The 55,224-nt window shown below is 68.5% G+C and carries 55 protein-coding genes, 3 tRNA genes and 2 pseudogenes (1 of these 60 only partly in view); 25 read left to right on the forward strand and 35 right to left on the reverse strand.

Annotated elements, in window-relative coordinates; translation table 11 throughout:
• The 3 genes and pseudogenes from MJQ72_RS41555 to MJQ72_RS41565 form a co-directional block, all read right to left on the reverse strand.
• Window positions 1-97 carry the beginning of a hypothetical protein gene (locus MJQ72_RS41555; RefSeq protein WP_240596334.1) on the reverse strand. It extends 236 nt beyond the left edge of the window, so the window shows 97 of its 333 coding nt (coding positions 1-97); it begins with the start codon at window positions 95-97; its stop codon lies beyond the left edge, outside the window.
• 9 nt (window positions 98-106) lie between these two features.
• Window positions 107-1,146: pseudogene (locus MJQ72_RS41560) on the reverse strand (trans-sulfuration enzyme family protein).
• Window positions 1,147-1,171: 25 nt separating this feature from the next.
• A complete protein-coding gene (locus tag MJQ72_RS41565; protein ID WP_240596335.1) occupies window positions 1,172-4,408 on the reverse strand; it encodes a penicillin acylase family protein in 3,237 nt (1,078 codons plus the stop codon).
• Between the two features lie 141 nt (window positions 4,409-4,549).
• Between MJQ72_RS41565 and MJQ72_RS41570 the strand changes: the two genes are divergently transcribed.
• Together MJQ72_RS41570 and MJQ72_RS41575 are read left to right on the forward strand one after the other, a co-directional pair.
• A complete protein-coding gene (locus tag MJQ72_RS41570) occupies window positions 4,550-4,924 on the forward strand; it encodes an FKBP-type peptidyl-prolyl cis-trans isomerase (RefSeq protein WP_240596336.1) in 375 nt (124 codons plus the stop codon).
• 62 nt (window positions 4,925-4,986) lie between these two features.
• On the forward strand, window positions 4,987-5,424 hold the full coding sequence (locus MJQ72_RS41575; RefSeq protein ID WP_240596337.1) for an SRPBCC family protein: 438 nt from the start codon (window positions 4,987-4,989) through the stop codon (window positions 5,422-5,424).
• A gap of 176 nt (window positions 5,425-5,600) precedes the next feature.
• On the opposite strand, the gene MJQ72_RS41580 is transcribed toward MJQ72_RS41575, so the two are convergent.
• Window positions 5,601-5,683, reverse strand: a tRNA-Leu gene (locus MJQ72_RS41580).
• A gap of 130 nt (window positions 5,684-5,813) precedes the next feature.
• Here MJQ72_RS41580 and MJQ72_RS41585 point away from each other — a divergent pair.
• From MJQ72_RS41585 to pknB, 7 genes and pseudogenes are all read left to right on the forward strand, one after another.
• Window positions 5,814-7,064, forward strand: coding sequence for a DUF3662 and FHA domain-containing protein (locus tag MJQ72_RS41585; protein ID WP_240596338.1), 1,251 nt, complete (start codon window positions 5,814-5,816; stop codon window positions 7,062-7,064).
• A 160-nt stretch (window positions 7,065-7,224) separates the two neighbouring features.
• The gene (locus MJQ72_RS41590; RefSeq protein WP_007030429.1) at window positions 7,225-7,692 is read left to right on the forward strand and encodes an FHA domain-containing protein; all 468 of its coding nucleotides are present in this window, start codon (window positions 7,225-7,227) and stop codon (window positions 7,690-7,692) included.
• Window positions 7,689-9,076, forward strand: a pseudogene (locus tag MJQ72_RS41595) (PP2C family protein-serine/threonine phosphatase). The gene MJQ72_RS41590 and the pseudogene MJQ72_RS41595 overlap by 4 nt, the downstream one beginning before the upstream one ends.
• Window positions 9,076-10,560, forward strand: a complete 1,485-nt coding sequence (locus MJQ72_RS41605) for an FtsW/RodA/SpoVE family cell cycle protein (RefSeq protein WP_240596340.1) — start codon at window positions 9,076-9,078, stop codon at window positions 10,558-10,560. The pseudogene MJQ72_RS41595 and the gene MJQ72_RS41605 overlap by 1 nt, the downstream one beginning before the upstream one ends.
• Window positions 10,557-12,020, forward strand: coding sequence for a penicillin-binding protein 2 (locus tag MJQ72_RS41610; protein WP_240596341.1), 1,464 nt, complete (start codon window positions 10,557-10,559; stop codon window positions 12,018-12,020). Before MJQ72_RS41605 ends, MJQ72_RS41610 begins: the two co-directional genes overlap by 4 nt.
• 3 nt (window positions 12,021-12,023) lie before the next feature.
• Window positions 12,024-13,319, forward strand: coding sequence for a protein kinase domain-containing protein (locus tag MJQ72_RS41615; RefSeq protein WP_240596342.1), 1,296 nt, complete (start codon window positions 12,024-12,026; stop codon window positions 13,317-13,319).
• Window positions 13,316-15,274 carry a Stk1 family PASTA domain-containing Ser/Thr kinase gene (gene pknB / locus MJQ72_RS41620; RefSeq protein WP_240596343.1) on the forward strand — a complete coding sequence of 653 codons (1,959 nt, stop codon included), beginning with the start codon at window positions 13,316-13,318 and terminating at the stop codon, window positions 15,272-15,274. The genes MJQ72_RS41615 and pknB overlap by 4 nt, the downstream gene beginning before the upstream one ends.
• A 49-nt stretch (window positions 15,275-15,323) precedes the next feature.
• Here pknB and MJQ72_RS41625 read toward each other — a convergent pair whose 3' ends face one another.
• From MJQ72_RS41625 to MJQ72_RS41640, 4 genes are read right to left on the reverse strand one after another with little or no spacing between them, the layout of a single operon-like run.
• Window positions 15,324-15,863: an AAA family ATPase gene (locus tag MJQ72_RS41625; RefSeq protein ID WP_240596344.1), complete on the reverse strand. Its 540-nt coding sequence runs from the start codon at window positions 15,861-15,863 to the stop codon at window positions 15,324-15,326.
• Window positions 15,863-16,507, reverse strand: a complete 645-nt coding sequence (locus MJQ72_RS41630) for a hypothetical protein (protein ID WP_240596345.1) — start codon at window positions 16,505-16,507, stop codon at window positions 15,863-15,865. Before MJQ72_RS41630 ends, MJQ72_RS41625 begins: the two co-directional genes overlap by 1 nt.
• Window positions 16,495-17,307 carry an ATP-binding cassette domain-containing protein gene (locus MJQ72_RS41635; RefSeq protein WP_240596346.1) on the reverse strand — a complete coding sequence of 271 codons (813 nt, stop codon included), beginning with the start codon at window positions 17,305-17,307 and terminating at the stop codon, window positions 16,495-16,497. Before MJQ72_RS41635 ends, MJQ72_RS41630 begins: the two co-directional genes overlap by 13 nt.
• The gene (locus MJQ72_RS41640; protein WP_240596347.1) at window positions 17,304-17,948 is read right to left on the reverse strand and encodes an aminodeoxychorismate/anthranilate synthase component II; all 645 of its coding nucleotides are present in this window, start codon (window positions 17,946-17,948) and stop codon (window positions 17,304-17,306) included. Before MJQ72_RS41640 ends, MJQ72_RS41635 begins: the two co-directional genes overlap by 4 nt.
• A 111-nt stretch (window positions 17,949-18,059) precedes the next feature.
• Here MJQ72_RS41640 and MJQ72_RS41645 point away from each other — a divergent pair, with 111 nt between their 5' ends.
• On the forward strand, window positions 18,060-19,379 hold the full coding sequence (locus MJQ72_RS41645) for an FAD-dependent oxidoreductase (protein ID WP_240601557.1): 1,320 nt from the start codon (window positions 18,060-18,062) through the stop codon (window positions 19,377-19,379).
• A 52-nt stretch (window positions 19,380-19,431) separates the two neighbouring features.
• Here the strand turns inward: MJQ72_RS41645 and MJQ72_RS41650 are convergent, their stop codons facing one another.
• Window positions 19,432-20,088, reverse strand: coding sequence for a response regulator transcription factor (locus MJQ72_RS41650; protein ID WP_240596348.1), 657 nt, complete (start codon window positions 20,086-20,088; stop codon window positions 19,432-19,434).
• Window positions 20,028-21,803: a sensor histidine kinase gene (locus tag MJQ72_RS41655; RefSeq protein WP_240596349.1), complete on the reverse strand. Its 1,776-nt coding sequence runs from the start codon at window positions 21,801-21,803 to the stop codon at window positions 20,028-20,030. The genes MJQ72_RS41650 and MJQ72_RS41655 overlap by 61 nt, the downstream gene beginning before the upstream one ends.
• Window positions 21,804-21,936: 133 nt before the next feature.
• Between MJQ72_RS41655 and MJQ72_RS41660 the strand changes: the two genes are divergently transcribed.
• The 3 genes from MJQ72_RS41660 (at window position 21,937) to MJQ72_RS41670 (ending at window position 23,900) form a co-directional block, all read left to right on the forward strand.
• Window positions 21,937-22,647, forward strand: coding sequence for an ABC transporter ATP-binding protein (locus MJQ72_RS41660; protein ID WP_240596350.1), 711 nt, complete (start codon window positions 21,937-21,939; stop codon window positions 22,645-22,647).
• Between the two features lie 15 nt (window positions 22,648-22,662).
• Window positions 22,663-23,397: an ABC transporter permease gene (locus MJQ72_RS41665; protein ID WP_240596351.1), complete on the forward strand. Its 735-nt coding sequence runs from the start codon at window positions 22,663-22,665 to the stop codon at window positions 23,395-23,397.
• A gap of 110 nt (window positions 23,398-23,507) precedes the next feature.
• Entirely contained in the window at window positions 23,508-23,900 is a 393-nt protein-coding gene (locus MJQ72_RS41670) for an SCO5389 family protein (RefSeq protein ID WP_034321968.1), read from the forward strand.
• Here the strand turns inward: MJQ72_RS41670 and MJQ72_RS41675 are convergent.
• Genes MJQ72_RS41675 through MJQ72_RS41685 form a run of 3 tightly spaced genes read right to left on the reverse strand, consistent with a single transcriptional unit; the run spans window position 23,897 to window position 25,928 of the window.
• A complete protein-coding gene (locus tag MJQ72_RS41675; protein WP_240601558.1) occupies window positions 23,897-24,904 on the reverse strand; it encodes an LLM class flavin-dependent oxidoreductase in 1,008 nt (335 codons plus the stop codon). The two genes, MJQ72_RS41670 and MJQ72_RS41675, sit on opposite strands and share 4 nt — an antisense overlap.
• Entirely contained in the window at window positions 24,877-25,032 is a 156-nt protein-coding gene (locus MJQ72_RS41680) for a hypothetical protein (protein ID WP_005161850.1), read from the reverse strand. The genes MJQ72_RS41675 and MJQ72_RS41680 overlap by 28 nt, the downstream gene beginning before the upstream one ends.
• Window positions 25,032-25,928 (reverse strand): class E sortase, encoded by an 897-nt coding sequence (locus MJQ72_RS41685; protein WP_240596352.1) that lies wholly within the window; start codon window positions 25,926-25,928, stop codon window positions 25,032-25,034. The genes MJQ72_RS41680 and MJQ72_RS41685 overlap by 1 nt, the downstream gene beginning before the upstream one ends.
• Before the next feature lie 412 nt (window positions 25,929-26,340).
• On the opposite strand from MJQ72_RS41685, the gene crgA reads away from it, so the two are divergent.
• A complete protein-coding gene (gene crgA, locus MJQ72_RS41690) occupies window positions 26,341-26,607 on the forward strand; it encodes a cell division protein CrgA (protein ID WP_034322048.1) in 267 nt (88 codons plus the stop codon).
• Between the two features lie 118 nt (window positions 26,608-26,725).
• The gene (locus tag MJQ72_RS41695) at window positions 26,726-27,103 is read left to right on the forward strand and encodes a PH domain-containing protein (protein ID WP_315860925.1); all 378 of its coding nucleotides are present in this window, start codon (window positions 26,726-26,728) and stop codon (window positions 27,101-27,103) included.
• 61 nt (window positions 27,104-27,164) lie between these two features.
• Here MJQ72_RS41695 and MJQ72_RS41700 read toward each other — a convergent pair whose 3' ends face one another.
• Window positions 27,165-28,127, reverse strand: a complete 963-nt coding sequence (locus MJQ72_RS41700; RefSeq protein WP_240596354.1) for a rhomboid family intramembrane serine protease — start codon at window positions 28,125-28,127, stop codon at window positions 27,165-27,167.
• 43 nt (window positions 28,128-28,170) lie between these two features.
• Window positions 28,171-28,725 (reverse strand): peptidylprolyl isomerase, encoded by a 555-nt coding sequence (locus MJQ72_RS41705; protein ID WP_037333946.1) that lies wholly within the window; start codon window positions 28,723-28,725, stop codon window positions 28,171-28,173.
• An 89-nt stretch (window positions 28,726-28,814) separates the two neighbouring features.
• Between MJQ72_RS41705 and MJQ72_RS41710 the strand changes: the two genes are divergently transcribed.
• Window positions 28,815-29,513, forward strand: coding sequence for a hypothetical protein (locus tag MJQ72_RS41710; RefSeq protein WP_240596355.1), 699 nt, complete (start codon window positions 28,815-28,817; stop codon window positions 29,511-29,513).
• Between the two features lie 68 nt (window positions 29,514-29,581).
• On the opposite strand, the gene MJQ72_RS41715 is transcribed toward MJQ72_RS41710, so the two are convergent.
• Entirely contained in the window at window positions 29,582-29,791 is a 210-nt protein-coding gene (locus MJQ72_RS41715; RefSeq protein ID WP_240596356.1) for a heavy-metal-associated domain-containing protein, read from the reverse strand.
• Window positions 29,788-30,189, reverse strand: a complete 402-nt coding sequence (locus tag MJQ72_RS41720; RefSeq protein ID WP_240596357.1) for a nuclear transport factor 2 family protein — start codon at window positions 30,187-30,189, stop codon at window positions 29,788-29,790. Before MJQ72_RS41720 ends, MJQ72_RS41715 begins: the two co-directional genes overlap by 4 nt.
• A 79-nt stretch (window positions 30,190-30,268) precedes the next feature.
• Between MJQ72_RS41720 and MJQ72_RS41725 the strand changes: the two genes are divergently transcribed.
• Window positions 30,269-30,856, forward strand: coding sequence for a TetR/AcrR family transcriptional regulator (locus tag MJQ72_RS41725; protein ID WP_240596358.1), 588 nt, complete (start codon window positions 30,269-30,271; stop codon window positions 30,854-30,856).
• Window positions 30,857-30,938: 82 nt separating this feature from the next.
• On the opposite strand, the gene MJQ72_RS41730 is transcribed toward MJQ72_RS41725, so the two are convergent.
• Window positions 30,939-31,391 carry a DUF6918 family protein gene (locus MJQ72_RS41730; protein WP_240596359.1) on the reverse strand — a complete coding sequence of 151 codons (453 nt, stop codon included), beginning with the start codon at window positions 31,389-31,391 and terminating at the stop codon, window positions 30,939-30,941.
• A 167-nt stretch (window positions 31,392-31,558) separates the two neighbouring features.
• Window positions 31,559-32,083 (reverse strand): DUF2020 domain-containing protein, encoded by a 525-nt coding sequence (locus tag MJQ72_RS41735; RefSeq protein WP_240596360.1) that lies wholly within the window; start codon window positions 32,081-32,083, stop codon window positions 31,559-31,561.
• Window positions 32,084-32,155: 72 nt separating this feature from the next.
• On the opposite strand from MJQ72_RS41735, the gene MJQ72_RS41740 reads away from it, so the two are divergent.
• The 3 genes from MJQ72_RS41740 to MJQ72_RS41750 all read left to right on the forward strand — a co-directional run bounded on the left by MJQ72_RS41740 (window position 32,156) and on the right by MJQ72_RS41750 (window position 34,882).
• Window positions 32,156-32,869: a hypothetical protein gene (locus MJQ72_RS41740; protein ID WP_240596361.1), complete on the forward strand. Its 714-nt coding sequence runs from the start codon at window positions 32,156-32,158 to the stop codon at window positions 32,867-32,869.
• Window positions 32,869-33,510, forward strand: a complete 642-nt coding sequence (locus MJQ72_RS41745; protein ID WP_240596362.1) for a pyridoxal 5'-phosphate synthase — start codon at window positions 32,869-32,871, stop codon at window positions 33,508-33,510. The genes MJQ72_RS41740 and MJQ72_RS41745 overlap by 1 nt, the downstream gene beginning before the upstream one ends.
• 94 nt (window positions 33,511-33,604) lie before the next feature.
• On the forward strand, window positions 33,605-34,882 hold the full coding sequence (locus tag MJQ72_RS41750; RefSeq protein WP_240596363.1) for a M14 family metallopeptidase: 1,278 nt from the start codon (window positions 33,605-33,607) through the stop codon (window positions 34,880-34,882).
• Here MJQ72_RS41750 and MJQ72_RS41755 read toward each other — a convergent pair.
• Window positions 34,863-36,056, reverse strand: coding sequence for a DNA glycosylase AlkZ-like family protein (locus MJQ72_RS41755; protein WP_240596364.1), 1,194 nt, complete (start codon window positions 36,054-36,056; stop codon window positions 34,863-34,865). The genes MJQ72_RS41750 and MJQ72_RS41755 overlap by 20 nt on opposite strands.
• 53 nt (window positions 36,057-36,109) lie before the next feature.
• Between MJQ72_RS41755 and MJQ72_RS41760 the strand changes: the two genes are divergently transcribed.
• From MJQ72_RS41760 to MJQ72_RS41780, 5 genes are all read left to right on the forward strand, one after another.
• On the forward strand, window positions 36,110-36,961 hold the full coding sequence (locus MJQ72_RS41760; protein WP_240596365.1) for an ADP-ribosylglycohydrolase family protein: 852 nt from the start codon (window positions 36,110-36,112) through the stop codon (window positions 36,959-36,961).
• Between the two features lie 60 nt (window positions 36,962-37,021).
• Window positions 37,022-38,086 carry a sensor histidine kinase gene (locus tag MJQ72_RS41765; protein ID WP_240596366.1) on the forward strand — a complete coding sequence of 355 codons (1,065 nt, stop codon included), beginning with the start codon at window positions 37,022-37,024 and terminating at the stop codon, window positions 38,084-38,086.
• Complete coding sequence (locus MJQ72_RS41770; protein ID WP_240596367.1) at window positions 38,077-38,736, forward strand: response regulator transcription factor; 660 nt, start codon at window positions 38,077-38,079, stop codon at window positions 38,734-38,736. Before MJQ72_RS41765 ends, MJQ72_RS41770 begins: the two co-directional genes overlap by 10 nt.
• 64 nt (window positions 38,737-38,800) lie before the next feature.
• Entirely contained in the window at window positions 38,801-39,724 is a 924-nt protein-coding gene (locus MJQ72_RS41775) for an alpha/beta hydrolase (RefSeq protein ID WP_240596368.1), read from the forward strand.
• A gap of 19 nt (window positions 39,725-39,743) precedes the next feature.
• Window positions 39,744-40,142 (forward strand): MerR family transcriptional regulator, encoded by a 399-nt coding sequence (locus tag MJQ72_RS41780; protein ID WP_240596369.1) that lies wholly within the window; start codon window positions 39,744-39,746, stop codon window positions 40,140-40,142.
• Here the strand turns inward: MJQ72_RS41780 and MJQ72_RS41785 are convergent.
• The 15 genes from MJQ72_RS41785 to dnaN all read right to left on the reverse strand — a co-directional run bounded on the left by MJQ72_RS41785 (window position 40,057) and on the right by dnaN (window position 54,165).
• Window positions 40,057-41,523 (reverse strand): DHA2 family efflux MFS transporter permease subunit, encoded by a 1,467-nt coding sequence (locus tag MJQ72_RS41785; RefSeq protein ID WP_240596370.1) that lies wholly within the window; start codon window positions 41,521-41,523, stop codon window positions 40,057-40,059. The two genes, MJQ72_RS41780 and MJQ72_RS41785, sit on opposite strands and share 86 nt — an antisense overlap.
• A gap of 86 nt (window positions 41,524-41,609) precedes the next feature.
• On the reverse strand, window positions 41,610-42,107 hold the full coding sequence (locus tag MJQ72_RS41790; RefSeq protein ID WP_240596371.1) for a YbaB/EbfC family nucleoid-associated protein: 498 nt from the start codon (window positions 42,105-42,107) through the stop codon (window positions 41,610-41,612).
• 9 nt (window positions 42,108-42,116) lie between these two features.
• Window positions 42,117-43,148 (reverse strand): hypothetical protein, encoded by a 1,032-nt coding sequence (locus MJQ72_RS41795; RefSeq protein ID WP_240596372.1) that lies wholly within the window; start codon window positions 43,146-43,148, stop codon window positions 42,117-42,119.
• A gap of 4 nt (window positions 43,149-43,152) precedes the next feature.
• Window positions 43,153-43,524, reverse strand: coding sequence for a hypothetical protein (locus MJQ72_RS41800; protein ID WP_240596373.1), 372 nt, complete (start codon window positions 43,522-43,524; stop codon window positions 43,153-43,155).
• Between the two features lie 97 nt (window positions 43,525-43,621).
• Window positions 43,622-44,062, reverse strand: coding sequence for a hypothetical protein (locus MJQ72_RS41805; protein ID WP_240596374.1), 441 nt, complete (start codon window positions 44,060-44,062; stop codon window positions 43,622-43,624).
• Window positions 44,063-44,127: 65 nt separating this feature from the next.
• A tRNA-Ala gene (locus tag MJQ72_RS41810) sits at window positions 44,128-44,200 on the reverse strand.
• Window positions 44,201-44,237: 37 nt separating this feature from the next.
• The gene (locus MJQ72_RS41815; protein WP_240596375.1) at window positions 44,238-44,426 is read right to left on the reverse strand and encodes a DLW-39 family protein; all 189 of its coding nucleotides are present in this window, start codon (window positions 44,424-44,426) and stop codon (window positions 44,238-44,240) included.
• A 153-nt stretch (window positions 44,427-44,579) separates the two neighbouring features.
• Window positions 44,580-44,653 (reverse strand) — tRNA-Ile (locus MJQ72_RS41820).
• Between the two features lie 47 nt (window positions 44,654-44,700).
• On the reverse strand, window positions 44,701-45,387 hold the full coding sequence (locus MJQ72_RS41825; protein WP_016330466.1) for a DUF3566 domain-containing protein: 687 nt from the start codon (window positions 45,385-45,387) through the stop codon (window positions 44,701-44,703).
• Window positions 45,388-45,423: 36 nt separating this feature from the next.
• Window positions 45,424-47,949, reverse strand: a complete 2,526-nt coding sequence (gene gyrA, locus MJQ72_RS41830) for a DNA gyrase subunit A (protein ID WP_240596376.1) — start codon at window positions 47,947-47,949, stop codon at window positions 45,424-45,426.
• Window positions 47,950-47,999: 50 nt separating this feature from the next.
• Window positions 48,000-49,967 carry a DNA topoisomerase (ATP-hydrolyzing) subunit B gene (gene gyrB, locus MJQ72_RS41835; protein ID WP_240596377.1) on the reverse strand — a complete coding sequence of 656 codons (1,968 nt, stop codon included), beginning with the start codon at window positions 49,965-49,967 and terminating at the stop codon, window positions 48,000-48,002.
• Between the two features lie 206 nt (window positions 49,968-50,173).
• On the reverse strand, window positions 50,174-50,665 hold the full coding sequence (locus MJQ72_RS41840; RefSeq protein WP_315860926.1) for a DciA family protein: 492 nt from the start codon (window positions 50,663-50,665) through the stop codon (window positions 50,174-50,176).
• Window positions 50,666-50,939: 274 nt separating this feature from the next.
• A complete protein-coding gene (recF, locus tag MJQ72_RS41845) occupies window positions 50,940-52,094 on the reverse strand; it encodes a DNA replication/repair protein RecF (protein ID WP_016330462.1) in 1,155 nt (384 codons plus the stop codon).
• 9 nt (window positions 52,095-52,103) lie between these two features.
• Entirely contained in the window at window positions 52,104-52,994 is an 891-nt protein-coding gene (gnd, locus tag MJQ72_RS41850) for a phosphogluconate dehydrogenase (NAD(+)-dependent, decarboxylating) (RefSeq protein WP_034321914.1), read from the reverse strand.
• Between the two features lie 37 nt (window positions 52,995-53,031).
• On the reverse strand, window positions 53,032-54,165 hold the full coding sequence (gene dnaN / locus MJQ72_RS41855; protein ID WP_020632653.1) for a DNA polymerase III subunit beta: 1,134 nt from the start codon (window positions 54,163-54,165) through the stop codon (window positions 53,032-53,034).
• Window positions 54,166-55,224 lie beyond the last annotated feature (1,059 nt).

The following is a 55,224-nucleotide window of genomic DNA, read 5'->3' on the forward strand; positions in this document are numbered from 1 at the left end:
GGCCCGCCGCGACGATCGCGAGGAAGCCCAGCACCAGGAGCCAGAACAGGCCCCACAGCCATTGCCCGAGCCGCCGAGGCGGTTTCGTCTCGTCCACGTGCCCAAGCTAGCCGAGCGCGGAGGCCAGATCCGTCCAGAGATCTTCCGGATCTTCGAGCCCGACGCTGAACCGGACGAGCCCGGCGGGCACATGGGCGTCGCCCGCCATCCAGGCCCGCCGCTCGACCAGGCTCTCCACCCCGCCGAGGCTGGTGGCGGCGCGGATCAGCCGCAGCGACCCGATGACCTTGTCCGCGGTCTCGGCGTCCGGGAGCTCGAACGCGATCATCATGCCGGAGCCGGGATACCGCACCCGGGTGATCGCGGGGTGGTCCAGCAGCCGCGCCGCCAGCAGCTTCGCTGTACGGGTCTGCTCGGCCAGCCGCACCGGCAGGGTCCGCAGCCCGCGCAGGGCCAGCCACGCTTCGAGCGCTCCCGGCGTCGCCCCGAGCCTGGTGCGCGCGTCGCGCAGGCCCTTCGCGACGCCTTCGTCGGCCGCGATGGTGAGGCCGAGCAGAAGGTCGCTGTGGCCGCCGATGAGTTTCGTCGCGCTGTGCACGACGATGTCGGCGCCGAGGTCCAGCGGCCGCTGCCCGAGCGGGGTGGCGAACGTGTTGTCCACCGCGACCAGGCCGTTCGCGGCGGCGGCGATCGTCTCGATGTCGATGACGTCGAGCGTCGGGTTGGTCGGCGATTCGAGCCAGAGCAGATCCGCGTCCGCGGCCGCGACCCAGGCGGCCGTGTCCTCCGGCTCGATCTCGGTCACCACCAGGCGGCCGGTGCCGTGCGCGTGCGCGAGCAGGCCGCGCGACCCCGCGTACGAGAACGTCGGGACACAGACCTTCGCCCCGACCGGCAGGGTGTCGACGACCGCGCTGAGCGTCGCGATCCCCGACGCGAACGCGGTGGCGTGCCCGCCTTCGAGCGCGCCGATCGCGGCTTCGAGGGCCTCCCAGGTCGGGGTGCCGTCCTGTCGCGAGTACGCGCGGTCAGCGCCGGCGTCGAAGGTGCTCGCCGCGACGATCGGCACGTTCAGCGGCTCGCCGGGCCTTCCGGGCGTCCGGCGGCGATGGCGAGGGTGCGGGGTGACCAGTCGTTCGTGTCCACCCCGCCACCGTAAACCGTGCCCTCGCTAGTGGGCGTACACCTCGAATTCGTAGAGGGAGTAGCCGTACTTCGTCCCGCGCTGGACACCCGCCATCCGGACATGACGGCCGTCCACCGCCTCGAAGGCGACGTTGTCCGTTCCGCCGTTTCCGTCCACTATGGACGCCGCGTCCCGCCAGTTCGTCCCATCGGACGAGACCTGCACCTTGTACGCCTTCCCGTACGCCGATTCCCACTGCAGGACCACCCTGGACACGCGCTGCACCGAGCCGAGGTCCACGGTGATCGACTGGTTGTCACTCCAGTCGCTGGCCCAGCGCGTCGACAGGTTCACGTCGATCGCGTTGGACGGCGGCGAGTTGTACCAGCCGGTCTCGTGGCTGCTCGCGCTCACCGATCGGCCTGTGGCGAGGTTGGCGATGTTGTCGCCGCGTTTCGCCGGGAACTCCACTACCTGCTGGAAGGTCGGCCGGTTCTGGGTGCTGATCTTGTCCTGCGTGATGCCGCCGAGGGCGCGGTGGATGATCGTGTCGGCGCACCACTGGTCGCCCGCGGCGCAGTCGCCGTCACCGGGATAGACGGTGTTCGCGGGCTGCGCGGCCGCCTGGGTCAGCGAGTCGAGCAGCACCTGACGGCAGGTGTTGACGTCGCCGCCACCGCAGTACTTCACGGCGAGCGGGCCTGCCACGTTCTGTCCGAGGACCGAACGGATGTCCTTGTGCACATAGCCCCACCAGCCCGACTGGTACGACGAACCGGCGTGCCCCTGGCCGACGTGCTTGCCGGGAACCTCGTTCTGCCAGCCGGAAGGTGATTCGTTGATCTTCAGCACCCCGACCATGGCACCGTAGGCGGCGTCACCCATTCCGGGTTTGAACTGCGCGTTGACCAGCAGCGGCCACCAGGCGTCCATGATGCGGATCGCGTCGGCGTTGGCGTAGGCCTTGCTGCCCGGCGAGGTCTCCGAGCGCAGACCGCCCGCGGCGAGCCAGGTCTTGAGCTTCGCCACCGCGTCCGCGGCAGGTCCGGTCACCGGCGCCTTGTCGATCACCTTGAACAGTTCCGGCAGCACCTTCTCGGCGCGAAGGTCGGCCAGCGCCGCCTCCTCCATGGCCTGCGTGAGGTTCACCCGCGTCACCTTGGTGCCGCTGGAGACCATCTTCTTGACCCGCGCGTCGATCAGATCGCCGCGGTGCACGGAACTCTTGTCCGCGCCGCTGGCCGCGTAACCCTTGGCCTGCGCGTTGTTCCAACTGATGTAGTAGTCCTGGTTGATCGACTGCGGATGCTGCGAAGACGGCGTGTAGTTCGCGAGGTTGCCGTCGGGATTCCAGCCCTGCCAGTCGAATCCGGCGTCGGCCTTCACCGGCATGGCCGGGTCGACGTTCGGATTGCGGACGGGATTCGAGCCGGAGTTGAAGTAGGCGACGTCACGCGAGTCGGCGTAGAACCAGTTGTAGGTCTGGTTGACGTCGGCCGCCGCGGCCTGGAAGTCCTGCGCGGACTTGATCGCGTCCGGGTCGTTGAACTTCTGGAAGCCGATGATCGTGTCGATCTCGTGCTGGAACGTCGACCGCAGCGACGCGTACGCCACCGGTTTGCCGCCGACCAGCGCCCGGCTCGTCACCGGCCCGTACTTGGTGCGGAAGCTGCGCAGCGTGTACGAACCTTCGGCCGTCCCGTCGGCGACCGTGGGCTTCCACGCGTTCTTGCGTTCGACGATCTCGAACGGCAGGCACTGGCCGCGGAACCGGTAGAAGTTGGAGTTCTTCGTCGGCGCGGAGCCGTTCTGCTCGCACAGTTCGACGGCGTAGGTGTCGATGATGTCCTGCGACGCCGAGGTCGCGCTCCACGAATAGTCCTTGCCGCGGCCGAGCAGCACGTACATGCTGATGCCCGCGAACGAGGCGCCGCGCGCACTGATGCCGGGACCCTGGAGTTCTTGCAGCATCAGCAGTTGCGGCGCGAAGTAGCCGGCCTGCGGGCCGAAGACGGCGACGGGGTGACCGCTCGCGGTCTTGGCACCGGAGACGACCAGCGCGTTGGACATGCCGTGCTTTTCCGACAGCAGGTTCCCCGGCAGGACACCGTCGTCGAAGATGCCGCGGACGGCCTTCTGGTCCTCGGGCGCGGGAACGTCCACCTTGGCGGGCGTCGCCGTCCCGGCGGAACCGGTCGGGTCGAAGACCAGCTGCTGCCCGGTGACCGAACCCTTGTCGGGCATCGCCGCGCCCTGCGGGTTCGACGGCGCCCTGCCGTAGTCGAACGTCTGTCCATTGTGGAGGGTCTTGACGGTCTCGGGATCGTCCTCGGACCGCAGGCTCTTCCAGACCTTGTCGCCTTGTTCGAGGCCGTACTTCTCCTGCATCGCCATCTTCGCGATGGCGTTCTGCACCTCGCCGCCACCGCCGGCGCCGAACTGCGCCCCGACGACGGCCGCGAGGACGACGAGGTCGGTGAGTTTGAACGGCTCGATGGTCCCGGCGTTCGTGATCGCGTCGACGTGCCCGGTGAGCACGTACTCACCGGGGAAGTAGCGGCCGCTGTGCGCGTCGGAGATGTACTTGTTGACACCCTGGACGTAGGCCTCGGCGTCGGCCTTGCCCTGCGCGCCGCGCGGGCCACTGGCCGCGGCGTTGTCGATCTGCTTCTGCAGTTCCTGTTCGGTGTACGGCGCCGAGGCGAAGAAGCTCTGCTCGAGTTCGCGGTTGCCCTGCGCGCCGCCGGCGTACGAGGTCAGCTGGCCGCGGCCGACGCGGCGCATGATGTCCATCAGCCACAGGCGGTCCTGCGCGGCGGCGTATCCGGCGCCGTACATCGTGCCCGGCCGCGTCGTGCCGACGATCCGGGGCACACCGGTCGCCTTGTCGCGGGTGATCGTCACGTCCGAACGCGGTTTGATCGTGCTCTCGACCTGCCCGGACGGCACGCCGAACGAGGCGTCGTTGAAGAACTGGTTGATCTTGTCGGTGGTCAGTGTCTTGTAGCCGTCGGCGAGCGAGGCGTACTTGCCGAGCTGATCGGCCGAATGCGCGGGCCGGGTGCCGAACGCCTTGTGCGCCAGGATCTCGGCGAGCGTGGCGTTCCCCTTGGTGCCGGGCGGGAGGATGTCACCGCACTGGCCGCCGCAGTAATCGTCGAGCGCGGCCGCCACCACCGAGTTCTGTGGCGCCTCCACGGCGTTCGCCTGCAAAGCCGGAACGGTGCCCGCCACCAGCGTCAACCCCGCCAGCGTCGTCAAGACCCGTATGCCTCGTCGCATGAAAGACCTCCGTCGTCGGAGAGTGACGAGGCGCACACTACCCACGGGTATCCAAATTTGTGAAGACTATTCGCGTTCTTGCCACCGTTCGGCGGAACACTCGCCCTGCGGAGCCAGGACCTGCAGAGGTAGCTTGTGGGCATGTCTTTGGAGAAGCCCCAGATCGACCGCCCGGAGGGCCCCGCACCGTCCGACCTGGAGAAGTCCGACATCACCGTCGGCGAGGGCCAGGAGGCGAAGGCCGGCGACACCGTCTCGGTGCACTACGTCGGTGTCTCGCACTCGACCGGCGACCAGTTCGACGCCTCGTGGGACCGCGGCGAACCGCTGCGCTTCGGCCTCGGCGCCGGTCAGGTCATCCCCGGCTGGGACCAGGGCGTGGCCGGGATGAAGGTCGGCGGCCGCCGCAAGCTGGTCATCCCGCCGCATCTGGCCTACGGCGAACGTGGCGCCGGCGGCGTCATCAAGCCGAACGAGACCTTGATCTTCGTCGTCGACCTCATCGGCGTGAACTGATCTGATTCACCCGGCCCGGCGGATGTTCTCCGCCGGGCCTTTTTCGGGTCTACGGTGCTGTGATGAGCGTCGACGTGCGCACCGAGATCGTCATCGACGCGCCTCGTGACGAGGTCGCGGCCTACGCGGCCGATCCGTCGAAGGCGCCGAGCTGGTACGCGAACATCAAGTCGGTGGAGTGGGAAACGCCACCACCGCTGGCCGTGGGCTCGAAGATCGCCTTCGTGGCCGAGTTCCTCGGCCGCCGCCTCGCCTACACCTACGAGGTCACCGACTTCGTACCCGGCGAACGCCTGACCATGCGGACGGCCCAAGGCCCGTTCCCCATGGAAACGACCTACACGTGGACGACCGAGGGCTCCAGAACCCGCATGACCCTCCGCAACCGAGGCACCCCCGCCGGCTTCACCAAACTCGCCGCACCCCTCCTGGCCGCCAAAATGCGCAAGGCCAACACCACCGACCTACACACCCTAAAAACCCACCTGGACCAGCACTAACACCCAGGCCAGGGCCGCCAGGCCCTAGGCCAAGCCCCGTCCCAAGCCAACCACCCTGCCAACCGCCGCCGACCGCACCGTGGGGGGTCCGGGGGGCTCGTCCCCCCGGGTACTGACGACCGACGACCTCACGAAAGAGGCCCCCGTCGCGTAGCGAAGGGGGCCTCGAACAAGAGTGGGCGAGGAGGGAGTTGAACCCTCACGTCCTTTCGGACACACGGACCTGAACCGTGCGCGTCTGCCATTCCGCCACTCGCCCGAGTGCTTCGTTCTCTGACAGCTCGCAAAGCGTAGCAGGCGGATTTCACGGGTTTCACCGGGGGCCGTGTCCGACTGGCCGTACCCGGATAGGATCGACGGGGAAGCACACGTGTGAGGAGGGTTGCCCGGTGGGCCGCGTCGAACGGTTTGACAGACGGCTCGAGAACCTCGTGGGCAATACCTTCGCGCGCATGTTCGGTGGCAACGTCGTCACGCAGGAAGTGGCGGTGGCGCTTGAGCGCGAGAGCGAGGAGAACGTTCGTGAGCTGGCCGGTGGTCGACAGCTCGCTCCCAATCACTACATCGTGTCGTTGGGGCAGGCTGATCACGAACGTATGGCCGGAGACGAGCGTCGGGTCACCTCGGTGCTGGCGGAGGCGGTCAAGGAACACCTCGCCGAGCACGGATGGGACACCTATGGTGACGTCGTAGTTTCGCTCGAGCGCAACGAGGCGCTGCATACTGGACAGTTCAAGACCCGTTCGTCCGTCGATCCCGACGTCAAGCCCCACGGCGCCGAAGGTTCGTCACGGTCGGCACGACCCAGCAACGCAGGAGACCCAGCAATGAGCCAGCCCCCCGGCTACGGCCAATACGACCAGGGTGACCCGTACGGCCAGCAGGGCCAGTACGGCTACGGACAGCAGGCTGGCCAGCAGCAGCCCGGGTACGACCAGGGTTATGGCGGCCAGCAGCAGGGCGGCTACGACCAGGGTTACGGCGGCGGCGCACAGCAGCCCGGTTACGACCAGTACGGCGGCCAGCAGCAAGGCGGCTACGACCAGGGCTATGGCGGCGCGCAGCAGCCTGGATACGACCAGTACGGCGGCCAGCAGCAGGGCGGCTACGACCAGGGTTACGGCGGCGGCGCACAGCAGCCCGGCTATGACCAGTACGGCGGCCAGCAGCAAGGCGGCTACGACCAAGGTTATGGCGGCGGCGCACAGCAGCCGGGTTACGACCAGTACGGCGGCCAGCAGCAGGGCGGCTACGACCAGTACGGCGGCGGCCAGCAGCAGTACGGCCAGCCCGCCGCGGATCCGTACGCGCAGGGTGGCGGCTACGGCGGCCAGCCGGCGGCGGGCCGTGCGCTCACCGCGAGCCTCCAGCTGGACGACGGCTCGAACCGCTCGTACTCGCTCAAGCAGGGCGGGAACGTCGTGGGCCGCGGCCAGGACGCCGACTTCCGGCTCCCGGACACCGGTGTCTCCCGCCGTCACCTGGAGATCACCTGGGACGGCCAGAGCGCGACGCTCGCGGACATCGGTTCGACGAACGGCACCACCGTCAACGGCACCCCGGTGCAGACGTGGCAGCTGGCCGACGGCGATGTGATCCGCGTGGGCCACTCGTCTCTCGTGTTCCGTACGCAGGGCTGACCGGCGGCGTCCGGAGGGGGTATCGCAGAATTGCGGTGCGGGACCTGTGGTGGATCGGCACCGCGGGTCGTACGCGGAGAGCAAGACCGTTCGGAGCCGACCATCCCGGACGGCACGGGCTCTCCGCGGCGTACAGGAGAAACGGGAGCGGACACAACAAGTGCCAGAGCTGGTCGTTCAACTCACCAGGGTGGGCTTTCTCGTGCTGCTCTGGCTCTTCGTGTTCGCCGCGTTACGTGTCGTCCGTTCGGATCTGTACGCGGCCTCCGGGCTGCGAGTGGCCGTCCCGACGTTCGGCCGCAAGAAGAAGGAAAACAAGAAGCCGCGCGGCGGGAAGTCGCCGCAGCAGCTGCTCGTGACCCATGGTGCGCTGGCGGGAACCAGGATCGCCTTGGACGGCAGGCCGATCCTGATCGGCCGCGCCGACGACTCGACTCTGGTGCTGGACGACGACTACGCGTCGACCCGGCACGCCCGGATCGCCCTGCGCGGGGAGGATTGGTACGTGGAAGATCTGGGTTCGACGAACGGGACGTACCTCGACCGGGCTAAGGTCACGGCACCCCTCCGGGTCCCGCTCGGAGTCCCCATCCGGATCGGCAAAACGGTGATCGAGCTTCGCCCATGACTCTCGTCCTCCGCTACGCGGCTCGCAGCGACCGGGGCCTGGTGCGTTCCAGCAACCAGGACTCCGTGTACGCAGGTCCCCGCCTGCTCGCCCTCGCCGACGGCATGGGTGGGCACGCCGCGGGTGAGGTGGCCAGCAAGGTCGTCATCGCCTCCCTCGCGCCCCTCGACGACGACGATCCCAGCGACGATCTTCTCGCTCAGCTGCGTGAGGCCGTCCAGAACGGCAACGCCGCCATCGCCGAGCTCGTCCAGCAGGACCCGGACCTCGACGGGATGGGCACGACCCTGACCGCCGTGCTGTTCGCCGGTTCGCGGATGGGTGTCGTGCACGTCGGCGACTCGCGGGCGTATCTGATGCGCGGCGGTCAGTTCTCGCAGATCACGCGGGACGACAGCTTCGTCAACGAACTTCTCGAACAGGGCCGGATCACGCCGGAAGAGGCGGCGGTGCACCCGCAGCGGTCGCTGCTGCTGAAGGCGCTGACCGGGCACGAGGTCGAGCCGAGCCTGACCGTGCGCGAGGCCCGCGCCGGCGACCGGTACCTGATCTGCTCGGACGGCCTGTCCGGCATGGTCAGCGACGAAACGCTGTCCGAGGCGATCCAGATCCCGGATCCGCAGGCCTGCGCGGACCGGATGATCGAGCTGGCGCTCAAGGGCGGCGGCACCGACAACGTCACGGTGATCATCGCCGACGTCGTCGACGTCGACTTCGGTGAGGACGCGCCCATCGTGGGCGGCGCCGCCGGGGACGGCAGCGACGAATTCCACCAGGGCGACTCCCCCGCCGCCCGCGCCCGTGCGCTGACCCAGCCCGCGCCGCAGCCGCGGCCGGAGGTCCAGCCCCAACAGGAGGACCCGAAGGTCAAGCGCCGGAGGCGATTTCGCTGGCTGGCGGGAGCGGTGGTCGTCCTGATCGTGCTGGCCGCGGCGGCGATCGCCACGCGGTATTTCGTGCTGAGCCAGTACTACGTCGGCGAGGGGCCCGGCGAGGAGGTCGTGATCTACCGCGGCGTCCCCGGCAGCATCCTCGGCATCGACCTGCACGCCTACGAGCAGGGCTCGTGCCCCCTGGCGGACTGTGCACCGACAAGCTCCTGGTGCCCGCGCTGCAGGAGGACGCGCGGATCGCGGTGAAGAACGGCGTCAAGAAGGACAACCTCGACGACGCCCGCAAGTACATCGACGACTTCCTGCGGCCGCACAAGCAGCTGGCCGACTGCAAACCCGCCGCCAGCTCGACTTCCACGCCTCCCGCGTCGTCGCCGCCCCCGGCGTCGTCGGCATCCCCTTCGACCCCCGCCTCGCCGAGTTCGGCGAACCAGCCTGCGGGGAGGGACTGCTCGACGCCGGCACCGGCAGCACCAGGGGGCGGTAATTGATGAGCACGCCGCTCGCCGATCCGGCTTCGGCCCAGTTCGCCACGAACCCTCCGCGCGAGCTGCCCAAGCGGCGCGGGACCGAACTCGTCCTCCTGGCGTTCGCGACCTTCATCGTCACGGTCGCGCTCGTGCTGGTGGAGGCGAACCAGGAGCAGGAGCTCACCAGCTCGATCATCTGGCTGGGGCTTTCGTACCTCGCGGTGCTGACGGCGGCGCATCTGGCGGTCCGCCGCTGGGCGCCGTACGCGGATCCGGTGATCCTGCCGTGTGTCGCGCTGCTGAACGGTCTCGGCCTGGTGATGATCCACCGGATCGACCTGGCGCTCGCGGAACGCGCGGTGCAGCAGGGCAAGGAGTACACGCCGGACGTCACCAAGCAGGTGCTGTTCACGGCGATCTCGCTGGTGCTGTTCGTGGTGGTGCTGGTCGTGATCAGCGACCACCGCACGCTGACCCGCTACGGCTACACCTGCGGCCTGGTCGGCATCGTGGCGCTCGCGCTGCCCGCGGTGCTGCCGTCGAGCCTTTCCGAGGTCAACGGCGCGAAGGTCTGGATCAAGCTGCCGTTCTTCTCGATCCAGCCCGGCGAGTTCGCGAAGATCCTGCTGATGATCTTCTTCGCTTCGTTCCTGGTGACGAAACGGGACCTGTTCATGGTCGCGGGCAAGAAGATCGTCGGCGTCGAGCTGCCGCGTGCCCGTGACCTCGGCCCGATCCTGATCGCGGCCGCGGCCTGCCTCGGCGTGCTGGTGTTCGAGAAGGACCTCGGGACGTCGCTGCTGTTCTTCGGCGTCACGCTGATGATGTTGTACGTCGCGACCGAGCGGATCATCTGGGTGGTGCTGGGCGTCGGTTTCTTCGCCGCCGGCGCGATCATCGCCTACAACCTGTTCACGCACGTCCAGCAGCGTGTCCGCAACTGGATCGACCCGCTCGCCACCTACGACGACGCGGGCGGCGGCTACCAGGTCGCGCAGGGGCTGTTCGGGCTCGGCACCGGCGGGGTCGGCGGCACCGGCCTCGGCGCCGGGCGGCCGGACATGGTCCCCGAGGCCAAGACGGACTTCATCACCACCGCGATCGGCGAGGAACTGGGCTTCATCGGCCTCGCCGCGATGCTGATGCTGTACCTGATCCTGGCGACGCGCGGGATGCGCAGCGCCCTCGCGGTCCGCGACACCTTCGGCAAACTCCTCGGCGGCGGCCTCTCGTTCGCCATGGTCATGCAGATCTTCGTCGTCGTCGGCGGCGTCACGAACCTGATCCCGAACACCGGGATCACCGCCCCGTTCCTCTCGCGCGGTGGTTCTTCCCTGCTCGCGAACTACATCCTGGTGGCCCTCCTGCTCCGAATCTCCGACGCCGCCCGCAAACCCGCGGCGCGGCCGAAGCCGCAACTCGGGCCGTCGTTGCCACCGCTCGCCGAAGCCCACACGGTGATGGTGCAGCGGCCGTCCGCGAACGGTGAGGGGAGCGCCTCGTGAACACCCCGCTCCGCAAGGTCGGTATCGCCATGCTCGTCATGGTGGTGCTCCTGCTCGCCAACGCCACCTACATCCAGGTGGTCAAGGCCGACGACTACCGCACGGACTCGCGCAACCTGCGGGTGCTCTACGACGAGTACTCCCGCCAGCGCGGCCTGATCGTGACGCCGGACGGCACGGCGCTCGCGAAGGTCGAACCGTCGAACGACAAGTACAAGTTCATCCGGACCTACGCCGACGGCCCGATGTACGCGCCGGTCACCGGCTACTACTCGATCAACTACGGCTCGGGCGGCCTGGAGCGGTCCGAGGACGAAGTGCTCAACGGTTCGGACCCGCGGCTGTTCGTGCGGCGCCTGTCGGACATGGTCACCGGCCGCGACCCGCGCGGCGGGAACGTGCGGCTGACGATCAACCCGGCCGTGCAGAAGGCCGCGTACGACCTGATGACGCAGAAGGGGTACACCGGCTCGGTGGTGGCGATCGAGCCGAAGACGGGGCGCATCCTGGCCATGGTGTCGACGCCGTCGTACGACCCGAACAAGCTCGCCTCGCACGTCGGCAAGGAGCAGATCGCGGCCTGGGGCCAGTGGCGCGACGACCCGAAGAAGCCGATGCTGAACCGCGCGATCTCGGAGACCTACCCGCCGGGTTCGACGGCCAAGCTGCTGGTGACCGCGGCCGCGCTCGAGAACGGCAAGACGGCGGACATGCCGGTCAACACCGCGCCGAACGTGAAGCTCCCCGGCACGCAGACGACGCTGGAGAACTACGGCGGCGCGGCCTGCAAGGGCAGCACGCTGAAGGAAGCGCTGCGGTACTCCTGCAACGTGCCGTTCGCCGAGCTCGCCGGCGAACTCGGCAAGGACAAGCTGAACGCGACGGCGAAGAACTTCGGCGTCGGCGAGGATCTGGCCGTGCCGATGCGGGTCGCGGCTTCCTCCCTCGGGCCCCTCGAGTCGAAGGCGGCGCTGTTCCAGAGCGCCATCGGGCAGCGCGACGTGCGGCTGACCCCGATCCAGGACGCCCTGCTTTCGGCGACCATCGCCAACAACGGGATGGCGATGAAACCGCAGCTGGTGCAGGCGCTGCTGGCGCCGAACCTGTCGACCATCGAGGACTACAAGCCGACCGAGCTGACCGGTGACGCCGCGATGTCCAGCGCGAACGCCGCGATCCTGCGCGACATGATGCTGGCGTCGGAAGAGAACACGAAGGGCGCGGGCAAACGAGGCGACATCCAGATCGCCTCCAAGACCGGCACCGCCGAGCACGGCAACGACCCGAAGAACACCCCGCCGCACGCCTGGTACACCGGGTTCGCGCCGGCGATGGACCCGAAGATCGCCGTCTCGGTGATCGTCGAATCCGGGGGTAACCGCGGGCTCGAAGCGACCGGTGGCACCGTGGCCGCGGAGATCGGCCGCGCCGCCGTCAACGCCATGCTCGGGGGTGGATAGCGGATGCTGTCCTCGGGTCAGCTGCTGGCCGACCGGTACAAGCTGACGAACCGGATCGCCGTCGGCGGGATGGGCGAGGTCTGGCAGGCCAGTGACACGCGGCTGGACCGGACGGTCGCGGTCAAGATCCTCAAGGCGGAGCTGTCCGGGGACGCCGAATTCCTGCACCGGTTCCGGACCGAGGCGCGGATGACCGCGTCGCTGAACCACCCCGGCATCGCCGCGGTGCACGACTACGGCGAGACGGTCGCGGACGAGCTGTCGATCGCGTATCTGGTGATGGAGCTGGTCGAAGGCGATCCGCTGGCCGCGATCATCACCCGCGAAGGACGGCTGAACGCCGAGCGCACCCTGGACATCCTGGAGCAGGCCGGTAACGCGCTGCAGGCCGCGCACGAAACCGGTCTTGTGCACCGCGACGTCAAACCGGGCAACATCATGGTGACCCCGGCCGGCCAGGTGAAGATCACCGACTTCGGTGTCGCGAAGGCCGCCGACGCCGCCCCGGTCACCAGGTCCGGCATGGTGATGGGCACCGCCCACTACATCGCCCCCGAGCAGGCGCTCGGGCACAACGCCGAACCCGCGAGCGACGTCTACTCGCTGGCGGTGTGCGGCTACGAATGCCTCACCGGGCACCGGCCGTTCCTATCGGAGAACGCGGTGACGGTCGCGATGATGCATATCCGCGACCTCCCGCCGCCGCTGCCGCCGGACGTGCCGCCGGGCGCCCGCGCGGTGATCGAAGCGACCCTGATCAAGGATCCGCGTCAGCGGTACAACAGCGGCGGCGAGTTCGCGGCCGCCGTGGCCGCGGTCCGCGCGGGCCTGCCCCTGCCGACCCCGTCGGGACTGGTCAACGTGGCGTACTCCGCGGGGCAGCCCGTGATGCAGCCCGGCCCGCATTCCCCGCCGAACCCGATGGCGGCGGTGGGACCCGCGTCGCATCCGGCGATGCACCCGGTGACCGGGCCGCCACCGATGGCGGTCCGCCGTCTGCCCGGCAGACGGCCACAATGGGGCTGGTGGCTGCTGCTCGCGGTGATCCTGATCGCAGTACTGGTGGCAGGAGCCTTCCTCATCGTGAGACTGGTCGGTTCGGGCAACGGACCGCAGTCGGGCGGCGTGGAAACGAGTGAACACGCGCCGGCTCCGGGTAAGAAGTCCGAAGGTCCTCCGCCGACATCCGCCTACCCCGCGGCACCGGCGGAGGGCGGCACCGAGGAGCCGGCCGGACAGGCGAATCCAGGAATGATGAGCAGCAAACCTTGGACGGAATGGAACGGCACGCAGAGATGAGCACACCAAGACTGCTCAGCAACCGCTACGAGCTGGGCGAGACGCTCGGCTACGGAGGCATGTCCGAGGTCCACCACGGCCACGACGTGCGCCTGGGCCGGGAGGTGGCGATCAAGATCCTGCGTGCCGACCTGGCGCGGGATCCCCAGTTCCAAGAACGTTTCCGTCGCGAGGCACAGAACGCGGCGGCACTGAACCACCCGGCGATCGTCGCCGTCTACGACACCGGCGAGACGAACACCGAGTTCGGCCCGCTGCCCTACATCGTGATGGAGTACGTCGAAGGACGGACTCTGCGCGACATCGTGAAGACCGAAGGCCCGATGTCGCAGAAGCGGGCCATGGAGGTCATGGCCGACGTCTGCGCGGCACTCGACTTCTCACACCGGCACGGCATCGTGCACCGCGACGTCAAACCGGCCAACGTGATGATCACGAAGAACGGCGCCGTCAAGGTGATGGACTTCGGCATCGCGCGCGCCATGCACGACGGGCAGTCCGCGATGACGCAGACCGCCGCGGTGATCGGCACGGCGCAGTATCTCTCGCCGGAGCAGGCCCGCGGTGAGTCCGTCGACGCGCGTTCCGACGTCTACGCCGCCGGCTGCGTGCTGTACGAACTCATCACCGGCGAGCCGCCCTTCACCGGCGACTCGCCCGTGGCGGTGGCGTACCAGCACGTCCGGGAAGACCCGAACCCGCCGTCGTCGGTGAACCCGGCCGTGGCGCCCGAGCTCGACGCCGTCGTGCTCAAGGCGCTCGCGAAGGGCCCGGCGAACCGCTATCAGTCGTCCGCGGAGATGCGTTCGGACCTGGTCCGGACGCTGTCCGGTCAGCGGCCGGCCGCGCCGATGGTGATGTCGGAGGACGAGCGCACCCAGGTCATGGACTCCGACCGCCGGGTGCCGCCGCGCTACGACCAGTACGAGGACGAAGACGAAGACCCGGCCGCGAAGAAGAAGCGCCGGGCCTGGCTCATCGCCGGTCTCGTGGTCTCGCTGGCCGCCGTGGTGCTGCTGATCATGTGGCTGATGGGCGCGTTCCAGGGCGCCGGTGCGGAGAGCAAGGCGATCCCGAAGGTGGTCGGGCAGTCCGAGGTCTCGGCGAAGGACACCCTGCGTGGCGCGGGGTTCAACTCACTCGACACCAAGAAGATCACCTGCACCGGTGAGTCCGTGAACGGCCAGCCCTCGTGCGACGAGAACCAGATCGACAAGGTCATCTCGATCAGCCCAGGCGAGGGGCAGGTGACGCCGACCTCGGACAAGATCACGCTGACCGTCGGTGCGAAGCCCGGCAAGGTCAAGACTCCGGACCTCAAGGGCAAGACCGTTGCCGAGGCCACGGCCGCGCTGACCGAGGCCGGTCTGAAGCTCGGTGCGACCACCGAGGAAGAGACCGAGGACACGAACCAGGCCGGCAAGGTCATGTCGCAGAACCCGAGTTCGCAGGCCGAGGTGGATCAGGGTTCCAAGGTCGACATCACGGTCGGCAAGTCCAAGGAACTGAAGACGGTCCCGAACTACAAGGGCAAGACTCAGGCCGAGGCCGAAGCCGGGCTGAAGGCGGCCGGGTTCACCCCCCAGGTCACCACCGTGGACTCCGACCAGCCCAAGGGCACCGTGATCGACCAGACCCCGAACGGCGGCAAGCTGGCCGTCGGCAGCGTGGTCAAGCTGTCGGTGTCGAACGGCAACCAGGAGACCTTCGACATGCCGAACCTGAAGGGCATGACCGAAGAACAGGCCACGCGGCAGCTGCAGCAGCTGGGCTGGAACGGTCAGCTGGACACGCAGGCCGACAAGAGCGGTGACAAGGACCTGGCGGGCAAGGTCAGCAAGACCAACCCGCAGGCCGGTTCGAAGATCGCGAAGAACGCGCCGATCACGCTGTTCATCGTGGAAGGTGACGAGACGCCGACGTCGTCGAGCTCGCGGCTCTTCCCGCCTCCGTGATCCAGCGCTGAGGTGAAAGGGCCCCGCACGGTTTCGTGCGGGGCCCTTTTCATGTCAGCTTCTCGAGCAGTCCCTGATAGGCCTGCGTGATCCGTCCGGCGCTGGTCCGCACCACGACCGCCTTCGGCCGCGAAGCGATGAGCGCCACGAGCCGGTCGTACATCTCCGCCAGCCGTTCGGGCCCGTCCAGCATCTCGTGCGCCTCGACGTGTTCGGGCTCGGCCGCCGCGCGTGTGCGTTCGGCGAACCGCCGGAGCATGTTGTCCTTGGTGTCGAGAAGGACGATCTCGTGGAACTCCACACCTGTCTCCGCGGCGAGCGTTTCGAGGCGTTCGAGGAGCTCGGCGCGGCCGAGGAATTGCGGGACGATCACGTCGTGGCCCGCGAGCAGATGGGTGCGAGCGGCGCTCACAGCGAGGTCGCGGGCGAGCGTTCCGGCTTTCGCGGCGTCGTCGCGCCAGGCGCCGAGGAGGCCGCGAAGCCGGTCGATGTCGAGGTTCAACGTCAGCGGATGGTCTTCGGCGTACAGCCGGGCGAGGGTCGACTTCCCGCAGGCGGGCGGGCCGTTGAGCACGATGAGCCGCGGCATCAGGCGTTGCGCCGGAGCAGATAACCGACGGCCGTGGCGCTCAGCAGCAAGGCGGCCACCGCCGCCACGACGGCCACCACGAACGGGCCGGTCAGTGGTTGCTGCGAGGTCAAGGCGCGCAGCAACGGGTTGGCCAGCGGCAGCCACTTCACCAGCAGCACCGCCGCGAGGGCGAAGATCGCGGCCAGGACGGACCAGCCGACGCGCGGGACCAGCAGCCGCGAACAGGGCAGGCCGATCGCGATCCCGAACAGCGCGCACAGCGCGTGCGCAGCCGTCCCGAGGGCGAGCGCGCCGATCGGGAAGCCGCCTGAACGCAGGCCTGACCACAGCACCGTCACGAGGATCAGCACGGCCGCGCAGCCGAAGACGGCCAGCGTGGCTCCGCCGAGGACCGACCGCCAGCGTCGCGCGTGGCTGAAGGTCACCAGCCGCTGGACCGGGTCTTCGACGTCGAGCATCGCGATGGTCAGCCAGCACGAGACCACCAGGAGCGAGCCCGCGCTGATCCCGTACTGCGGCAGCAGCGGCGACTTCGGATCCGTGTAGAGCACGGTGTTCACCGCGAGGTAGGCGAGGATCGCCGGCAGGTAGCGCTGGGAGTGGCCGAGCAGCGCGAGGTAGTAGCGGGTCATGGCGAGCACGGCGCCACCTCCCGGACCGAGAAGCCGCGGTTGAGCGCGCGGAGCAGGACCGCGTCGGCGTGCCCGGCTTCGACCGTCAGGACGACTTTCCCGTCCTCGGCGACGGCCTGGGTCACGCCTGGTTCCGAAGACCAATCGCCGCTGGGACCGTGCAGGACGATCCTTGTCGCGCTCTCGGTTTTCGTGGTCGTTTCGACGCGGGTCAGCAGGCCGTCGTCGATCCGGTAGACGTCGTCGGCGTGGGCGTGCACGACGGAGGCCCGGTGGTCGGTGAAGACCACGCTCGCGCCCCGTTCCTTGGTCTCGGCGACGAGTTCGCCGAGCACGGTGTGCGCTTCGACGTCGAGACCGGACCAGGGCTCGTCGAGGATCAGCAGCTCCGGCTCGGCGAGGACGGCCTGGGCGAGGCCGACCTTCTGGGCGTTGCCCTTCGACAGGGTCCGCAAGGGCGCGTCCGGGCCGCCGACCAGCACCAGCCGGTCCAGCAGGGGATCGATCGCCGACAAGTCGACATGGCCGTCGATGCGGGCCATATGCCGCAGGTACGCCCTGGCACTCATCCGCTGTCCCGCGGGAAAGCGGTCCGGCACGTAGCCGACGCGCGGGCCGCCCACGACGGTTCCCGAAGTCTCGCGGGAGAGTGCCGCGAGGATCCTGAGCAGCGTCGACTTCCCCGAGCCGTTCGAGCCGAGGACGCCGATCACGCGCCCCGCCGGGACGTCGAGGTCGACGTCGGCGAGCACGGGTTCGCCGCGGCCGTAGCGCTTACCGACTCCTTCGAGCCGGATCAGCGAGGTCACGCAGCAGCGGCCTTCTGCAGCGCGCGGGTCGCCTGTTCGAGTTCGTTGACGGTGGCGTCGGGGACCGGATGCCCGGCGGAGGCCATCCAGTTCGCCAGCATCCGGTGACCGCCCTGGGTGAGCACGGACTCGGGGTGGAACTGGACGCCTTCGAGCGGCAGCTCGCGGTGCCGCATGCCCATCACGACACCGGACTCGGTACGGCCTGTGATCTCGAACACGGCCTCGTCGATGGTTTCGGGCAAAACGGTCAGCGAGTGGTACCGCGTGGCGGTGAATTCCGCGGGGAGCCCGGCGAGCACACCGTCGCCCGAATGGTGGACTTGACTGGTCTTGCCGTGCAGCAGTTCCGGGGCGCGGTCGACGGTGGCACCGAAGACGACGCCGAGGGCCTGGTGACCGAGACAGACGCCGAGCATCGGGATGCGCTCTTCGGCGCATTTGCGGATGACATCCATGCTCTGACCAGCGCGTTCCGGGGTTCCGGGGCCGGGAGAGACGAGGACCGCGTCGAACTCGCCGAGCTTGTCGATGTCCACCACGTCGTTACGCCAGACGGTGCAGTCGGCGCCGAGCTGGGCCAGGTACTGGACCAGGTTGTAGACAAAACTGTCGTAGTTGTCGACGACGAGCACGCGCATGAAGCCAGCTTAGCGGCTCCCACCAGGTGGACCGTACGCCAGATCACAATGATTGTTAGGGCTGCCTAACTTACCGTGGTAGGAGTGAGCCGTTCTCTTCGTGTAGCCATCGTGGGTGCCGGTCCGGCCGGCATCTACGCCGCCGACATCCTCGACAAGTCCGACGCCGACGTGACGATCGACCTGTTCGAGCGCATGCCGGCGCCGTTCGGGCTGATCCGGTACGGCGTCGCGCCCGACCACCCCCGGATCAAGGGCATCGTCACCGCCCTGCACAAGGTGCTCGACAAGCCGAACATCCGGCTGCTGGGCAACGTCGACTACGGGACCGACCTGAAGCTCGACGACCTGCGCCAGTTCTACGACGCGGTGATCTTCTCCACCGGCGCCATGGCCGACCGCGCGCTCGACATCCCCGGGATCGACCTCGACGGCAGCTACGGCGCCGCGGACTTCGTCTCCTGGTACGACGGGCACCCGGACGTGCCGCGCACCTGGCCGCTGAACGCGACCTCGGTCGCGGTGCTCGGCGTCGGAAACGTGGCGCTCGACGTGGCGCGGATCCTCGCGAAGACCGCCGACGAGCTGCTCAGCACCGACATCCCGGACAACGTCTACCAGGGCTTGAAGGCCAGCCCGGTCACCGACGTGCACGTGTTCGGCCGCCGCGGCCCGGCTCAGGCGAAGTTCACGCCGCTGGAGCTGCGGGAGCTGGACCACTCGCCGAACGTCGAGGTCATCGTCTACCCCGAGGACATCGAGTTCGACGAGGGCAGCATCGCCGCGCTGCGGGCGTCGAAGCAGATCGACATGGTCGTGAAGACGCTGCAGGAATGGGCGATCCGCGACCAGGGCGACCGGCCGAAGCGGCTGCACCTGCACTTCCTGCACTCGCCGTGCGAGATCGTCGGCGAGGACGGCAAGGTGACCGGCCTGCGGACCGAGCGCACCGAACTGACCGGTGACGGCAACGTGCGCGGCACCGGCGAGTTCCACGACTGGGACGTCCAGGCCGTCTACCGCGCGGTGGGCTACCTGTCGTCGCATCTGCCGGAGATCCCGTTCGACCACACCACCGGGACCGTGCCGAACCAGGCGGGCCGGGTGCTGGACATCGACGAGGACCAGGTGCCGGGCGTCTACGTGACCGGCTGGATCAAACGCGGCCCGGTCGGCCTCATCGGCCACACCAAGGGCGACGCGGCCGAAACCATCGCGAGCCTGCTGGCCGACGCCGACAACCTCACGGCCCCGGCCGTCGAGGACCCCGACGCGATCCTCGGCTTCCTGACCGAACGCGGCGTTCCCTTCACCACCTGGGAGGGCTGGGGCAAGCTCGACGCCCACGAGAAGTCGCTGGGCGTCCCGCACGGCCGGGAACGCGTCAAGGTCGTGGAACGCGAAGAGATGACCCGCATCTCGCGAGGCTGATTTCGTTCTGTGAAGGCCTCCTTGAGGGACCCAGAGTCCCTCAAGGAGGCCTTCACGGCGTTCCCAGGTAAGCGAGGACCGCGAGCACCCGGCGGTTCGTGTCGTCCGAGGCGACGATGCCGAGCTTCGCGAAGATGTTCGCGGTGTGCTTCCCGACCGCCCCCTCGCTGAAGTGCAGCCGCGAAGCGATGGCGGCGTTGGAGCAGCCTTCGGCCATCAGTCCGAGCACCTCGCGTTCGCGCGGGGTCAGCGCGGACAGCGGGTCGGATGCGTTGCCCGCCACCAGTTTCGCGATCACCTCGGGGTCCATCGCGGTGCCGCCGCCCGTGACCCGCCGCACCGCGTCGATGAACTGGTCCGCGTTGAACACCCTGTCCTTCAACAGGTAGCCGATCGCGCCGGCCCCGTCGGCGAGGAGTTCCCGCGCGTAGAGCTGCTCGACATGTTGTGACAGAACGAGAATCGGCAATCCGGGGATATCACGCCGGACGGCCAGCGCGACCTGGAGACCTTCGTCGGTGAGCGTCGGCGGCATCCGGACGTCGACCACCGAAACGTCGGGCCGATGCGAACGCAGCGCCCGCTCCAGTTCCGGCCCGGTGCCCACCGCCTCGACCACGTCGAATCCGTGCGCGGTCAGCAAATGCGTCAGGCCGTCTCGGAGGAGGTACTGGTCCTCGGCGACGACGCATCGGGGTCGAGCTGGCACGGGATCTCCATGATCGCCTTCGTCGGCCCGCCGGGCGGGCTGGTCAGAGCAAAAGTACCGTCGAAGGCGCCGAGCCTGCGTTCGATCCCGCGAATCCCGCTCCCCCGGGCCGCGTTCGCGCCGCCCTTGCCGTCGTCGGTCACCTCGATCCGCAGCAGACCGTCGTCGTAGCCCAGCTCGACCGACACTCGCCGTGCCTCACCGTGCTTCGCGGCGTTGCCCAGCAACTCGCTGACCGCGAAGTACGCGCACGCCTCCGCGGGTTGCTCCAGCCGAGGCAAGGTGCCGTTCACCGAAGCCCGCAGTGGGCTGTCGAGCGCCATCGCGCGCACGGCGTCACCGAGCCCACGCTCCGACAACACCGGCGGGTGAATCCCGCGCACCAGCAGCCGCAACTCGGTCAGCGTTTCTGACGACGTCTGCCGCAGCTCGGCGGCCAGCCGTTTCGCCGCGGCCGGGTCGCTGTCGATCAGCGCTTCGACCGCGCCCAGCTTCATACCCATCGCGACCAGCCGCGACTGGACCCCGTCGTGCAGGTCTCGCTCGATGCGCCGCAGCTCGGCGGCCTGCGCGACCGACGCGTCGGTCCGCGTCTGCTTCAGCCGTTCGACACGCTGCCCCAGCCGCGAAGCCTCTGTCGGCCCGAGAAGCAGCTTCGCGAAACGCGCTCCCAGACGGGCGAGCCACGGCGCTGCGGCCAGCCCGGCGACGAACGCCGCCACGGCGACAGGAGTCAGTGCGAGCGCTTGCCCGAACGGCCGCCGGACCCACAGCGCCACCACGCCCCAGATACCGCCGACCACCAGCGCCGCCGTCGGCACCGCCAGCAGCCCCAGCACCACGGAGTTGGCCATCGCGCCGGCCAGATCACGCCAGGTCGCGCGGTCACGCAACGCCCAGCGCAAACGCGCCAGCCGCGCCGGCCACCACGGCGTGTCGTACAGCTGCCGTCCGTGCCGGTACATCCCGTCCGCACGCGGCACGGGGAACGGCGGCTCCGGCAGATACGGGCGATCGATCCGCACGCCGGTCCAGTTCTTGGCCTCGCGGCGCAGGGTGTCGGTCACCGAACGACCGGCGACGACCATCGTCGGGAACAGCGGCGACGGCCAGACCAGGGTGAGCAGCGTCGGGATCGCCATCCCGAGCTGTGCGACCGAAAGCGCGAACAGGGCCAGCTGGAACCCCAGCGCCTTCAGCCTCGTCTTGATCCAACCGTCCCCGGTGCGAGCCGGGCGGGGCCCGAGCCACCAACGCGTCCATTTCCCGTACAGCCGCAGCGCGCGCGGCCCGGCCAGCAGAACGGCGGGCATCAGCAGCAGGCCCGCGAGCGGATTCCACAGCTGCCAGCCGAGGTCGCGGCCGGTCGCCGGATCGTCGGAGATCCATTCGAACCGTTTGGTCCACCGGATGAACCACGACCGTTTGAACAGGCTGTTCCCGTCGCGATACCAGCCGTCGCGCTCGCGTTCCGGTTCGGGCGGCGCCGGCCGATAGGGCGATTCGACCTCGACACCGCACCAGCGTCCGGCCAGGCGACGGGTGAGCGCGGCACGCGGACGCGTCCCTTCGAGCGCGAGAGTGTAGGCGAAGACCAGGCCGACACAGAGCAGGCAGAAACCCACCAGTTCGAGCAGCAGGTCCAGCCAGCTCACCAGTGCCAAACCCGCGAGCACGAAGCCCCGGCGCACTGAGGTGAGGTAGGTGCGGATCATGCGACGAAGTCTTCCCCACCGCCCCGGCCCGGCACAGTGACCACAGGCCCCCGATCAGGGTGGGTCCAGCCCCACCCCAGCTGTGGGTTCAGCGCCATTCTGGCCAAGTCCGTTGCGCCATAACGTTTTTCGCATGCCACTCATCGAAGTCACCAACCTCCGCAAGACGTACGGGGAGCACGTCGCGGTCGACGACGTTTCGTTCCACGTGGAACAGGGCGAGATCTTCGGGATCCTCGGGACCAACGGCGCGGGCAAGACCACCACGGTCGAATGCCTCCAGGGACTGCGCACACCGGACTCCGGCACCATGTCGGTCCTCGGCCTCGACCCGGGCAAGGACCACGCCGCGCTGCGGCAGCGCCTCGGCTCGCAGCTCCAGGAGAGCCGCCTGCCGGACAAGATCAAGGTCCACGAGGCGCTCGACCTCTACGCCTCCTTCTACGCGAACCCCGCCGACACCGGTGACCTGCTCGCGAAGCTCGGTCTCACCGGGCAGCGGGACAAGTACTTCGGCAAGCTTTCCGGCGGCCAGAAGCAGCGCGTCTCGATCGCGCTCGCGCTGGTCGGCCGCCCCGAGGTCGCCGTCCTCGACGAGCTGACCACCGGACTGGACCCGCACGCCCGCCGCGACACCTGGAAGCTCGTCGAGGCCGTGCGCGACACGGGCGTCACCGTCCTGCTCGTCACGCATTTCATGGACGAGGCCGAACGCCTTTGCGACCGCCTCGCGATCTTCGACGCCGGACGCGTGGCCGCCTCCGGCACCCCGGCCGAACTCCGCGACCGCGCCGGTAAATCCACTTTGGACGAAGCCTTCGTGACCCTGACCGGCCGCGACTGAGCCAGGAGACGACAAATGAACACACTCGCCAAGATCACCCTCACCGAAACGAAACTCGCCCTCCGGACGCCCGGCTTCGTCATCGGCGGGCTCGTCCTGCCGACGGCCATCACGGCCGTCCTCGGCGCCATACCCGCCATTCGCGCGGAGAGCGGAACAACGACGGGCATGCGCTTCCTCGACGCCTGGGTGCCGTCGATGGTCGTGCTCACCATCGCCATGATGGGCCTGCAAGCGATCCCCGGGATCATCGCTTCGTACCGCGAACAGGGCATCCTCCGCCGCTTCGCCACCACTCCGGTGCACCCGGCCCAACTGCTGGTGGCGCAGCTGATCATCAACGTCACCGTGACCATCGGCGGGGTCGGCATCCTCCTCGTGACGGCGGGCGTCGTCTTCGACGTCCCCACCCCTCGTCACCCGCTCGGTTTCCTGCTGACGTTCGTCCTCGGCACGACCGCGATCTTCGGCCTCGGGCTGATCGCCGCCTCGGTCGCCAAGACCAGCCGCGCGGCGGGCGGGATCGCGCTGATCGCCTACCTCCCGGTCATGTTCCTCGGCGGCGTCTGGCTGCCACGTCCGCTGCTCCCGGCGGCCATCCGCGACATCGGCGCGTACATCCCGCCGGGCGTCAAAGCCCTCGAAGACGCCTGGACCGGCACCGGCGCGCAACCGCTGCAACTCGCCGTGTTGGCGGCTTTCGCGGTGGGCAGTTGTGTCGTGGCGGCGAAGCTTTTTCGCTGGGAGTGACGACGGCTTCCGCCAAAGTGGTGATGATGATCGTTTTCTCTTGTGGCTCGGGCCGCGGGTGGGTAGTCAGGTAGACGGCCCATGTTCACCGTGTCTCTCTCGGAGGTTCGATGTCTCTGGATGTATCGCCCGCGCTGCTGGAGAAGGCCGAGCGCGGGGAGGTCTCCGACGCCGAATTCGTCGCCTGTGTCCGGGAGTCCCTGCCCTATGCCTGGACCGTGATCACCGGCGTCATCGCGGAGGCCGAGGGCGCGGCCGACGGGTTCGCCGACAACGAGACGCCGCCGCCGAGCGAGGCCGAACGCGGCCAGCTGCTGCGGGCGCTGGCCTCGGACTCCATCCGCGGCGGGCTGGAACGGCACTTCGGGGTGAAGCTGGCGTTCCAGAACTGCCACCGCGTCGCCGCGTTCAAGCCGTCCCAAGTGGACAGTGACCGCTACCGCGCGTTCATCTCGGTGCGCGGCCAGCTGCTGAACCAGAGCCCCGAACTCCGCGACTGCTAACCCCGTCGCAACGCGGGTAGCACCTCTTCCCCGATCCGCGCGATGTTCTCGAGCGTTCCCTCCGGCGTACCGGACGCTTCCACCATCATGATCACGTGGGAGACCCCGGTACGCCGGATGCTCGTCCCCAGCCTGTCGACGCAGTACTCCACTCCGCCGATCGGGTGCATCTCGCACAGCCGGTCGGTATAGGACACCGGGTCCTTGCCCAGGCCCCGTTTGCCGTCGAGGTACACGTGCCCGGCGAAGCCCTCCTTCAGGGAACCGGGCAACGCGGACCGCACGACGTCCAGCGCGTCGTCCCCGACCTGGCACATCACCGTCGATACATGTTCGGCGGCGGAATCCCCGTACGCGGCAAGGGTTTCGATTTTGCCGTCGTCGTCGGTGTGCAGGCCGAGCAGCATCGGCAGCCCCCGGTCGGCGGCGAGCCGCACGGCACGCGAGCCGGCGTCGCCGCAAGCCACCACCAGACGCGGGTCGTGCTCCGGCCGCGGCACCATCGGCACCTCACGGAACCGGAAGTGCTCCCCGTCGGCCGAGACCGTCTTCGACGTCATCGCCGCGAGCATCAGGTCGAGGCTCTCCTCGAACCCTGTTTCGTAGCGGGAAGCGCCGGTGCCGAAGACCTCCAGGTCCTGCCAGGGCCCACCGCGCCCGACGCCGATCCGCAGCCGCCCGCCGGACACGGCGTCGAGCAGCGACCACTGTTCGGCGAGCGCCACCGGATGCGCGACGGACAGCACGCTCACCGCGGTGCCGACGGTGATCCGCTCGGTGCGGCCGAGCACGTGCGCGGCGAGGGTGATCGCGGACGGGCAGACGCCGTACGGCATGAAGTGATGCTCGGCGAACCACACGTCGTCGAATCCGGCCCGCTCCGCGGCGATGGCGGCGTCGACCGACCGGCGCAGCACATCGGCGTCCTCCTGCCCGGGAAACCGCCCGGAGACGAGGAAGACGCCGAACCGCGCGGCTACTGGACGCTCACTTCGTTGAACCAGAGCCGCGGCTCCAGCCACGGGAAGACGACGAACATCAGCAGCGCCACGATCCCGAGCGCCAGCACGACCGCCGTCGCCAGCTTCACCGCGAAGGGGCCCGGCAGCTTGCGCCAGATCCAGCCGTACATCAGCGCGCCTCCGAGATCTTGGGCAGGAGTTCGGCGTAGGAGCCGACCTGGTTCTTCGGCACCTGCTGAGCCAGCACCGCGTGGATGATGAGCCGTTCCTTCGCCGAGAACTTCGGGTGGCACGTCGTCAACGTGAGCAGCGAGACCTGGTCGGCCTTCGGCAGGATCTCCGGGTCCTTGTACGGCACCGGGTTCACCGTGTCGCCCTTGGTCGGGAACACGATACGGCGGCCGTTGGTCTCACCGTAGGCACCGCCGTCGGGGGCGTTCGGGTTGCGCAGTGTCCCGACGTTCTTGCACTTCGGCTGCGCGCCCTTGCCCTCCGCCCAGCCTTCGACCTCGTCCTTGTACGGCAGCACCTTGTAGATGTAGAAGTCGGTCTGCGTCTCGATGATGATCTGGTCGCACGAGCTGAGGTTGTCCAGATCGTTGAACGGCGCGCCCTTGCCGACCCGGTGGCCGGCGATGGCGAAGTTGCCCGGTTCGCCCGGCAGCGCCGTGCCCTTGTAGTGACCGGGGCCGACTTCGAGCGCCGCCTCGGTGGTGCCTTCCTGGATGGTGAAGTTGAAGTCGGCACCGAACACCGGGATGTGGATCCTGGCGAACGCCTTCCCGTCGACCAGGTCCGGGTGCAGCTGCCGGTCCTTGCCCCACTCGCCGTCCAGCTCGGAACTGGCCTCGGACTGTTTGCCCGCGGAGAAGAGGTCCGTCACGTAGACCTCGTAGACCATGAACAGCAGCACCACCAGGCCGGCGGTGATGAGGAGCTCGCCGACGGTCCGGATGGCGACGCCGCCCTTGCCCAGCTCACGGGGCGGCGGACGTTCCTCGGTCGCGGTGCCGCCCCCGACCGGTTCGAAGACGACCGTCTCTTCGGTCGACCCCGGCGGCGGCATGGGACGACGGCGCGGTGGTGGCGCGTCGCTCCGGCGGCGCGGCGGAGGTCCGTCGTACGCCCTGCCGCCGTCCTGCGGCCGCCGTCGAGGCGCCTCTCCGGAGGCACGACGGGGCGGAATTGCGTCCTCCGGCCTACGCCGGGGGGCCGGACGGCCTCCGCCGGGGGGTCGTTCGGAGTACCGCCGTCGGTCCCCGCCCGGCTCTTCCCGCTCAGCCACGCAAAGCTCCTCAGTCTCGAACCCAACCGCTGCCGAACCGTGTGTGACACCATTGTCACAGTGCGGGAAATCGACCGGTCCCGGACGGTGCCCAGCGGCGCTCGTTTACGTTAACGTGTGCACGTGGCGCTGGTTGCGCACCCGAAAGCGGGTCATCGCCACCAGGGAAGCCGAACAGTACGCGAGGAACACGATGCCGAAGTCCAAGGTCCGCAAGAAGACGGCGTACACCCCGCCGACCGATCGCCGCACGCCGGTGAAGGTCAAGGCCGCGGGCCCGTCGAACCTGTTCTACAAGATCGTGATGTTCGGCCTCATGTTGATCGGCCTGATGTGGCTGGTCGTCAACTACATCGCGGGCGACAAGATCCCCTTCATGGCGGATCTGGGCAACACGAACTTCGCCATCGGTTTCGTGCTGATGATCGCCGGGTTGCTCATGACGATGCGGTGGCGGTGAGCATTACCCCGGATGGCGGCTTGACGCCGAATTACACCGGTGTGACTCATCCCCAGTGTGGATAACCCCTGTGGATAACTACCCCACCTCGTGGGCGCCGCAGCGCAACGTTGTGGTAGTGGCCTGGGTGATCACCCTGTTGCTGCTGGCAGGCGTGCTGTGGCTGGCCATCGGCGGCGACGTCGGCGGCACCGTGCTGACCGGGGTCGCAATGCTGTCCGTGGGCGCGCTCGCGCTGCACGGCACCCTGCTCCGTCCCCGGCTGGCGGCCGGCCCCGGTGGACTCCTGGCCAGGACCGTGAGCGGTGCGCACCGCTACTCCTGGACCGAAGCCCGGCTCCGGCTGCGCACCACGCGGCGGCTCGGCCGGGACAGTGTGACCCTGGAGGTCGAATCCGGCGATCACCTGCTGGTGTTCGGCCGGATCGACCTCGGTGAGGACCCCCGCGACGTGCTGGACGTCCTCACCGCCCTCAAAGGTCAGGCGTTGTCGTAGTAGTGGGGTAAGGCGAACGTGGCGTGTTCTCGGGCGAGTCGATGACGGGCCCCGCCTGCGACTACTCCGGGTAACAGGCGTACGAGGGCACACCCCGGCTGGTGGCGAGCTCGCAGGTCGCGGAAATCGTCTGCGAGTCCTTCCAGACGACGAGCCCGATCATCGCCACCACGACGATCGCGATCCCGCCGAGCTGCCATTTCAGCCGGTTCTTGTCCGGCGCGTACAGCAGCGCGAAGGTGGCCAGGAGCCCCGCGACGAACCCACCCGCGTGCCCGAGGATCGAGATCCCCGGCACCTGGAAGGTGATGAAGACGTTCAGGCCGAGGATCACCAGCAGCCACGTCGGATTGAGCCGCAGCTTGATGACGATGACCGTGTACGCGCCGATGAGCCCGAAGATGGCGCCGGACGCGCCGACCACCGGGACGGCGTCGAGATCGCTGAAGACCAGGTTCGCGGCCGAGCCACCGAGCAGGGAGACGAAGTAGAGCACCGTGAACGGGACGCGGCCGAGCGCGGTCTCCAGCGGGCGGCCGACGAACCACAGCGAGAACGCGTTGCTCGCGATGTGCAGCAGGCCGTACTGCAGGAAGCCCGAGGTGAGGATCCGCCACCATTCGTCGCCGGCCAGCGTCGCGGGATTCCACAGCTGCCCGTACTGGAACAGCTCGGAGAAGTTGTTGTTCGCGAGGCTGCCGGACTGGACGACCGTGACGAGGAAGATGAGGACGTTGAGCGCCAGGAGGACCGGCGTCACGACAGCCGTCCGAACGGGCTGGGCGCCCGCGAGCGTGCGCGAGCCGTAGCCGGCGTCGCGGTACTGCTTCTGCTGGGCGCGATCCTGCTGACGGCCGGCCTGGACACAGTCCGTGCATTGGAAGCCCACGGCGGCTTCGCGCAGGCAATCCGGGCAGGCCGGACGCTCGCAGCGTGAACAGCTCAGCCCGGTCGGCCGGTTCGGGTGCCACCAGCAGCCGGGCATGGCGGCCTGCTGGTACTGGGGATTCGGTGGTTGGCTCACGATGCCACCAACCTACCGAAATCCCCAGTGACAGGCTCTGCGATCAGCGGCTGATGCTGACCTTTTCGATGACGATGTCCTGCAGCGGACGGTCGGCCGGACCGGTCGCCGTGCGGCCGATCGCGTCGACGACGTCGCGGGAAGCCTGGTCCGCGACCTCGCCGAAGATGGTGTGCTTGAAGTTCAGGTGCGTCGTCGGCGCGACGGTGATGAAGAACTGCGAGCCGTTGGTGCCGGGTCCGGCGTTGGCCATGGCCAGCAGGTACGGCTTGGAGAACTGGAGCTCCGGGTGGAACTCGTCGCCGAACTTGTAGCCGGGGCCGCCGCGGCCGGTGCCGGTCGGGTCGCCGCCCTGCAGCATGAAGCCGTCGATGACGCGGTGGAAGATCGACCCGTCGTAGAACGGGCCCGAGTTCGTGCCCTGCGCGTTGGGCTGGGTGTACTCCTTGCTGCCCTCGGCGAGCCCGACGAAGTTCGCGACCGTCTTCGGCGCGTGGTCGGGGAACAGGTTCAGGTTGATGTCACCCTGGTTGGTGTGCAGAGTGGCCTTCAGCGCGCCACCAATGAGGGATCCCTTGCTTTCAGTCACGAGCTTCATCGTGCCATCTGCGGCAAGATCTGGGGAAAAGGGGCACGATAGGTTACAAGCAACGAAGCAGAATCAAAACGATTGATGAGGTGAAGGCCATGACCCGGGCCGCAGATTCGGTGAGCGAGTCGGCGAAGGCCGGCGCGCTCGGCCTGCGCAAACGTGCTGTCGAGGCGGGTAAGGAAGCCACCGCCCACGCCGTAGAGGTAGCCGAGCAGAAGCTCTCCGAGAGCGCCGGTGAGATCGCTAAGACCAGCCGTCGCGCGCGCAAGAAGCTCGCGAAGAAGACGGAACTGACCCGCAAGGAGCTCAAGCGGAGCTCGAAGGCGGCTCGTAAGGAGGCGCTGGCCAGGATTTCCGAGATGCGGAAGCCGGGCCGCAAGGCACGCAAGGCCGCCATCCAGGCCGCGAAGTCCGCCGGTGAGTCCAAGCGCCGGGGCAAGAAGGACTTCAAGGCGGCGAAGAAGGACTTCAAGGCCGCGCTCGTCGAGGCGAAGACCGCCGCGAAGGGGACGCGCAAGCGTCGTCGCTGGCCGTGGGTGATCGGTATCGCGGTCGTCGGCGCCGGTGCCGCCTACGCCCTGCGTTCCAAGCAGGAGCCGCCGGTCGCGCCCGCGCCGCCGAAGGCTCCGCCCGCTCCTCCCGCCAAGCCCGCCGCTCCGGCCGCGGCCGCTCCGAAGCCGGCGCAGCCCGCTCCGGCGAAGCCCGCCGCTTCCGGTCCCGCTCCGGCGAAGCCGACGGCTCCGAAGAACGGGCACCAGGCTTCGAACGCGAGCTCCGCCGACAAGAAGAACTGACGCCTCACCCTCTTCTGCTTGTCGCGAAGGGCCGCCCAGGACCACTTCTCCGGTCCCGGGCGGCCCTTTCACGTCCTGGTGAGTTCGTAGCCCGCTTCTTCGACGGCGGCACGGACTTCAGCCACGTCGAGATTCCGGTCGCTGGTCACGGTGACCGTGCCGTTCTCGACGTCCACCGCCACCGCGGTGACCCCGGCGAGGGTTTCGATCTCCTCGGTGACGAATCCCGCGCAGTGCCCGCAGACCATTCCGCTCACGGCGTAGGTGCGCTCGCTCATGCCGTCGCCGTTTCGCCGGGCAGGGTGCGGGTGAGCGTGTGTCCCCGGCGCATCCGGCCGTCCGGGGTGAACTCGCCGAAGAAGTACACCTCCATCGTGAGGTCCCTCTTGCGATTCGTCACGTACAAGGTGCTCCGGGCGGCGATGCGGTCCCCGCCCGCCACCGCTTCGTGCACCTCCCATCGCGCGGTGGGCCGGTTCTTGCGGACCGGCCGGGTATGCGCGATGAGCTTGTCCCGGTCCATCGGGTGCCCGTCGGCGATCTGCACGATGTCCGGCGTGTGATAGCGGTCGACGATCGCGCCCGCGTCCTCGTCGCTGTTCACCAGTTCTTCGTGGAAGGCCGTGTGGAAATCCGCGATGAACTTCTTCGGGTCTGCGCCGTGGAAGGGTTCCATGATTGCTCCCAGCCTCACGAACGATCTCTTACAAGCTGTAAGATATCCACCGCCCATCAATTCTGACAAGGTGTAAGAGATGCCTCGATCCTCGGCGCGGAACCAGCGCTCCGACGCACAGCGCAGCAGGGCTTCGATCCTGGACGCGGCGCTCCAGACCCTCGGCGCGGATCCCGACGCGGGCGTCGAAGCCATCGCCACCACCGCGGGCGTGACCCGGCAGACGGTCTACGCCCATTTCCCTTCACGAGGGGAACTTCTGGCCGCGGTACTCGACCGCATCACCGAAGAGGCTGTCGCCGCGATGGACGCCGCGGACCTCGACGAGGGCCCGGCCGCCGAGGCACTGGTGCGGTTGATCGAGGCCGGACGTCGCACGTCCGGGCGATACCCCGCCCTGCTCCGGAAGATCACTTCCCTGCCGGTGAGCCCGGAGGCCGACCAGCGGCGCCATTCACCGGTCGCCGAGCGGCTCGAGCGCGTCATCCGGCGGGGCAAGGCGACGGGCGAGTTCGATGATCGGCTGCCGACGGGCTGGCTGGTGGCGGTCACCGTGAAACTCGGTCACGCGTCCGGCGAAGAGGTCGACTCCGGCCGGATGTCCGAGGGCGAAGCGGCGGACGCGCTGCGCACGAGCCTGCTCCGAGTGCTCGGCGCGACACCGTGAACATGACGAAGGGGCGCCTCTCCACCTCCCGTGAACGGGAAGCGGATCGACGCCCCTTCGGCGCGTTTACGTCAGCGCGCGATCAGACAGCCGCAGCGTGCTTGTCGATCAGCTGGCCGAGGCGGGGCAGGGCCTCCTCGACGTTCTTCTTGCCGTTCGGGCGCAGCTTCGAGTACACCTTCTTGATGCTGTCGCGGCTGCTCTTCTCGGCGCGCGAGTCGGTGACCGACAGGAGCGCGTCCGAGGCCTCGTCGCCACGGCCGGCCAGGTAGGCGCCGAAGTCGTTGCCACCCTTGGCCTTGAAGTCGCCGTAGAACGGCTCGAGGGCGACGGTGAAGTCGTCGAGCAGGGTGTCGACGGCGGCGGGGATGATGCCCGGCTTGATCTTCTTGACGGCGGCGAAGCCGGTCTTCACGACGGCACCCGAAACGCCGCCCTTGTCCGAGACCTCGGCGTCGACGAGGCCTTCGAAGTCGCTCACGACCGCCGGGCGACGGCTGGAGTCGAGCAAGATTTCCTTGAGGGTGTCAGCCACGAAACCTGTCCTTTTGTCTTATGGGGAGAAATGATCTTTTGTGCCGCCGAGCCACACCGCAAGGCGGCCTCCGCCGGATCTGGCGTCGCGCTGGTCCCGCGAAACCTCGCGCGTGCGGCACAGGGTAGTACAAGATCAACTTCACTCTGACGTGTGGATACCACTACCTAGAGCTTCAGCTCACCGATAGCCTCCTTCGCCACCGTACGTGCCTTGATGCTCTGCTTCTGGTTGGTGGTCACGACTACCGCGTTCCCGCCCTTCGCGACGGCGTAAACGGCGCCTTCGCCGGAGGGTTGGTAGCCGCCCTTCCAGCCCGCCGGTTCGTCGGCGGGGTTGGAGGTGTCGATGGGCGCCGCCTGATCCACGATCGCCTTGGCCACGGCAGGCTCCCCGACGTACACGCGCACGGTGAGCTGCAGTTTCCCGCTGAGCGCGTAGAAGAAACAGGCCGGATGCGGCTGATCGGCCGAGGTCTTGACCTTGGAGACCTTCTGCCCGTTGGCCTCCGAGACGAACTCGTTGCCCAGATACGGGCACGGCCCCTTGCCGGTGGGTTCCGGGGCGGGCGGGATGCTGGGCGCCGGGGTGTTCGACGGCGCGGGCGAACTCGCCGCGGGCGGCGGCTGTTCCGTCGGCCCGCAGGCCGCCAGCAGCGGCACGACGAGCGGCAAGATCAGAAGACGTCGCATAGTGGCGTCCAGTGAAGCAGATCGCCGTTCGTGCGACGATGGCCGTGCGCGAGGAGTCTTCGGGAGGCGTCAGTGCTCAGCAAGGAGCAGTACCTGGGTGCGGTGGCAGAGCGCATCCAGCGCAGCGGGGGCAGGCTGAACACGGTCCAGATCGGCCCGAGCGCCGCCGTCGTGGGCCTGTTCACCGAGTCCGTGATGATGTCGACGATGAACTACTGCGTGGTCGCCGCGGCGATCCCGGAGGTGACGGCACCCGCGTTGTACGACTTCACCCGGCTGGCGACGCAGCACGCGCGCGCGAACGTGATGGGCACGGTCGGCTGGACGGCCGCCTCGGTGGTCATCGCCGGGCTGATCGGTGACCGGGTGTACCCGGACGCCGCGCAGGCCGCGTCGGCGAAATCCGGTAACCAGTTCGGCGGCGAGACGCGCATGGTGGCCGTCGACGTGTCGGCGGCGCAGATGTACGCGTTCGTCGGCGGGAAGCTGTGGGGCGCGGCGGTCCAGGGTTCGGTCAACGCGAAGCTGACGTTCTGTTTCCCGCAGCCGGCCGAGGTCTATCAGCAGGTGCAGTGGGCGCAGTCGCAGGGCCAGCAGCCGCCGATGCCGCCAGGACCGCCCGGTCCGCCTCCCGGCCAGCAGCAGCCACCGCCCGGCTGGCAACCGCAGCAGCCGCAGTATCCGGTCGGGCCGCCGCCCGCGCAGGGTCCGCCGCCGGGCCAGCATCCGCCGCACTATCCGCCGCCCGCGCCCGGCTATCCGCCGCAGCGCCCGCCGGGGTACTGATGGATCGCACGCTGCGCGGCTGGCCTTCGTTCCCCGAAGAACTTCCGGAGTTCGACACCGAGGCCACTCCCGCGACCCCGCGCGAGCTCTTCCTGGAGTGGCTCGACGAGGCGGGGGAACACGTCCTGGCGCCGCACGCCGTCACGCTGTCCACAGTGGACGCCGACGGGGTGCCGGACGCGCGGGTCGTGATCCTCAAGGACGTCGACGGGGACACCTGGGCGGTCGCGACGAGCTCCGAAAGCCCGAAAGGTGTTCAGCTGGCGAAGAATCCGTTCGCCGCGCTGACGTTCTTCTGGCCGGGACGAGGCCGTCAGGTCCGGATGCGCGGCCCGGTCTCGGTCGCCGATCCGGAGGTGTCCGCGGCCGATTTCACCTCCCGGCCACCGGCGTCCCGGGTGGAGGCGTTCATCGGCAGGCAGTCCCAGGTGCTCGAAGATCCGGCCGACCTCGACCGCGCGGCCGCGGAAGCGGAGCGATGGGTCGAGGAGAATCCCGGTGTGGCACCGGAAACCTGGACCCGCTACCTGGTGACGCCGTCCGAAGTGGAGTTCTGGCAGGCGAGCCACGACCGCCGGCACCGGCGGCTCCGCTACCGGCGCGCGGACGGGACCTGGCACAAAGAACGTCTCTGGCCGTAAACGGTAACTGGGAACGACGATCGTCGGGTTGTCGTGGATGATTCACTTCGGCGACGGTGAACGACACCTTGTCCCCAGATCGTTCGGAGGCGAAATGTCCACACGCCGTCGCATCGGGGGCGCCTTGGCCGCCACAGGGCTCGCCCTGCTGGCCGTCACGACGCCCGTCGCGAACGCCCAGACCGGCGACCCGGCGAGAGGGCTGTACTCGGTGGAGGGGGCGTCCACTCCCGACAAACGCACCGAGGTCGCCCGCACCGGTGTCGACGTCGCGGGTTCGCGCGGCGGCGCGCTGACCGTCGTCGCCACGCCGGGACAGGCCGCGGCCCTGCGCGCGAACGGGTTCGGCCTGAAGCCGCTCGGCGACTTCGACAGCATGCTGAAACAACGGAGCGATCGGGCGGGCACCGCGGCCGTCGCGGGCGACTTCCCGCCGGGCGACGAGGCGTACCACACCTACGCCGAAACGACCGCGGAGCTGCAGAAGGCCGCGAAGGACCACAGCGACATCGCGACGCTGTCGAGCGTCGGCAAGTCCTACGAAGGCCGCGAGCTGAACCTGCTGAAGATCAGCGACAACGCGGGCACGGACGAGAACGAGCCCGAGGTCCTCTTCACCTGCAACCAGCACGCGCGCGAACATCTCACCACCGAGATGTGCCTGCGGATCGTGCAGCGGTTCACCAGCGGGTACGCGAGCGACCCCGCCATCAAGAAGATGGTCGACGAGCACGAGATCTACGTGATCCCGAACGTCAACCCGGACGGCTCCGAGTACGACATCACCGGCGGCGAGTACCAGGGCTGGCGCAAGACGCGGAAGCCCGTGCCGGGCAGCAGCGCGGTCGGCACCGACCCGAACCGCAACTGGGACTACAAGTGGAACTGCTGCGGCGGGTCGAGCAACAGCCCGTCCGCCGAGGACTACCACGGTCCGTCGGCGTTCTCCGAGCCCGAGACCAAGGCGGTCGCGGCGTTCGTCGACTCGCGCGTGGTCGGCGGCGCGCAGCAGATCAAGACGCATATCGACTTCCACACCTTCTCGGAACTGGTGCTCTGGCCGTACGGCTACACCAAGGCGGACACCGACACGGGTCTGAGCGAAGAGGAAGCGAAGCGCTTCGCCGACGTCGGCAAGCAGATGGCCGCCACCAACGGCTACACGCCGGAGCAGTCCAGCGATCTGTACGTCACCGACGGCGACGTCAACGACTGGGCGTGGGGCAAGCACAAGATCCTCAGCTACACCTTCGAGATGTACCCGAAGGACGGCGGGATCGACGGCTTCTACCCGCCCGCTTCGGTGATCCCGGAGCAGACCGCCCGCAACGACAAGGCGGTCGACATCCTGATCAACGAGGCGAAAGCCTGAGATCGGCCACTCGCGACGCCCGGCTCTTCGGCGAATCCAAGCTGAAGCTCCGGGCGTCGCCCAGCTGGTCACGGACGAATTCCTCGGTCCTCGCGATCGTCTCGCGCAACGCGGCGTCCTCGTCGCCGAAGAATTTGTGGACGATCTTCCCGGCCTCGGTGTCGAACTCCCACAAGCCGGCGATGCGGCCCCTGTCGACGATGACGTGACTAGGCGGATCCGCCTGCCCGCCCAGCGTCTCCCCCGCCCGGCCTCCGGGCACCGGTCGTTCGACGTCGGTGTCGGCGAGCAGCCGCGACATCTCGCGGTGCAGGAGATGGATGCCGTCGATTCCCGCGAGCAGCGTGTACGACGGCTCGGACGGCACGGTGAACGCGGCGAACTCGTCCGCGAGTTCCTTGGGCATCAAGAGATCGGTGCCGTCGAGCGGCACGAGCTCCAGCTCTGCCGCGATCTTCTTCGCGCTCGCCGCGGTGAAACCGGAGAACCAGCGGAAATGCTTGAGCGACGCCGGAGCCGCCCACGAGAAGTACCGCCGGGCGAGCCCGGTCCGCGCGGTGTCCATATCGGACAGTCCGCCGCGCGGGGACGGCGTCCAGCGGACATAGCCGTAACGCTGCTGATCCAGCCTGCCGTCGACCGGGACCCGGCGGATGTCGCCGCGCGCCTGGAGCAGGCCGAGCGCGAGCGGCAACGTCGTGGTGGTGCCGCGTTTCCGGCCCGCCTCTCCGAGGTTGCGCACCGCGCCTTGGGCGGCGTCCTTGATCGCGGGCGGGCCGAGCGGCTCGTCCGACGCGTCGAGCAGGTCGGTGACGGTGACGCACAGCTGCTCGATCTCGGCCTGGGTGACGCCGAGGTACTTCTCCGCGGCCGCGAGCTCGCCGGCGGGCGCCCCGGCCCCGACGGTCAGGCCGAGTTCGAAATCCGCCGACGGCAGGACGTAAGTGCAGCCGCGCGCCGAAGGCAGCTCATGGATGGCCAGCCGGGCGACGTCCGCGTCGACGGTCTCGCGATCGAGACGGGCTCTGGCGAACAGCCCGAGATAGGGCGCCGACCCGCCGACCGAGCGCATCCAGCCGGTCCGTTCCAGCACCTCGGCCGCCGATACCCCGTGCAGCGATCCGTCGAGACCCTGCCGATGTGCCCACCACGCGCGCAGCTTGTCGGTCGCCATGACTCCACGGTATGGGCATCCGGTGACACCCCGCAGCCTGGCACGATGGACGGATGCTGGTCGAGCTGGCCATCGGCGACGCGTACGGGGGCTCCTTCGAGCACGCGTACCCGAGCTTCGTCGCGGAGCACAACAACCTGACCGGCTACGTGCCGCATCACGGGCAGCCCGGTGCCCCGGCCGGCCGCTACACCGACGACACGCAGATGACGATCGCGATCGCCGAGGTGCTCGTCTCGGGCCTGCGGTGGACGCCGCTGCTGCTCGCCGAGCAGTTCGTGCGGGCGTATCACCGCGATCCGCACGACGGCTACGCACCGAGTTTCCATCAGCTGCTCAGCGAGGTCCGCGACGGCGAAGAGCTGCTGCGACGGCTCCGGCCGCAGAGCGACAAGAGCGGCGCCGCCATGCGCGCCGGGCCGATCGGGGTCCTGCCGACCGTCGACGACGTGCTCTATCACGCGAAACTGCAGGCCAGGATCACGCACGACACCCCGGCCGGGATCGCCGCGGCGCAGGCGGCCGCGCTGGCCGTGCACTACTGCCACCATCGGGTGGGGCCGCTTTCCGAAATCGCGAGGTGGATCGAAGGGATCCTTCCCGAGGATGTCGGGCACGGCGGCTGGGCGCTGCCGTGGTCGGGCAAGGTCGGGCCACAGGGCTGGATGAGCGTGCGCGCCGCGCTGACCACCCTCGCGAACGGCCGGAGCCTGAGCGGGATGCTCCACTCCGCCGTCGCGCTCACCGGCGACGTCGACACCGTCGCGACGATCGCGCTGGCCGCCGCCTCACGCTCGCCCGAGGTGGCGCAGGATCTGCCGCCGGTGCTGTGGCGCGACCTGGAGAACGGCGAGTTCGGCCGCGATCATCTGGCGAGGCTCGACGAGCGGCTGCTGCACATCTGACGTACCCGGGATCCACACGACGCGGACGTGCGCGTGCGCCCGGTTCGGCAGACTGAGCCGGTGAGGTGGCTGATCAGAAGTGGAGCCGTCGCCGCTTGGCTCGCGGTGAGCACGCTGCTCGTCGTCGGCACGGCGAACCTCGAACCCGGACACGGGGAGCGCCCGGTCGACGCGTTCGGGTTCGCCGTCGTCGCGTTCGCTTGTCTCGCGCTGACCACCGTCCGGCGGACACCGGTGACGGCTGCGGTGGCGGAAGCGTTTGCGCTCCTGCTCTACCTGGGGTTCGGCTATCCCGACGGTCCCGTGCTGTTCGCCGGTCTCGTGCCGTTGTTCGCGCTCGGGCTCCTGCGTCCCCGACGGCTCGCGTACGCCGTCGCGGCCGGTATGGCGGCGACGGTCGTCGGCACGAACGTGGCCACCGGCGGGGCAGGCGTCCTCGATCTGGTCTTCGTCGGCTGGGCCGGCGTCGCGGTCTTCGCGGCCGACGCGCTTCGAGGACGCCGTGAGCGGACCGCGGCCGCCGAACGGGCGGAACGTGATCGCGTCCTCGGCGAGCGGCTGCGTATCGCGCAGGACCTGCACGACAGCGTCGGCCACGCGATGGCGGTGATCAACGTCCAGTCGGGGATGGCCCGGCACGTCATCGACGATCACCCGGAAGTGGCGAAGGAAGCGCTCGAAATCGTCCGCACGGTCAGCGGCACGATCCTCGACGAACTGAACGCCATGGTGCGGCTGCTGCGCGACGACTCCGCGCCGCTCGGACCGGCGCCGGGGGTCGCGGACATTCCGGAGCTGGTCGCTTCGGCGAATCACGCGGGCTTGGCCGTCACGCTGGACCTCGACGCTCCCGGGATCGATCAGCCGGTCGGCGGCGCGGTGTACCGGATCGTCCAGGAGTCGCTCACGAACGCCGCGAAACACGGCGCGTCACCCGTCGGTGTGACGGTGCGGAGGGACGAGGACGGTCTGCGGCTCGACGTGCTCAACGAGGTCGACGAGCCGGGTCCGGACGTTCCCGGCGCCGGGATCAGGGGAATGGGTGAACGAGCCAGGTCGACCGGCGGCACACTGACGGCGGGCCGCGAGGACGGGAGGTTCCGGGTGAGCGCGCGATGGCCGTGATCAGGGTGGTACTCGCCGACGATCAGCTCCTGGTGCGATCCGGGTTCGCGGCGCTGCTCCGGGTGGAACCCGGGATCACCGTGGTGGGGGAGGCGGACGACGGCGAGGCGGCGGTGGCCGTCGTCGCGGAAACCGTGCCCGACGTGGTACTGATGGACGTCCGGATGCCCGGCCTCGACGGTATCGAGGCCACCCGCCGCATCGTGGCGGACGAACGGCTGTCCGGCGTGCGCGTCCTCATGCTGACCACGTTCGACCTGGACGAATACGTTTTCGACGCCTTGCGCGCGGGCGCCAGCGGGTTCCTGCTCAAGCACACCGCTCCCGCCGATCTCCTCCAAGCCGTCCGGGTGGTCGCCGCGGGCGACGCGCTCCTCTCGCCGAGCGTCACCCGGCGCCTGATCGCGGAATTCACCGCGCGGCCGTCGCCTTCGCTACCCCGTGCGGAGGGTTCGCCGTTCACCGAGCGGGAGCACGAAGTCGTCCAGCGGGTCGCGCAGGGCATGTCGAACGAGGAGATCGCGCGGGAGTTCTTCATCAGCGCGGCGACGGTACGGACGCATGTGAGCCGCGCGATGAGCAAGGTACACGCCCGCGATCGCGCGCAGCTGGTGGTGTTCGCGTACCGGACCGGGATGGTGCGCGCCTGACGTAGCCGTCGATCTCCACAGCGGCACGACGACGCGACCCTGGCCCGCGAGCGACGCTTTCGCCATGAAATCCATCGTGAAAGCCGCGCTGCTCACCGCGCTCCTCACCTTGCCGGGAACCACGACGGCCGTCGCCTCGGAACGACCTGCCCGCTGCGCCGAACAACGCTTTTCGGTACAGGTGAACGGCGAACACCAGACCATCGCGGGCGAACTCTGCGCCCGAGGGAAAGCCACCACACTGCAGATCCTGCTGCACGGCGGGACCTACGACCGCTCGTATTGGGACTGGCCGTACCAGCCACGTCGATACTCCTATGTGGACAGTGCCACTCGCGCGGGCTACGCGACGCTCAACCTCGACAGGCTCGGATACGGCCGCAGCAGCCGCCCGGATCCGGAGACCCTCGACTTCGCCGCCGGCGGCGAGGCCGTCCATCAGGTAGTCCGGCAGCTGCGCCCGCGCTTCCGTACCATCGTCCTCAATGGACATTCGATGGGCGGCCTCGTCGCGGAAAGAGCCGCCGAGCGGGGCGGCGTCGACGCCGTGATCGTCAGCGGCATCCCCCGCGACCGGCCCGGCGCCCGTGCCGCGACCGCGTCCCCGTTCCATCCCGCCGAACTGGACCCGAAGTTCGCCGGAAAGCCTTGGGCCCGCGGCTATTTCACGACACGTCCCGGCACTCGCGCCCAGACCTTCCATCACCCCGGCACCTACGACCCGGCGATCATTCCCGTCGAAGAGGCCCTCAAGGACACGCTCGCGTCGGCGGAACTCCGTTCGGTGGGGCCGGACGCGGCGAACCGGTCGGCGCCGAAGGTCCCGACGGCGTACGTACTGGGCGAACACGACACCCTCGTCTGCGGAAGCGGCGACTGCGGCGCCGACGAGATCGTGCGGGGCAGCGGTCATTCGATCAACACCAGCCTCGCCGCACGGAGCTTCTACCGGTGGACCTTCACCTGGCTGGCTCGAAAGTTAGGGTAACCTAACCTAGACTGGCCGTATGGATTCCTTGACGCCGGTTCGCGAGGCCGCCGACCATTTCGGGCTGGCGATCTCGACCCTGCACTACTGGGAGCGCCGCGGGCTCATCACCGCCCGCCGCCGCTCGGGACAGCGGTACTACGACGACGATCAGCTGTATCGCATCGCGCTGATCAAGCATTGGCGGCGGATCGGCGGGCTGGGCCTGGCCAGGATCACCGAACTGCTCGCCGAACAGCACCGCTGGCGGGAAGTGGTGACGGGACAGCTCGCCGAGATCGAACGGGAGCGTGCGCGGCTCGACACCGCGCACGACTACCTGGTCGAACTGCTCACCTGCCGCCGTGAGGGGAACCTTGAGGACTGCCCTTGGTTCCGCGACCGGGTCGACCTGCCCGCCCACGCGGCGGCGAGCTGAGCCCGGGCATCGCCACCGCCGCGACCACCGCGGCCGCCGCGAGGCAGGCGGCGGAGGCGAGGAACGCGGCGGTGTAGCCGTGCACCAGCGCCTCCCCTTTCGGCAGGCCGGACGGCGAATTCGCGGTCACGGCCGCCGCGAGCGCGGTCAACGCGGCGAGCCCGAGGGCGCCGCTGGTCTGCCGGACCGTGTTCAGCAGCCCGGCGGCCAGTCCGTTCTGGCGTTCCGGCACCCCGCTGGTGGCGGCCACGGTGATCGGGGTGAAGGCCGCCGCGGTCCCGAATCCGAAGACCATTCCCGGCACCAGCACGGAGACGACGTAGGAAGCGTGCGCACCGGCCAGCGCCGCGATCCCGGCGAAACCCGCCGCGCCGACCGCGCAGTACAACGCCGCCGCGCGCCGGGGCCCGATCCGCACCGACAACCCGCCCGCCGACCGCGCGCCGGCGAACATCGCCACCCCCACCGGCAGGTAGGCCAATCCGGCCCGCATCGGCGAATAGCCGTGAACGTCCTGCAGGTACAGCGAAAGCAGGATCGGGCTGGCGAGGAAACCCAGCCCCAGCAAGAAGATCACCACGTTCCCGCTGCTGACCGAGCGCAGCCGGAAGATCCCGAGCGCGATCAGCGGTTCGTCCGCCCACCTGTGCTGGTGCACCAGGAAGACGGCGAGCAGGACGAGCCCGCCCGACAGCGGAAGCAGCACGGCCCCGCTTCCCCAGCCCGCGGACGACGAACGCATCACCGCGTAGACCACGCCCACGAGCCCCGCCGCCGACAACACCGCGCCGGGCACGTCCAGCCTGCGGCGAGGACGGCTCCGGTCCCGGAGCGGCAGCACCGCTCCGGCGACGAGGACGGCCACCACACCGATCGGGACGCTGACGAAGAACACCCAGCGCCAGCCCGCCCACTGGGTCAGCAGGCCGCCGATCACCGGTCCCGCCGCGGCACCGGCCGCGCCCACCGCGCTCCAGGTGCCCAAGGCCCGCGCGCGGCGGGCGGGTTCGGTGAACGTCGTGGTCAGCAAGGACAACGTCGCCGGCATCAGCAGCGCGCCGCCGAACCCTTGCACCGTGCGGGCGACGAGCAGCGTCTCCGGGGAACCGGCGAGGCCGGCGGCGAGCCGCGCGACGGTGAACAGGCTCAGCCCGAGCACGAAGATCCGCCGGACCCCGAATTCGTCGCACAACCGGCCGCCCAGCAACAGGAAGCCGGCGAAGGCGAGCGTGTACGCGTTCACCACCCAGGTCAGCGCGCTGTCGGAGAAACCGAGCCCGAACCGGATCGCGGGCAGGGCGACGGAAACGATCGTCGCGTCGAGGATGACCACGAAGGAGCCGGCGCAGGCCAACCCGAGCACGATGCCTTCACGTCTCATACCGTCACCCTCCGCTCCGGCGGCGGATGATCTTCCGCCGCCGGGCCAGCGTGCCCGCTGAAGCGCGCTTGAGGGCAAGCCGGTCGCTACCAGGAAGGCCGGTACCGCAGGCCTTGCTCGTAGTACTGGTCCTCGGATTCGGGCTGCTCGTCCTGCGCGGGCCCGGCCGGTTCCTCCGAACGGTCTTTGAGCACCACGTTTTCGTCCCCGGCCGTCGTCCGGCGCGGCGCCGCCGGCGTGACGGTTTCCCCGGTCTCCTGGAACGAAGGGGTGAACCCGAGGCGCCAGCGGAGCCGGTCCGTGATGTATCCGGCGTTGCCGATCGGCGCCATCAGCTCCGCGCTGCGTTTCGCGGATCCTTGCTGCGCTTCCTGATAGGTCCGCATGACGGTGTCCGCGATCTCGGCGGGCGACATCCGCGACGCGGCTTCGCCCAGCCGAAGCCGCGTCATCACACCGTCGGTGTTGACCGAAACGGAAACGGCACCGTCCGGTGAGGACGCGTCCACCGAGAGGGCGGCCAGCGCCTCGAGCATCGCTTGCCGGTCGTTACCCGGCTTCTTGGGTGCCGGTTTGTCAGCCACGATCCTCCGTCAGTCGACCGGGAGCGGCGACAGCTCCCGCGGCGGTTCCTGGAACTTGCCGTCGTTCGAGATGTCGACGTTCTTGTCCCGGACCCGCTTTTCCGTTCCCTTGTCGGTGTTCTCCGTTTCGAAGTTGCCGGGGTCGAAGGTCTCGCCCGGGCTGACGTCCGGCGGTTCGGGGATGATCGGCAGGTTGTTGATCTCCGTGTTGATCTTCGAGATCAGGGATTCCGACGCGCGGAACATGGCTTCACGGATGTTGACCACACCGTCGTGGAAGCTGTTGTAGATCATTTCGGGGCTGTCCCCGACGATGTCGGCCTGCACGGTGGCCGCCGTGGCGAGCCCGGCCCCGGCCGCCGCGCCGGCGACCTGCACACCGTTCGCGGTGGTGAAGAACGTGGCCGCGGTGAGGCCTGCCGGTGGTGCGGCCGCCACGAGCAGAGCGGTGACAGCGGCGGCGAAGGTCGCGGCCAGCGCCTTCTGCAGGGCGGATTCGTCCTGCCGTTCCTTGTCGTCCCGGTACTTTTCCGCGGCGGTCAGGAAGGAAGCGGCGAGAGTACTCAGGTCGGCCCGAGCGGTCGCGATGGCGTCCCGCGCGGCCACGATGTCGGCTTCCAGCACGGTGAGTTTGGTGCCGACGCGGGCATAGGTGTTCACGAGACCTTGGATGTAGCTCTTGGCGGTCTCGGCGCCTTCACCGCGCCACTTGAGCAGCAGGACCAAGGACCGGTCGAGCGGCGCTTTCGTGTCCTGGAAGGCGTTCCAGAGGCCTTCGTAGGCCTCGATCATGGTCTGCAGGCTGTTCTCGCCGACGAGCTCCGCCTCGGAGAACTCGATGAAGAAGTCGCGGACCTCTTCCTTCAGACCGCCGCTCAAATCCACGTCGCTACCGAAGAACGGCGGGTAGAGGAGGTCCAATGCCGTGTAGGCCTTTTCGGCCCCCGCGGTGAGGTCGTGGGAGATGCCCTCGAGGAGTTTGCTGTGGTCGCCGAATTCGGAGTCGCTCTCCTCGTCCAGCGCGTTGAAGTACCCGTCCACGCCGCTACCCCTGGTTCCCGTACGCAGCGCGGTTCATTCGCTGCTTGTTGTCCTCGTCCACCGATTCGTAGAGTTCGGCGACCCGTTCCAGGGCCCGCGACGCGTCCTGCGTGCTGCGGTGCAGCTTCGCGAGCATCTTCTCGACGGCCTGGCGGTGCTCCTCGTACGCCGCCGAAACCCCGCGCATGCCCAGGGTTTTCCCGAACGCGGTGTCCGGCGCGAAAAGGCCGGGCATGAAGCCACCCGTGAGCGGGTCGGGAGCGGGGACGTCCTGCCCACGCACCCCGGTGTGCGCGGTACTGACGATATCCGCGGCATTCTGCAGTTCCTTGCTCGACAACCTGAGATCGTCGAGGTCGGTTTCGAAACTGACCATGTTCACCTCGCTGTCCGGATTCCACCCCCATGTAAGCAGCGTTGACTTGGCTGAGCGCACGACTTTGTCATCCGCGTACGGTGACGAACGTCACCGCTCAGACGCAGACCCAGCAGTAGAGACGGTCGCCCCTGGTCGTGGCGGTGCGGGCCAGTTCCGCGAAGTCGGTGAGCACGGTCGCGAGGTCGGCGGGGTCGGCCCCGCCACCGAACTCCTCGGTCCGCGACCAGGGCTCGGCCACCTCACGCAAGCGCGCCTCGTCGGCGTCGGACAGCGCGGCGGCCAGCTCATCGGTCAGCGCGACGACCAGCCGCGTGCCGCCGCCGGCCATCGCGACGGGGGCGATGTCGCGTTCGATGATGGCGTCGTAACCGACGCCGGTGAGCAGGGATTCCAGCGTGCCCAGCTGCACGAACGGGTCCACGCCTTTGAGCTGGACGGTCGGCAGGGACGCCTCGGCGGGACCGCCGACGAGGTCGATGGTGGCGGCCGCGGCGTCGTCGTCCGGCGCGGCGAAGTAGTCGAAGAGGACACCCATCCGCGCATTCTGCCCGGAACCGAAAAGGCCACCCGGAGCGCGGGTGGCCTTCGTGGATCCCTGAGTGGAGCTGAGGGGAATCGAACCCCTGACCCCTGCCTTGCAAAGGCAGTGCTCTACCAATTGAGCTACAGCCCCGGGTCGCAGGCGATCATGATAACCGCCCGCGCCGAAATCAGTTGTTGCGGGACGCGTCCGCGGCCTTGGCCGGGGCGCTTCCGTTGGTGGAAGCGGCTCCCAGCGGACGCTCGGTGGGAGCGGTGGCCTCACGCCAGAGGTCGGCCTCGGCCTTGGCGGCCTTGTTGCGCTTGATCACGAACAGCACGCCGCCCGCGATGACCGCGAGTGCCAACAGCTTCTTCATCAGAAGCCCCCTCTTTCCGCCGAGTTGCTCCGCTTACCCACCGATGCTACTGCACGCGGTTCCCCGGACGCCCGCTGCCCGACGTTCCACGTGGAACCGAGGGCCGGGCAACGAAAAAGCCGACCCGCGAGAATCGCGAACCGGCTTTCGGAGTGGGCCCACCAGGACTTGAACCTGGGACCTCTTCGTTATCAGCGAAGCGCTCTAACCGCCTGAGCTATGGGCCCGAACGAGGAGAAGATTACAGGACGTCTTTCGACGTCCTGCAACCGGGTCACTCTCGTTCGGAAAGGGTCACTTCCAGGCCTCCGGCGAGGTCGGCGGAGACGTTGTAGATGAAGGCGCTGACGGTGGCCAGCGCCGAGATCAGCACGATGTTGATGGCGCCGAGGATGGCCGCGATCCCGAAGACGCGGCCGGCGCTGATCAGCGGGTCGGCCGGTGCGTCGGCGCCTTCGCCGCCGACGAGCGACGAGTAGGTCCCGTTGAGTTTGTCCCAGACACCCATGCCGTCGAGGACGGTGTACAGGACGCCGACGGCGACGAGCCACACGAAGAACAGCGCGACGCCGAGGACGAGGGACAGTTTCAGCACCGACCAGGGGTCGAAGCGTTTGATCTGCAGGCTGGCGCGACGCGGCCCGCGGCCGGGGCGGCGGAGCGCGGTGGGGGCGGCACGGGTGCGGGAGGCCGACGGGATGGCGGAGGGGGCGGGGTCGCCCTCTCCGCTGTCGCCGAAAAGCCTCTTCGCGGCTGTACCGCTGACCCCGTGATAGTCGGTCACGGTGGTCGTGTCCCGCTTCGGGTCCGAGTGGGCCACGTCTTCGGTGGCGACCGAAGACACCGAGACCGTCTGCTCGCTGGAGCCTTCGGGTTCCCCGGCGCCGCTGTCGCGCTGCCAAGGCGGGCTCGACGAACCCGCCTGCGCGCCGCCTGCTTCGGGCTTCTCGGATGGTGTCACGAGGTGTCAGTCCTTACCCAGTACGTGGGGCGTCGTCTACTCCTGCTCCGACGCCGGGGTTTCTTCTCCTTCAGTACTACCTGCAGTGGCGACGTCTGAGGGCTCGTCCGCGTTGCGTGCGACCGCGAGAAGAGTTGTTCCTTCGTCGAGATTCATCAGCCGCACTCCCTTCGTCTGCCTGCCGGCCTTGCGCACCTGTCCGGCCGAAGTCCGGATCACCCCGCCGCTGGAGGTGATCGCGTAGAGCTCGTCTTCGGCGTCGACGATGACCGCGCCCACCAGCCTGCCACGTTTCTGGTCGTACTGAATGGTGAGCACACCCTTGCCGCCGCGGCCCTGCACCGGGTAGTCCTCGGTCGGGGTGCGCTTGGCGTAGCCGCCGCCGGTGGCGACGAGGAGGAACTTGTCCGGCTGGACGACGTTGATGCCGAGCAGCTCGTCGCCGTCGTTGAACCGCATGCCCAGCACACCGGACGTCGCGCGGCCCATCGGGCGCAGGGCCTCGTCGGTGGCGTGGAAGCGGATCGACTGGCCTTCCGCGGACACGAGGAGCAGGTCGTCCTCGGCGGCCGCGAGGACCGCGCCGACCAGCTCGTCGCCTTCGCGCAGGTTGACGGCGATGAGGCCGCCGGCGCGGTTGGAGTCGAAGTCGGTGAGCTTGGTCTTCTTCACCAGGCCGCGGCGGGTCGCGAGCACGAGGTAAGGGGCGACCTCGTAGTTCGGGATCTCGATGACCTGGGCGATCTGCTCGTCGGGCTGGAAGGCGAGCAGGTTCGCGACGTGCTGGCCGCGCGCGTTGCGGTTGGCCTCGGGCAGGTCGTACGCCTTCGCCCGGTACACGCGGCCCTTGTTCGTGAAGAACAGGATCCAGTCGTGCGTCGAGCAGACGAAGAAGTGCTGGACGATGTCGTCCTGTTTGAGCGTCGCGCCCTGGACGCCCTTGCCGCCGCGTTTCTGCGAGCGGTACAGATCGGTTTTCGTTCGCTTGGCGTAACCCGTGCGGGTGATCGTGACGACCACGTCCTCGACCGCGATGAGGTCTTCGACCGACACCTCGCCGTCGAACGGGATGATCTTGGTGCGCCGGTCGTCGCCGTACTTGTCGACGATCTCCTGGAGCTCCTCGGCGATGATGGTGCGCTGCCGCTCGGGCTTTTCGAGGATGTCCTTGAGGTCGGCGATCTCGAGTTCGATCTCGGCCAGGGTGTCGATGATCCGCTGCCGCTCCAGTGCCGCGAGGCGGCGAAGCTGCATGTCGAGGATCGCGGTGGCCTGGATCTCGTCGACGTCGAGCAGGCTCATCAGCGCGGGGCGGGCCTCCTCGGCCGAGGGCGAGCGCCGGATGAGGGCGATGACCTCGTCGAGCATGTCCAGCGCCTTGACCAGACCGCGCAGGATGTGGGCGCGTTCCTCGGCCTTGCGCAGCCGGAAGCGGGTCCGGCGGACGATGACGTCGATCTGGTGCTTCACGTAGTGCCGGATCATCTGGTCGAGCCGCAGCGTGCGGGGCACGCCGTCGACCAGGGCCAGCATGTTGACACCGAAGTTCTGCTGCAGCTGGGTGTGCTTGTACAGGTTGTTCAGCACGACCTTCGCGACCGCGTCACGTTTGATCGTGACGACGATCCGCATCCCGCTGCGGCTGTTGGACTCGTCGGCGATGTCGGAGATGCCGGTGAGCTTGCCGTCGCGGACCAGGTTCGCGATGTTCTCGACCAGGTTGTCCGGGTTCACCTGGTACGGCAGCTCGGACACGACCAGGATCGTGCGGCCCTTGGCGTCCTCTTCGACCTCGACGACCGCGCGCATGCGCACGGAACCGCGGCCGGTGCGGTACGCGTCCTCGATCCCGGAGTTGCCGAGGATCATCGCCTTGGTCGGGAAGTCCGGCCCCTTGATGCGGACCAGCAGCGCGGCGAGCAGCTCGTCGTCGGTGGCGTCGTAGTTCTCCAGCGCCCATTTGACGCCGTCGGCCACCTCGCGCAGGTTGTGCGGCGGGATGTTGGTCGCCATCCCGACCGCGATCCCGGAACCACCGTTGACCAGCAGGTTCGGGAACCGCGACGGCAGGACGTCGGGTTCCTGGGTGCGGCCGTCGTAGTTGTCGGAGAAGTCGACGGTCTCTTCTTCGATGTCCTGCAGCATGTGCATCGCGAGATGCGCCAGCCGGGACTCGGTGTACCGCATGGCGGCGGCGGGGTCGTTGCCCGACGAACCGAAGTTGCCCTGGCCGTCGATCAGCGGGTACCGCAGCGACCACGGCTGCGCGAGCCGCACCAGCGCGTCGTAGATCGCGGAGTCACCGTGCGGGTGGTAGTTGCCCATCACGTCGCCGACGACGCGGGAGCACTTGTTGTACCCGCGGTCGGGGCGGAAGCCGGAGTCGAACATCGAGTACAGCACGCGGCGGTGCACCGGCTTGAGGCCGTCGCGCACGTCCGGCAGCGCCCGCGACACGATGACGCTCATCGCGTAGTCGATGTAGGAGCGCTGCATCTCCTGCTGGATGTCGACCGGTTCGATCCGGTCGTGGTCCGGAGCCGGCGGCAAGGTTTCCGTCATGAGGTCCTTCTCGTGGGAGCAGTCCTAAGGGGACAAAGAGCGGGACGTCGCTAGACGTCGAGGAAGCGCACATCCTTGGCGTTACGCGTGATGAAGGAGCGGCGGGCTTCGACGTCCTCGCCCATCAGGACGGAGAACAGGTCGTCGGCCTGCGCGGCGTCGTCCAGGGTGACCTGGCCGAGCAGCCGGTTCGCCGGGTCCATCGTGGTCTCCCACAGCTCTTCGGCGTTCATCTCGCCGAGACCCTTGTAGCGCTGGATCGCGTCGTCCTTCGGCAGCTTCCGGCCGGCCTCGACACCCGCCTGGATGACGGCGTCGCGTTCCCTGTCGGAGTACGCGTATTCCGGGTCCTGCCGCGGCCACTTGATCTTGTACAGCGGCGGGCGCGAGAGGAACACGTGCCCGTGCTCGATCAGCGGGGGCATGAACCGGAACAGGAAGGTGAGCAGCAGCGTGGTGATGTGCTGGCCGTCGACGTCGGCGTCGGCCATCAGCACGATCTTGTGGTAGCGCAGCTTCTCGATGTCGAACTCTTCGTGGATACCGGTGCCGAGCGCGGTGATCAGCGACTGGACCTCGGTGTTCTTGAGGACGCGGTCGATACGGGCCTTCTCGACGTTGATGATCTTGCCCCGGATCGGCAGGATCGCCTGGTACATCGAGTCGCGGCCTTCCTTGGCCGAACCGCCGGCCGAGTCACCCTCGACGATGTAGAGCTCGCATTCCGACGGATTGGTCGAGCGGCAGTCCTTGAGCTTGCCGGGCAGCCCGCCGATCTCCAGCGCGCCCTTGCGGCGGACCAGGTCGCGCGCCTTGCGGGCGGCCATCCGCGCCTGCGCCGAGGAGATCGACTTGTTGATGATCGTCTTCGCCTCGGTGGGGTTGCGCTCGAACCAGTCGGCCAGCCATTCGTTCGAGGTCTGCTGCACGAACGTCTTGGCCTCGCTGTTGCCCAGCTTGGTCTTGGTCTGGCCTTCGAACTGCGGCTCGGAGAGCTTGATCGAGACGATCGCGGCGAGACCCTCGCGCACGTCGTCACCGGAGAGGTTGGCGTCCTTCTCCTTGAGCAGCTTCTTCTCGCGCGCGTACGCGTTGACGACGCGGGTGAGCGCGGCACGGAAGCCCTCTTCGTGCGTGCCACCCTCGTGCGTGTTGATCGTGTTGGCGAAGGTGTACACCGACGGCGTGAAGCCGTTGTTCCACTGCATGGCGACCTCGACCTCGAGGCCGGTGCCCTTGGCCTCGAAGGAGATCACGGACGCGTGGATCGGGTCCTTGCTGCCGTTGATGTGCTTGACGAAGTCTTCGAGACCGCCCGGGTAGCAGTAGGTCTTCTCCTTGACCCTCGCCGCCTGGCCGGAAGCGTCCGCTTCGGTCTCTTCGTCGGCGACGCGCTCGTCGCGCAGCGAAAGGGTCAGGCCCTTGTTGAGGAAGGCCATCTCCTGGAGACGCCGGGAGATCGTCTCGAAGTTGTACGTCGTCGTCTCGAAGATGTCGCCGTCGGCCCAGAAGGTGATCGTGGTGCCGGTCTCGGTCGCCGGGCCGAGGTCCTGCAGCTCGCCGGGGATCTGGTCGGTGTACTCCTGGCGCCAGCTGCGGCCGCCGTACTTGACCTCGGCGGTGAGCCTCGTCGAGAGCGCGTTCACCACGGAGACACCGACGCCGTGCAGACCGCCGGAGACCGCGTAGGAGTCGCTGTCGAACTTGCCGCCCGCGTGGAGCACGGTGAGCACGACCTCCAGGGTCGGCTTCTGCTCCTTGGGGTGCATGTCGACCGGGATGCCGCGGCCGTCGTCGACGACGCGCACCCCGCCGTCGGCCAGCAAGGTAACCTCGACCTTGGTGGCGTAGCCCGCCATCGCCTCGTCGACGGAGTTGTCGACCACCTCTTGGACGAGGTGGTGGAGGCCGCGTTCACCGGTGGAACCGATGTACATACCGGGACGCTTGCGGACGGCTTCGAGCCCTTCGAGCACCGTGATCGACGACGCGTTGTACTCGCTCTTGTTCTCGGTCACAGGCGTTGTTTCTCCTCGTCTCGCTCGAGCAGACGCTCGCTCATCACCAGTGTACTTGGCCGCGTTCGCAGACATGCGGCAAGGACACCCCTGATTTGCTCACAGACGCGCTAATTCGCTCAAAGAAGAGTCTTGACGTTCGCGAAGCACTCTGGGCGCGTTCTCGGCGCTTTAATGGGCACTGTCGCGGCGAAGCGCAACTCGGATCAGCCGTACGTGTCACGCGGGCCGCGCCCCGGGACGTGCCGCGGCCCTTTCCGCCAGCTCGGCGCCGTCGGCCCCTGGATCCGCATCTTCTTCACCACGCCGTTTCCGACGCCTTTGGCGATCTTCGCCAGCAGCTGTCCTTGAAGCAGGCGAAGCTGCGTCGCCCACGCTGTCGAACTCGCGCGCACGGTCAGCTCGCCGTCCTTCAAGGCCACCGGCTGAGCGTGTTCGGCGACCTCTTCACCCACCAGGCGTGCCCAGTGGCCGAAGACCTGACCGTTCGCCAGCCGCGTGTTCCAGCCGCGGTCGACGGCGATCCGGGAGGCGAGCCTGCCGAGCGGTTGCGGATCGCGCGCGTCGGCACCCGGCCCTGACCAGCGACGACGTCGCGGGCTTTGGCCTGCCGAAGCGGCTCCCCCACCGTTGATACGGCCACGGCGCACGCCCGGTTCAACGCCGCGGGCCTTCGCTTTGGCCTTCGCGGCGTCCAGAGCCGCCCGCGCGAGGTCACGACCCGTAGTCGGTTCTTTGCTCGCGGTATCGGTTGAGCCGTTCGATACCGCGGGGCGATCACTCCCCGTATCGAACAGGGCTCCCTCACTCGGGTTACCACCCGCGTGAGGGGTGTCAAGCCGCTTATCAGGCCCCTTGGTCACGCGGGGCGATAACGCGTTCACGGTGTTATCCACACTGTCCACAGGTTTGTCCCCAGATCGGTGGGCAACTGCTGTGGCGCCGATCACCCGGGGTGTCCGCTGCACCCGGTCACCCTCGGTTGATCTCACCATCCGCCACGAGGAAGCGGTGTCCGGCCAGTTCGGCGGGCACGTCCTCGTCCACGGCGGCGGTCACCAGCACCTGCTCGGCGCCTGCCGCCACCTCCGCCAGCCGGGCCCGGCGACGCCGGTCCAGCTCGGCGAACACATCATCCAGCAGAAGCACCGGTTCCCCGGCCTCGCCACGCAGGAGCTCGTAGCTTCCCAGACGCAACGCGAGGGCGAACGACCAGGACTCCCCATGGCTCGCGTAGCCCTTCGCCGGCGCTTCGCCGAGGATGAGATCGAGCTCGTCCCGGTGCGGGCCGACCATGCTCACCCCGCGTTCCAGCTCCAGGTTCCGCGACCGTTTCAGTGCCTCGACCAGCACTTCTTTGAGGACAGCTTGGTCGGCGCGAGGACCGTCCGGAGTGCCGTAGCCCTCCGGCATCGCTTCGCCCAGGCTCGACTTGTACGCGATCTTCGCCGGTCTCGAATCGGGCGCGACCCCCATGTACGCGGAGGCCGCGTACGGCGCGAGGTCGGCGATCAGGTTGAGCCGGGCCGCCAGCAACGCGGCTCCTGCCACCGACAAGTGGTCGTCCCAGACATCGAGCGTCGACAACGCGTACGGGTCTTCGCGCCCCGTACGCCGCTTGCCCGCCGTCTTGAGCAGCGCGTTCCGCTGTTTCAGCACCTTCTCGTAGTCGGCGCGGACCCCGGCGTACCGGGGAGCGCGCAGCACGAGGAGTTCGTCCATGAAACGACGGCGTTCCCCGGGATCCCCGCGCACGAGTGCCAGGTCCTCCGGGGAGAACAGCACCGTGCGCAGGATCCCGAGCACGTCACGGGGCTTGCCGACCGCGCCGCGGTTGACCCGCGCGCGGTTCGCCTTGCCGGGCGTGATCTCCAGCTCGACCGTCAGCTCGCGGTCCTCGTTGACCACCGCGACCCTGATCAGCGCGCGTTCGCAGCCGTGCCGCACCAACGGCGCGTCGGTCGCGACGCGGTGCGAGCCCAGGGTCGCGATGTAGCCGATCGCCTCGAGGAGGTTCGTCTTGCCGCGGCCGTTCTGTCCGACGAGGACGGTCGGGCCGGGTTCGAGCGCGAGATCGGCTTGTGGCCAGGACCGGAAGTCGGTGACCTGCAGATGTCTTAAGTACAACCCGTTTGCCTAGTCGCCGGCCTTTTTGACCGAGTGCCCGCCGAACTGGTTGCGCAACGCGGCGACGGCCCGCATGGCGGCCGAGTCCTCCTGGCGCGAGGCGAACCGCGCGAACAGCGCGGCCGAGATGACCGGCGCCGGGACCGCGTTGTTGATCGCCTCTTCGAGCGTCCACCGGCCTTCGCCGGAATCCTCGACGTAGCCCTCGAGGTCGTCCAGCTCCGGGTCCTCGTCGAGCGCGCGGACCAGCAGGTCGAGCAGCCACGAGCGGACGACGGTCCCCCGCTGCCAGCCCTTGATCACCGCGGGCACGTTCTCGACGACCTTCGCGGCTTCGAGCAGCTCGAAACCTTCGGCGAAGGCCTGCATCATGCCGTACTCGATGCCGTTGTGGATCATCTTCGCGTAGTGACCGGAGCCGACGGCGCCGGCGTGCGAGAAGCCCTCGTCACGCGGCCCCTCGGGACGAAGCGCGTCGAAGATCGGCATGGCCTTCTCGACGTCCGAAGCCGCGCCGCCGACCATCAGGCCGTAGCCGTTGTCCTTGCCCCACACGCCACCGGAAACCCCGCAGTCGAGGTAACCGATCTTCTTCGTCGCGAGCAGATCCGCGTTGATCCGGTCGTCGGTGTACTTCGAGTTGCCGCCGTCGATCACGAGGTCGCCCTCGGACAGCAGGTTGCCGAGCTCCGCGACGGTCTGCCGGGTCGGTTCGCCGGCGGGCACCATGATCCAGACGATCCGGGGACCGTCCAGTTTGGACACCATGTCCTCGAGTGAGGTGGAGTCGGTGACGTCGGGGTTGCGGTCGTAGCCGACCACCTCGTGACCGGCCGCGCGCAGCCGCTCACGCATGTTGAACCCCATTTTGCCGAGGCCGATGAGTCCCAGCTGAGCCATGAAGATCCCCTTTGGTGCGAACAGAAGTGGCGGCCGGTCAGCCCGGGAGGCGGACCGGCATCAGGAGGTACAGGTAGCCGGGGACGACGTTGCCCTCCTCGTCGGCGGGCTTGATCAGCGCCGGCCGGTTCGGGGTGGTGAACGTCAGTTCCGCCCGGTTCGCGTTCAGCGCGCCGAGCCCGTCGACGAGGTAACCCGGGTTGAACGCGATGGTCACCGGCTCGCCCTCGTAGTCGACCTGAAGCTCTTCTTCGGCCGAGCCCTCGTCGTCGCCGCCGGCGGAGAGCCGCAGCGAACCGTCGTTGAACTCCAGCCGCACCTGGGTGCCACGCTCGGCGACCAGCGAAACACGCTTGATGGACTCGGCGAGCGCGGAGACCTCGATGACCGCGCGCGACGTGTGCTGCGCCGGCAGCAGCTGCCGGTACGGCGGGAACTCCGCGTCGAGGAGGCGGGTCGTGGTGTAGCGACCGGAACCGGAGAGACCGAGGAGCCCTTCGCCGCTGGCGAGCGCGAGCCGGATCTTGGCACCGCTGGCGCCGAGCGTCTTCGCGGCCTCGGCGAGCGTGCGCGCCGGGACGAGCACCGCGGCGTCGGACAGGCCCTCGGCCGGCTCCCAGGTGAACTCGCGCATCGCGAGGCGGAAGCGGTCGGTGGCGACCAGGGTCAGCGAGGAGCCGGAGATCTCCAGCCGCATCCCGGTCAGCATCGGGAGGGTGTCGTCCTTGCCCGCGGCGACGACGACCTGGGTGACGGCCTGGCCGAACGCGTCACCGGTGAGTTCACCGGCGAAGGCGGGCTGGGACGGGAGCTGCGGGTAGTCCTCGACCGGCATGGTCGGCAAGGAGAAGCGCGCGGAACCGCAGGTGATGGTCGCGCGGGCGCCGTCGACGGAGATCTCGACCGGCTGCGCGGGCAGTGACTTGGTGATGTCGGCCAGCAGACGGCCGGAGACCAGGAGGCGGCCGCCGTCGGCGATGGTGGCCGGGACACCGACCGTGGCGGAGACCTCGTAGTCGAATCCGGAGACGGTGAGGGCGTCACTCGTCCCGTCGGATCCCGCATCGAGCAGGACACCGCCCAGAACCGGGACCGGAGGCCGCGACGGGAGGCTTCTCGCCACCCACGCGACGGCGTCGGCCAGCCCGTCACGCTCGACGCGGATCTTCATGCGCGCTTCCTTTCGACAGCCGAGCCCCTGACGGCTCGAAAGCTCAACGGGTCACCTCGGCCGGAGAGCGCGATGGCCAGGTGCCTCGCAGGTGTGTTCGGTCCGTGCGAGGACGCGAACGCACGTCGACACGCAGACCAGGTGCAGGGACCCACGTTAGGCCGTCCCCGGGGTCCGCGTCACCTCGGCCTCCCCTTGCTTTTGTCGACAAGACGACACGGCTCACCGGCTGTCCCCAGATTCGTCCTTCGCCTGTTTTTGTTTTGTTCTCTTCTAGAGAAGAAGAAAAGACAGCAGTAGTAATAGGTGTTGTGGATTGTGTGGACAAGGCTCGTTCGCGCAGGTCCGGGCGCCTGGAGGGCTGTGGACTCCGGGTGTGTACGGACGGTGGACAGCTCGGGGCGTCCGTGGATGGATTCGGGCGGCGCTCGATCTGTCCACAGTCATCCACAGTTGTCCCCACGGTTATCCCCAGTCTCGCACCGGTTTGTACCCAGGGTTGTGGGCGCCGTTCGTGACCGGAATCGCTCGGGAGAGTGATCCATGCAGCCTGCATCACCCTTGTGCACAAGATGTGGGCAACCTGGGGACAGCATGTGGATCTTGGTGTGGAAATGCTGTGGATTGCCTGTGAGTGCGATGTGGACGGAAACCTCGTCGCCGCAGCTCTCCGACCCGGCGAAGTTGTGCACAAGCTACCCACAGCATGTGGATTCCTTTGTACACAAGGAAAAACGCGAAGCACCCCGAGAGCCGCTTCGCCTCCTTCGCCCGCTCCGCGGCCCACACCCGCTTCGGCCCTATGTGGACACAAAGAAGGGCTCCCACCTACCGGCGAGAGCCCCGAAACCCTTGTCGGCCAAGGGATTGATGCTCAGACGACCCAGCGGTCTCCCGGAAGCGCGCCAGCGCGACGGGAGACTTCACCGTCGAGCGCCCTCTTTCGGGCCGAAGGCCCACGAAAACGCGATGAAGGGGCGCCCTCCGCTCTCAACCTGAGTTGGAAGCGGAACGACGCCCCTTCGGCGCGCTTTTCGTCAGCGCTCGACAGAGAACACA

This window comes from Amycolatopsis sp. EV170708-02-1 (genome assembly GCF_022479115.1).
Lineage (GTDB): Bacteria > Actinomycetota > Actinomycetes > Mycobacteriales > Pseudonocardiaceae > Amycolatopsis.

Excerpts from the sequence above, each read along its gene's own strand:
- MJQ72_RS41640 (WP_240596347.1), bottom strand. The coding sequence starts at position 17,948 with ATGCGCGTGCTCGTCGTCGACAACTACGACAGTTTTGTCTACAACCTG.
- MJQ72_RS41565 (WP_240596335.1), bottom strand. The coding sequence starts at position 4,408 with ATGCGACGAGGCATACGGGTCTTGACGACGCTGGCGGGGTTGACGCTG.
- MJQ72_RS41805 (WP_240596374.1), bottom strand. The coding sequence starts at position 44,062 with ATGGGTGTCCTCTTCGACTACTTCGCCGCGCCGGACGACGACGCCGCG.
- MJQ72_RS41570 (WP_240596336.1), top strand. The coding sequence starts at position 4,550 with ATGTCTTTGGAGAAGCCCCAGATCGACCGCCCGGAGGGCCCCGCACCG.
- MJQ72_RS41780 (WP_240596369.1), top strand. The coding sequence starts at position 39,744 with ATGGATTCCTTGACGCCGGTTCGCGAGGCCGCCGACCATTTCGGGCTG.
- MJQ72_RS41680 (WP_005161850.1), bottom strand. The coding sequence starts at position 25,032 with ATGTACGGCTGGATCTGGCGCAAGCTGCCGGGCCCCTTCGCGGTGAAG.
- MJQ72_RS41710 (WP_240596355.1), top strand. The coding sequence starts at position 28,815 with ATGACCCGGGCCGCAGATTCGGTGAGCGAGTCGGCGAAGGCCGGCGCG.
- gnd (WP_034321914.1), bottom strand. The coding sequence starts at position 52,994 with ATGGCTCAGCTGGGACTCATCGGCCTCGGCAAAATGGGGTTCAACATG.
- MJQ72_RS41605 (WP_240596340.1), top strand. The coding sequence starts at position 9,076 with ATGAGCACGCCGCTCGCCGATCCGGCTTCGGCCCAGTTCGCCACGAAC.
- MJQ72_RS41815 (WP_240596375.1), bottom strand. The coding sequence starts at position 44,426 with ATGAAGAAGCTGTTGGCACTCGCGGTCATCGCGGGCGGCGTGCTGTTC.
- MJQ72_RS41685 (WP_240596352.1), bottom strand. The coding sequence starts at position 25,928 with ATGCCGCCGCCGGGGTCGACCGAAGAGACGGTCGTCTTCGAACCGGTC.
- MJQ72_RS41615 (WP_240596342.1), top strand. The coding sequence starts at position 12,024 with ATGCTGTCCTCGGGTCAGCTGCTGGCCGACCGGTACAAGCTGACGAAC.
- MJQ72_RS41745 (WP_240596362.1), top strand. The coding sequence starts at position 32,869 with ATGGATCGCACGCTGCGCGGCTGGCCTTCGTTCCCCGAAGAACTTCCG.
- MJQ72_RS41705 (WP_037333946.1), bottom strand. The coding sequence starts at position 28,725 with ATGAAGCTCGTGACTGAAAGCAAGGGATCCCTCATTGGTGGCGCGCTG.
- MJQ72_RS41760 (WP_240596365.1), top strand. The coding sequence starts at position 36,110 with ATGCTGGTCGAGCTGGCCATCGGCGACGCGTACGGGGGCTCCTTCGAG.
- MJQ72_RS41755 (WP_240596364.1), bottom strand. The coding sequence starts at position 36,056 with ATGGCGACCGACAAGCTGCGCGCGTGGTGGGCACATCGGCAGGGTCTC.
- gyrA (WP_240596376.1), bottom strand. The coding sequence starts at position 47,949 with ATGACGGAAACCTTGCCGCCGGCTCCGGACCACGACCGGATCGAACCG.
- MJQ72_RS41770 (WP_240596367.1), top strand. The coding sequence starts at position 38,077 with ATGGCCGTGATCAGGGTGGTACTCGCCGACGATCAGCTCCTGGTGCGA.
- MJQ72_RS41785 (WP_240596370.1), bottom strand. The coding sequence starts at position 41,523 with ATGAGACGTGAAGGCATCGTGCTCGGGTTGGCCTGCGCCGGCTCCTTC.
- dnaN (WP_020632653.1), bottom strand. The coding sequence starts at position 54,165 with ATGAAGATCCGCGTCGAGCGTGACGGGCTGGCCGACGCCGTCGCGTGG.
- MJQ72_RS41625 (WP_240596344.1), bottom strand. The coding sequence starts at position 15,863 with ATGCCGCGGCTCATCGTGCTCAACGGCCCGCCCGCCTGCGGGAAGTCG.
- MJQ72_RS41750 (WP_240596363.1), top strand. The coding sequence starts at position 33,605 with ATGTCCACACGCCGTCGCATCGGGGGCGCCTTGGCCGCCACAGGGCTC.
- MJQ72_RS41575 (WP_240596337.1), top strand. The coding sequence starts at position 4,987 with ATGAGCGTCGACGTGCGCACCGAGATCGTCATCGACGCGCCTCGTGAC.
- MJQ72_RS41655 (WP_240596349.1), bottom strand. The coding sequence starts at position 21,803 with ATGATCCGCACCTACCTCACCTCAGTGCGCCGGGGCTTCGTGCTCGCG.
- MJQ72_RS41665 (WP_240596351.1), top strand. The coding sequence starts at position 22,663 with ATGAACACACTCGCCAAGATCACCCTCACCGAAACGAAACTCGCCCTC.
- MJQ72_RS41660 (WP_240596350.1), top strand. The coding sequence starts at position 21,937 with ATGCCACTCATCGAAGTCACCAACCTCCGCAAGACGTACGGGGAGCAC.
- MJQ72_RS41735 (WP_240596360.1), bottom strand. The coding sequence starts at position 32,083 with ATGCGACGTCTTCTGATCTTGCCGCTCGTCGTGCCGCTGCTGGCGGCC.
- MJQ72_RS41775 (WP_240596368.1), top strand. The coding sequence starts at position 38,801 with ATGAAATCCATCGTGAAAGCCGCGCTGCTCACCGCGCTCCTCACCTTG.
- pknB (WP_240596343.1), top strand. The coding sequence starts at position 13,316 with ATGAGCACACCAAGACTGCTCAGCAACCGCTACGAGCTGGGCGAGACG.
- MJQ72_RS41670 (WP_034321968.1), top strand. The coding sequence starts at position 23,508 with ATGTCTCTGGATGTATCGCCCGCGCTGCTGGAGAAGGCCGAGCGCGGG.
- MJQ72_RS41715 (WP_240596356.1), bottom strand. The coding sequence starts at position 29,791 with ATGAGCGAGCGCACCTACGCCGTGAGCGGAATGGTCTGCGGGCACTGC.
- crgA (WP_034322048.1), top strand. The coding sequence starts at position 26,341 with ATGCCGAAGTCCAAGGTCCGCAAGAAGACGGCGTACACCCCGCCGACC.
- MJQ72_RS41800 (WP_240596373.1), bottom strand. The coding sequence starts at position 43,524 with ATGGTCAGTTTCGAAACCGACCTCGACGATCTCAGGTTGTCGAGCAAG.
- MJQ72_RS41720 (WP_240596357.1), bottom strand. The coding sequence starts at position 30,189 with ATGGAACCCTTCCACGGCGCAGACCCGAAGAAGTTCATCGCGGATTTC.
- MJQ72_RS41725 (WP_240596358.1), top strand. The coding sequence starts at position 30,269 with ATGCCTCGATCCTCGGCGCGGAACCAGCGCTCCGACGCACAGCGCAGC.